At 29.0% G+C, this 57,671-nt stretch carries 56 protein-coding genes and 1 riboswitch (2 of these 57 only partly in view); of the genes, 35 read left to right on the top strand and 21 right to left on the bottom strand.

Annotation, left to right across the window (positions count from 1 at the left end):
* From ACJJVY_RS03510 to ACJJVY_RS03485, 6 genes are all read left to right on the top strand, one after another.
* Positions 1-754: the 3' portion of a bifunctional metallophosphatase/5'-nucleotidase gene (locus ACJJVY_RS03510; RefSeq protein WP_405605204.1), read on the top strand. Its footprint begins 683 nt before the window's first position; only the last 754 of its 1,437 coding nucleotides appear in the window; its start codon lies beyond the left edge, outside the window; its stop codon occupies positions 752-754.
* A 125-nt stretch (positions 755-879) separates the two neighbouring features.
* Positions 880-1,884: a bifunctional oligoribonuclease/PAP phosphatase NrnA gene (locus ACJJVY_RS03505; RefSeq protein WP_405605202.1), complete on the top strand. Its 1,005-nt coding sequence runs from the start codon at positions 880-882 to the stop codon at positions 1,882-1,884.
* Positions 1,885-1,955: 71 nt separating this feature from the next.
* Positions 1,956-3,527, top strand: coding sequence for a helicase HerA-like domain-containing protein (locus ACJJVY_RS03500; RefSeq protein WP_405605200.1), 1,572 nt, complete (start codon positions 1,956-1,958; stop codon positions 3,525-3,527).
* A 45-nt stretch (positions 3,528-3,572) separates the two neighbouring features.
* The gene (locus tag ACJJVY_RS03495) at positions 3,573-4,139 is read left to right on the top strand and encodes a hypothetical protein (RefSeq protein ID WP_405605198.1); all 567 of its coding nucleotides are present in this window, start codon (positions 3,573-3,575) and stop codon (positions 4,137-4,139) included.
* A gap of 189 nt (positions 4,140-4,328) precedes the next feature.
* Positions 4,329-4,697: a cupin domain-containing protein gene (locus tag ACJJVY_RS03490; RefSeq protein WP_405605196.1), complete on the top strand. Its 369-nt coding sequence runs from the start codon at positions 4,329-4,331 to the stop codon at positions 4,695-4,697.
* Between the two features lie 78 nt (positions 4,698-4,775).
* Complete coding sequence (locus tag ACJJVY_RS03485) at positions 4,776-5,795, top strand: AI-2E family transporter (RefSeq protein WP_405605193.1); 1,020 nt, start codon at positions 4,776-4,778, stop codon at positions 5,793-5,795.
* Positions 5,796-5,864: 69 nt separating this feature from the next.
* Here the strand turns inward: ACJJVY_RS03485 and folD are convergent, their stop codons facing one another.
* The 3 genes from folD to msrB form a co-directional block, all read right to left on the bottom strand.
* Positions 5,865-6,740 (bottom strand): bifunctional methylenetetrahydrofolate dehydrogenase/methenyltetrahydrofolate cyclohydrolase FolD, encoded by an 876-nt coding sequence (gene folD / locus ACJJVY_RS03480; protein WP_405605190.1) that lies wholly within the window; start codon positions 6,738-6,740, stop codon positions 5,865-5,867.
* 66 nt (positions 6,741-6,806) lie between these two features.
* Positions 6,807-8,135 carry a signal recognition particle protein gene (ffh, locus tag ACJJVY_RS03475; RefSeq protein WP_405605187.1) on the bottom strand — a complete coding sequence of 443 codons (1,329 nt, stop codon included), beginning with the start codon at positions 8,133-8,135 and terminating at the stop codon, positions 6,807-6,809.
* Positions 8,136-8,437: 302 nt separating this feature from the next.
* Entirely contained in the window at positions 8,438-8,917 is a 480-nt protein-coding gene (msrB, locus tag ACJJVY_RS03470; protein WP_405605184.1) for a peptide-methionine (R)-S-oxide reductase MsrB, read from the bottom strand.
* Between the two features lie 173 nt (positions 8,918-9,090).
* Here msrB and ACJJVY_RS03465 point away from each other — a divergent pair, with 173 nt between their 5' ends.
* Both ACJJVY_RS03465 and ACJJVY_RS03460 read left to right on the top strand, forming a co-directional pair.
* Entirely contained in the window at positions 9,091-9,894 is an 804-nt protein-coding gene (locus ACJJVY_RS03465) for a M48 family metallopeptidase (protein WP_405605181.1), read from the top strand.
* Between the two features lie 88 nt (positions 9,895-9,982).
* Entirely contained in the window at positions 9,983-11,278 is a 1,296-nt protein-coding gene (locus ACJJVY_RS03460) for an MFS transporter (protein WP_405605178.1), read from the top strand.
* A gap of 56 nt (positions 11,279-11,334) precedes the next feature.
* On the opposite strand, the gene ACJJVY_RS03455 is transcribed toward ACJJVY_RS03460, so the two are convergent.
* From ACJJVY_RS03455 to ACJJVY_RS03430, 6 genes are all read right to left on the bottom strand, one after another.
* Complete coding sequence (locus tag ACJJVY_RS03455; RefSeq protein ID WP_405605175.1) at positions 11,335-11,895, bottom strand: type 1 periplasmic binding fold superfamily protein; 561 nt, start codon at positions 11,893-11,895, stop codon at positions 11,335-11,337.
* Between the two features lie 12 nt (positions 11,896-11,907).
* Positions 11,908-14,310 (bottom strand): TonB-dependent receptor, encoded by a 2,403-nt coding sequence (locus ACJJVY_RS03450; protein WP_405605173.1) that lies wholly within the window; start codon positions 14,308-14,310, stop codon positions 11,908-11,910.
* 37 nt (positions 14,311-14,347) lie between these two features.
* Positions 14,348-14,626 carry a hypothetical protein gene (locus ACJJVY_RS03445; protein WP_405605171.1) on the bottom strand — a complete coding sequence of 93 codons (279 nt, stop codon included), beginning with the start codon at positions 14,624-14,626 and terminating at the stop codon, positions 14,348-14,350.
* A gap of 230 nt (positions 14,627-14,856) precedes the next feature.
* Entirely contained in the window at positions 14,857-15,276 is a 420-nt protein-coding gene (locus ACJJVY_RS03440; protein ID WP_405605169.1) for a hypothetical protein, read from the bottom strand.
* Positions 15,276-16,619: an adenylosuccinate lyase gene (purB, locus tag ACJJVY_RS03435; RefSeq protein ID WP_405605166.1), complete on the bottom strand. Its 1,344-nt coding sequence runs from the start codon at positions 16,617-16,619 to the stop codon at positions 15,276-15,278. Before purB ends, ACJJVY_RS03440 begins: the two co-directional genes overlap by 1 nt.
* A gap of 45 nt (positions 16,620-16,664) precedes the next feature.
* Positions 16,665-17,252, bottom strand: a complete 588-nt coding sequence (locus ACJJVY_RS03430; protein WP_405605164.1) for an adenylosuccinate lyase — start codon at positions 17,250-17,252, stop codon at positions 16,665-16,667.
* Between the two features lie 41 nt (positions 17,253-17,293).
* Here ACJJVY_RS03430 and ACJJVY_RS03425 point away from each other — a divergent pair, with 41 nt between their 5' ends.
* The 5 genes from ACJJVY_RS03425 to ACJJVY_RS03405 all read left to right on the top strand — a co-directional run bounded on the left by ACJJVY_RS03425 (position 17,294) and on the right by ACJJVY_RS03405 (position 22,238).
* A complete protein-coding gene (locus ACJJVY_RS03425; RefSeq protein ID WP_405605161.1) occupies positions 17,294-18,007 on the top strand; it encodes a toxin-antitoxin system YwqK family antitoxin in 714 nt (237 codons plus the stop codon).
* A gap of 106 nt (positions 18,008-18,113) precedes the next feature.
* The gene (gene mnmA, locus ACJJVY_RS03420; protein WP_405605158.1) at positions 18,114-19,301 is read left to right on the top strand and encodes a tRNA 2-thiouridine(34) synthase MnmA; all 1,188 of its coding nucleotides are present in this window, start codon (positions 18,114-18,116) and stop codon (positions 19,299-19,301) included.
* 39 nt (positions 19,302-19,340) lie between these two features.
* Complete coding sequence (locus tag ACJJVY_RS03415; RefSeq protein ID WP_405605156.1) at positions 19,341-20,990, top strand: S8 family serine peptidase; 1,650 nt, start codon at positions 19,341-19,343, stop codon at positions 20,988-20,990.
* Positions 20,990-21,931 (top strand): NAD(P)H-dependent flavin oxidoreductase, encoded by a 942-nt coding sequence (locus ACJJVY_RS03410; protein ID WP_405605153.1) that lies wholly within the window; start codon positions 20,990-20,992, stop codon positions 21,929-21,931. The genes ACJJVY_RS03415 and ACJJVY_RS03410 overlap by 1 nt, the downstream gene beginning before the upstream one ends.
* A 115-nt stretch (positions 21,932-22,046) precedes the next feature.
* A complete protein-coding gene (locus ACJJVY_RS03405) occupies positions 22,047-22,238 on the top strand; it encodes a cold-shock protein (protein WP_015480027.1) in 192 nt (63 codons plus the stop codon).
* A gap of 86 nt (positions 22,239-22,324) precedes the next feature.
* Here ACJJVY_RS03405 and ACJJVY_RS03400 read toward each other — a convergent pair whose 3' ends face one another.
* Both ACJJVY_RS03400 and ACJJVY_RS03395 read right to left on the bottom strand, forming a co-directional pair.
* Positions 22,325-22,981, bottom strand: coding sequence for an HAD family hydrolase (locus ACJJVY_RS03400; protein ID WP_405605150.1), 657 nt, complete (start codon positions 22,979-22,981; stop codon positions 22,325-22,327).
* Position 22,982: 1 nt separating this feature from the next.
* On the bottom strand, positions 22,983-23,402 hold the full coding sequence (locus tag ACJJVY_RS03395) for a thiol-disulfide oxidoreductase DCC family protein (protein WP_405605148.1): 420 nt from the start codon (positions 23,400-23,402) through the stop codon (positions 22,983-22,985).
* 178 nt (positions 23,403-23,580) lie between these two features.
* On the opposite strand from ACJJVY_RS03395, the gene ACJJVY_RS03390 reads away from it, so the two are divergent.
* Genes ACJJVY_RS03390 through ACJJVY_RS03375 form a run of 4 tightly spaced genes read left to right on the top strand, consistent with a single transcriptional unit; the run spans position 23,581 to position 27,890 of the window.
* On the top strand, positions 23,581-24,279 hold the full coding sequence (locus ACJJVY_RS03390) for an ABC transporter ATP-binding protein (RefSeq protein WP_405605146.1): 699 nt from the start codon (positions 23,581-23,583) through the stop codon (positions 24,277-24,279).
* Between the two features lie 2 nt (positions 24,280-24,281).
* Positions 24,282-25,514 carry an ABC transporter permease gene (locus tag ACJJVY_RS03385; protein WP_405605144.1) on the top strand — a complete coding sequence of 411 codons (1,233 nt, stop codon included), beginning with the start codon at positions 24,282-24,284 and terminating at the stop codon, positions 25,512-25,514.
* A gap of 2 nt (positions 25,515-25,516) precedes the next feature.
* A complete protein-coding gene (locus ACJJVY_RS03380; protein ID WP_405605142.1) occupies positions 25,517-26,761 on the top strand; it encodes an ABC transporter permease in 1,245 nt (414 codons plus the stop codon).
* 19 nt (positions 26,762-26,780) lie between these two features.
* Positions 26,781-27,890 carry an efflux RND transporter periplasmic adaptor subunit gene (locus ACJJVY_RS03375; RefSeq protein ID WP_405605140.1) on the top strand — a complete coding sequence of 370 codons (1,110 nt, stop codon included), beginning with the start codon at positions 26,781-26,783 and terminating at the stop codon, positions 27,888-27,890.
* A 52-nt stretch (positions 27,891-27,942) separates the two neighbouring features.
* Here ACJJVY_RS03375 and ACJJVY_RS03370 read toward each other — a convergent pair whose 3' ends face one another.
* Positions 27,943-28,758 carry a DUF1853 family protein gene (locus ACJJVY_RS03370; protein ID WP_405605138.1) on the bottom strand — a complete coding sequence of 272 codons (816 nt, stop codon included), beginning with the start codon at positions 28,756-28,758 and terminating at the stop codon, positions 27,943-27,945.
* A 66-nt stretch (positions 28,759-28,824) separates the two neighbouring features.
* Here ACJJVY_RS03370 and ACJJVY_RS03365 point away from each other — a divergent pair, with 66 nt between their 5' ends.
* Positions 28,825-29,499 (top strand): DUF2461 domain-containing protein, encoded by a 675-nt coding sequence (locus ACJJVY_RS03365; protein ID WP_405605136.1) that lies wholly within the window; start codon positions 28,825-28,827, stop codon positions 29,497-29,499.
* 11 nt (positions 29,500-29,510) lie between these two features.
* Here the strand turns inward: ACJJVY_RS03365 and ACJJVY_RS03360 are convergent, their stop codons facing one another.
* On the bottom strand, positions 29,511-30,848 hold the full coding sequence (locus tag ACJJVY_RS03360; protein WP_405605134.1) for an MATE family efflux transporter: 1,338 nt from the start codon (positions 30,846-30,848) through the stop codon (positions 29,511-29,513).
* Positions 30,849-30,952: 104 nt separating this feature from the next.
* Between ACJJVY_RS03360 and ACJJVY_RS03355 the strand changes: the two genes are divergently transcribed.
* Genes ACJJVY_RS03355 through ACJJVY_RS03345 form a run of 3 tightly spaced genes read left to right on the top strand, consistent with a single transcriptional unit; the run spans position 30,953 to position 33,149 of the window.
* Entirely contained in the window at positions 30,953-31,348 is a 396-nt protein-coding gene (locus ACJJVY_RS03355) for an acyl-CoA thioesterase (protein WP_405605131.1), read from the top strand.
* A gap of 30 nt (positions 31,349-31,378) precedes the next feature.
* Positions 31,379-32,500: a DEAD/DEAH box helicase gene (locus ACJJVY_RS03350; RefSeq protein ID WP_405605128.1), complete on the top strand. Its 1,122-nt coding sequence runs from the start codon at positions 31,379-31,381 to the stop codon at positions 32,498-32,500.
* Positions 32,501-32,528: 28 nt separating this feature from the next.
* Positions 32,529-33,149 (top strand): trimeric intracellular cation channel family protein, encoded by a 621-nt coding sequence (locus tag ACJJVY_RS03345; protein WP_405605125.1) that lies wholly within the window; start codon positions 32,529-32,531, stop codon positions 33,147-33,149.
* Positions 33,150-33,204: 55 nt separating this feature from the next.
* Here ACJJVY_RS03345 and ACJJVY_RS03340 read toward each other — a convergent pair whose 3' ends face one another.
* Complete coding sequence (locus ACJJVY_RS03340; protein WP_405605122.1) at positions 33,205-36,459, bottom strand: S41 family peptidase; 3,255 nt, start codon at positions 36,457-36,459, stop codon at positions 33,205-33,207.
* 153 nt (positions 36,460-36,612) lie between these two features.
* A complete protein-coding gene (locus tag ACJJVY_RS03335) occupies positions 36,613-37,047 on the bottom strand; it encodes a hypothetical protein (RefSeq protein WP_405605120.1) in 435 nt (144 codons plus the stop codon).
* Positions 37,048-37,162: 115 nt separating this feature from the next.
* Between ACJJVY_RS03335 and ACJJVY_RS03330 the strand changes: the two genes are divergently transcribed.
* Positions 37,163-37,606: a hypothetical protein gene (locus tag ACJJVY_RS03330; protein WP_405605118.1), complete on the top strand. Its 444-nt coding sequence runs from the start codon at positions 37,163-37,165 to the stop codon at positions 37,604-37,606.
* A gap of 6 nt (positions 37,607-37,612) precedes the next feature.
* The gene (locus ACJJVY_RS03325) at positions 37,613-37,813 is read left to right on the top strand and encodes a helix-turn-helix transcriptional regulator (protein WP_405605116.1); all 201 of its coding nucleotides are present in this window, start codon (positions 37,613-37,615) and stop codon (positions 37,811-37,813) included.
* Positions 37,814-37,815: 2 nt separating this feature from the next.
* On the opposite strand, the gene ACJJVY_RS03320 is transcribed toward ACJJVY_RS03325, so the two are convergent.
* From ACJJVY_RS03320 to ACJJVY_RS03300, 5 genes are all read right to left on the bottom strand, one after another.
* Positions 37,816-39,216, bottom strand: a complete 1,401-nt coding sequence (locus tag ACJJVY_RS03320) for a TolC family protein (RefSeq protein WP_405605114.1) — start codon at positions 39,214-39,216, stop codon at positions 37,816-37,818.
* 29 nt (positions 39,217-39,245) lie between these two features.
* Positions 39,246-40,607 (bottom strand): HlyD family secretion protein, encoded by a 1,362-nt coding sequence (locus tag ACJJVY_RS03315; protein WP_405605112.1) that lies wholly within the window; start codon positions 40,605-40,607, stop codon positions 39,246-39,248.
* Between the two features lie 7 nt (positions 40,608-40,614).
* Positions 40,615-42,285, bottom strand: coding sequence for a peptidase domain-containing ABC transporter (locus ACJJVY_RS03310; RefSeq protein WP_405605110.1), 1,671 nt, complete (start codon positions 42,283-42,285; stop codon positions 40,615-40,617).
* 3 nt (positions 42,286-42,288) lie between these two features.
* On the bottom strand, positions 42,289-42,960 hold the full coding sequence (locus tag ACJJVY_RS03305) for a TetR/AcrR family transcriptional regulator (RefSeq protein WP_405605108.1): 672 nt from the start codon (positions 42,958-42,960) through the stop codon (positions 42,289-42,291).
* 152 nt (positions 42,961-43,112) lie between these two features.
* Positions 43,113-44,135, bottom strand: a complete 1,023-nt coding sequence (locus ACJJVY_RS03300; protein WP_405605106.1) for a hypothetical protein — start codon at positions 44,133-44,135, stop codon at positions 43,113-43,115.
* A gap of 259 nt (positions 44,136-44,394) precedes the next feature.
* On the opposite strand from ACJJVY_RS03300, the gene ACJJVY_RS03295 reads away from it, so the two are divergent.
* Complete coding sequence (locus ACJJVY_RS03295; protein WP_405605104.1) at positions 44,395-44,847, top strand: cold-shock protein; 453 nt, start codon at positions 44,395-44,397, stop codon at positions 44,845-44,847.
* 139 nt (positions 44,848-44,986) lie between these two features.
* Complete coding sequence (locus tag ACJJVY_RS03290) at positions 44,987-47,506, top strand: outer membrane beta-barrel protein (RefSeq protein WP_405605102.1); 2,520 nt, start codon at positions 44,987-44,989, stop codon at positions 47,504-47,506.
* A gap of 92 nt (positions 47,507-47,598) precedes the next feature.
* Here ACJJVY_RS03290 and aroB read toward each other — a convergent pair whose 3' ends face one another.
* Positions 47,599-48,657, bottom strand: coding sequence for a 3-dehydroquinate synthase (gene aroB / locus ACJJVY_RS03285; RefSeq protein WP_405605100.1), 1,059 nt, complete (start codon positions 48,655-48,657; stop codon positions 47,599-47,601).
* An 89-nt stretch (positions 48,658-48,746) separates the two neighbouring features.
* Here aroB and ACJJVY_RS03280 point away from each other — a divergent pair, with 89 nt between their 5' ends.
* The 10 genes from ACJJVY_RS03280 to moeB all read left to right on the top strand — a co-directional run.
* The gene (locus tag ACJJVY_RS03280) at positions 48,747-49,910 is read left to right on the top strand and encodes a proline dehydrogenase family protein (RefSeq protein WP_405605098.1); all 1,164 of its coding nucleotides are present in this window, start codon (positions 48,747-48,749) and stop codon (positions 49,908-49,910) included.
* Entirely contained in the window at positions 49,910-50,221 is a 312-nt protein-coding gene (locus ACJJVY_RS03275) for an LETM1 domain-containing protein (protein ID WP_405605096.1), read from the top strand. The genes ACJJVY_RS03280 and ACJJVY_RS03275 overlap by 1 nt, the downstream gene beginning before the upstream one ends.
* A 32-nt stretch (positions 50,222-50,253) precedes the next feature.
* Positions 50,254-50,348: riboswitch (TPP riboswitch) on the top strand.
* 69 nt (positions 50,349-50,417) lie between these two features.
* Positions 50,418-50,621 (top strand): sulfur carrier protein ThiS, encoded by a 204-nt coding sequence (thiS, locus tag ACJJVY_RS03270; protein ID WP_405605093.1) that lies wholly within the window; start codon positions 50,418-50,420, stop codon positions 50,619-50,621.
* 157 nt (positions 50,622-50,778) lie between these two features.
* Complete coding sequence (gene thiC / locus ACJJVY_RS03265; protein WP_405605091.1) at positions 50,779-52,638, top strand: phosphomethylpyrimidine synthase ThiC; 1,860 nt, start codon at positions 50,779-50,781, stop codon at positions 52,636-52,638.
* 202 nt (positions 52,639-52,840) lie between these two features.
* Positions 52,841-53,443: a thiamine phosphate synthase gene (locus tag ACJJVY_RS03260; RefSeq protein ID WP_405605089.1), complete on the top strand. Its 603-nt coding sequence runs from the start codon at positions 52,841-52,843 to the stop codon at positions 53,441-53,443.
* Between the two features lie 69 nt (positions 53,444-53,512).
* On the top strand, positions 53,513-54,274 hold the full coding sequence (locus tag ACJJVY_RS03255; RefSeq protein ID WP_405605087.1) for a hydroxymethylpyrimidine/phosphomethylpyrimidine kinase: 762 nt from the start codon (positions 53,513-53,515) through the stop codon (positions 54,272-54,274).
* Positions 54,274-54,879 carry a thiamine phosphate synthase gene (gene thiE, locus ACJJVY_RS03250; RefSeq protein WP_405605085.1) on the top strand — a complete coding sequence of 202 codons (606 nt, stop codon included), beginning with the start codon at positions 54,274-54,276 and terminating at the stop codon, positions 54,877-54,879. The genes ACJJVY_RS03255 and thiE overlap by 1 nt, the downstream gene beginning before the upstream one ends.
* A 104-nt stretch (positions 54,880-54,983) precedes the next feature.
* Positions 54,984-55,754 (top strand): thiazole synthase, encoded by a 771-nt coding sequence (locus ACJJVY_RS03245; RefSeq protein WP_405605083.1) that lies wholly within the window; start codon positions 54,984-54,986, stop codon positions 55,752-55,754.
* Positions 55,755-55,757: 3 nt separating this feature from the next.
* Positions 55,758-56,873, top strand: a complete 1,116-nt coding sequence (thiH, locus tag ACJJVY_RS03240) for a 2-iminoacetate synthase ThiH (protein WP_405605081.1) — start codon at positions 55,758-55,760, stop codon at positions 56,871-56,873.
* A 6-nt stretch (positions 56,874-56,879) separates the two neighbouring features.
* Positions 56,880-57,671, top strand: partial view of a molybdopterin-synthase adenylyltransferase MoeB gene (gene moeB, locus ACJJVY_RS03235; RefSeq protein WP_405605079.1) — the 5' portion only. Its footprint extends 264 nt past the window's final position; 792 of the gene's 1,056 nt are visible here — the first part of the coding sequence; it begins with the start codon at positions 56,880-56,882; its stop codon lies beyond the right edge, outside the window.

Genomic DNA, 57,671 nt, shown 5'->3' with positions numbered 1-57,671 from the left:
ACAATATCCTTATTTTGATTTAATTATTGGAGGTCATTCTCATCAAGAAATAAATACAATAATTAATGATATTCCAATTTTTCAATCAGGAGCTAATTTAAATAATCTTGGGAAAATTGAATTAACAATTAAAGACCAAACAGTACAAGCTGTAGATTATGAATTAATAGATCTAAATACATATGCTGAATTTGATACTGATTTAAAAACAATTATAGATGATTACAATGATTTACCTTATTTAAATGAAGTTATTGGATATTCTCATTTACAGCATGCTAAATCTAAAGTTGGTTGTTTTTATACGGATGCATTAAAGGGAGCGATGAATGTAGATGTTACTTTTCAGAATACTGGTGGTATTCGTTCTACATTAAATAAAGGAGACATTACAAATAGAGAAATTTTTGAAATTTCTCCTTTTAACAATAGTACTGTTATTTATGAAATGACGGTAACAGAAATTAAAAATTTTCTAAAAGGTTCTAGTGCTGGTTTTTATTATTCTGGAATTTATATTGAGCAAAATGGAGATGCTATTGAGATTAAAGATTTAAATGATAATATTATACCAGATACTACTATTTTATCTGTTGGTACAAATGATTATATTCCTGCAGTTTATAGCAATTACTTTCCAACTGATGGGGAAGTACAATTATTAACAGATGCAGAAACGGTTATCTCTTATCTACAAAATGATAACGACCAAGTTAATTATCCAAATTGCGATCAATATTTTAACTATCAATAATAGAATTAAAGGACGTAGATAAATTAAAATACTTTCTATTTCTAGCAAATAATAAACCTAACTTTGTCAATTCTAAAAAAAAAATACAATTGCTAACATATTGTCAGTTGTAAAAAAGGCATTACATGAATATTTACAAACAAATTGACGCAGAAATTCAATCAGCTTCAAATATCGTTATTACAGCACACAAATCTGCAGACGGAGATTCTATAGGTTCTTCTTTAGGATTGCTTTATTTTATAGAAAAATTAGGTAAAAAAGCAGTGGTTTGTCATCCAGATAAAGCACCAGATTTTTTATATTGGTTAGATACTTCTTCAATTTTATTGATGGATGAAAACCCAAAAGAGGTAACATCAGAAATAAAAAAAGCAGATTTAATTTTCTGTTTAGATTACAATGCAACCAATAGAGTAGGACCAGAAATGCAAGAATTGCTAGAAGAAGCAACTTGTAAAAAGATTATGATTGATCATCATTTAAATCCAGAAGAGTTTCCAACCATTACAGTTTCCGAAACTACCGCATCATCAACATCACAATTAATTGTAGATTTAATAGAAGAATCTGGTCATTTAGATTTATTGGACGAAAAAATAGGAACGCCTTTGTATTTAGGTATTTTAACGGATACGGGAAGTTTTAGATTCAATTCTGTAAAACCTAGAACACATGAAGTTTTAGCAAAAATTTTAGCAGCAGGAGTAGAACATCATTTAATTCACGAAAAGTTAAGTGATAACAATACCGAAACTCGTTTGCGTTTACAAGGCTATGCAATGAGTGAAAAGTTAGAAATTTTATATGAAAATAATGTTGGTATTATTTCTTTATCTAAAGAAGAGTTGGCAAAATATCAATACAAAAAAGGAGATACAGATAGTTTAGCAAACTTGGTTTTATCTATAAAAGGCATGAAAGCTGCGATTGTTTTTACAGAGAGAGACGGAATTATGAAAATTTCTTTTAGATCTAAAGGCGTAGAAAATCCGGTAAATATTTTGGCAAAAGAACATTTTAATGGAGGAGGACACGCAAATGCTTCTGGAGGAATGAGTGACTTAACAGTTGATGAAACTTTAGAAAAATTGAAAGGATTAATTCCAAAATATTTTCCAAAAGGATAAGAATTAAGTTTTAAACGATAAATAATTTCTTAACAATTAAAGTTTGATTATTTTTATCGAAATTTAAGAAGATGAGTCAGCAGGAAGAATTTTTTGAATATATAAAGAGCGGTTACAAAACAAAAGGAGAATTTATTGAGTTAGGTGCTGCAATGTTAGGTGAAGAAACCATAACTGATGCAATTGTAAAAGTGCCTTTAAAAACTTTAAACAGACACGGTTTAATTGCCGGAGCAACAGGTACTGGTAAAACAAAAACATTACAAGTTTTAGCTGAAAACTTATCAGAAAAAGGAGTGCCTGTTTTATTAATGGATATTAAAGGAGACCTTTCTGGTTTGGCAAAAGCAAGTGATGGTCATGCAAAAATAGACGAGCGTCATGCAAAAATTGGTTTTCCTTTTATAGCTAAAAAATTCCCGGTAGAAGTTTTAACAATTTCCGAACAAGAAGGTACACGTTTGCGTGCAACGGTATCAGAATTTGGGCCTGTTTTATTATCAAGAATTTTAGATTTAACAGAAACACAAAGCGGAATTGTTTCTATTATTTTTAAATATTGTGATGATAATAAATTGCCGCTTTTAGATATAAAAGATTTTAAAAAGCTATTGCAGTTTGTTACTCAAGAAGGTAAAGAAGAAATACAAAGTGAATACGGACGAATTTCTACAGCTTCTACAGGGGCAATTTTGCGTAAAATTATAGAAATAGAACAACAAGGTGGTGATTTATTTTTTGGAGAAAAATCTTTTGATGTAGAAGACTTAACTAGAGTAGATGAAGATGGAAAAGGAATTATTTCTGTATTACGTTTAACAGATATACAAGACAAACCAAAACTGTTTTCTACATTTATGTTGCAATTATTGGCTGAGGTGTATGAAACTTTCCCTGAGCAAGGAGATGCAGACAGACCAGAGTTAATCATCTTTATAGACGAAGCTCATTTGGTTTTTGAGGAAGCATCTAAAGCATTATTAAATCAAATAGAAAGTATTGTAAAGCTAATTCGTTCTAAAGGAATTGGGTTGTATTTTGTAACTCAAAACCCAAAAGATGTGCCAGAAGATATTTTAGCACAATTAGGTTTAAAAGTACAACATGCTTTAAGAGCATTTACTGCAAAAGATAGAAAAGCCATAAAATTAGCAGCAGAAAATTATCCAGATTCAGATTATTATGATACTAAAGAAGTTTTAACTCAATTAGGTATTGGTGAGGCTTTTGTTTCTGTTTTAAATGAAAAAGGAATTCCAACCCCGTTGGCAAGAACAATGTTACGTGCACCAATGAGTAGAATGGATGTTTTAACAGAAAAAGAGTTAAAAAGCGTAATTAATAACTCGCGTCTTTTTTATAAGTATAACGAAAACTTAGATAGAGAAAGTGCTTACGAGTTATTAAACTCTAAAATAGAAAAAATAAATATTGCAGAAGAAAAAGCAATAAAAGAAGCAGCAGATAAAAAAGAACGAGAAAAATTAGCAAAACAACAAGAAAAAGAAAGACAAAGAGAAGAAAGAGCGGCAAAAACAGCCTCTAGAAGAAGAAGTACAAGATTAAACCCAATAGTAAAAGTATTAACAAGTGCTACATTTATTAGAGCAGCATTTGGTATCTTAAAAAAAGTAATTAAATAACAAATTAAAAATAAGTACGTTTTAGTAACGTATAAAAATAAAAAAATGATTCAAAAAAACATCTTATCAGTAATTGCAATTGCATTTTCATTATTTATCGTTAGTTGTACTAACAGTAGTAAATTTAAAATAGAAAAAGGAAAAATAGGAGAATTAACAACTCAAACAAAAATTAAAGATTTAGATGCTATTTTTAAAAATGATTCTATTGTTAGAAATTTAAGCGAAGGAGCACAAGGAGACAATTATTTTCAAGAGGATGATGAGTATTTTGTATATGAAAAAGGAGGTAAATTATTGTTAACTATTTTACCAAAAGAACAATTAGATTCTACATCAACAATTAAAAGTGTAGAAATTAATGATGTACGTTTTAAAACGGAATCTGGTATCAACTTAAACTCAAGTTTTATAGATATAAATTCATCTAACAATATTAATAGAGTAGAGTCTACATTTTCTTCTGCAACATTGTTTATAGACGATTTAAATGCTACTATAGCTATCGATAAAGAAGAATTAGGCTTAAAAGAATTTAGTACACCAAAAGTAACATTAGAGCAAATTCCAGACTTGGCAAAGATGAAATCTTTTATTATTTGGTTTAATTAGGGCGTATTTTGTTCGTTTTATTTTAAAACAAAACCGCGCTTTCCGCTGTATCTTTTTAAGCTAAATTAACTTTTAGTATTTAAAAAACACTTATTCAATACATAATAATTTTGTTATATTTATTGGGTAAGTGTTTTTTGCATAAAAAGGATGCCGCTTCAATCACTTACGCAAAACCAACTAACTCGTATGAAAAAAAAATACATCATTCAAAAATCACCTTTTGTTGTACCAACTACAGATGGTAAATTAATAGAAGAACATTATGGTAATGCAACCGATGGCAATGCCAAAGTTAGTATTGCTCATATGGTTGCACCAGCAGAATGGAGTGAACCTTTTCAAACACCAGAATTTGAAGAATATACTTATATTATAAAAGGTAAAAAACAATTTATAATAGAAGACGAAACCATTATTTTAGAAGCAGGACAATCTATTAAAATAGAAAAAAATACCAGAGTTCAATATTCTAATCCTTTTAAAGAAGATTGCGAGTATATTGCTATTTGTTTACCTGCTTTTTCTATAGATTTAGTAAATAGAGAAGAATCTTAAATTATTTGGGTTAATTTATAAATTGATAATTATAAAATTAACTTCTTATTATTAATAAATTGCGATAAACTACCAAACATGAAAGATACTATTGCACCTAGAATGATAAGACAAGTTTTTGTTTTATTACTTATTTTATTAATTTCAATTTTGATTTTTAGGGAATTAATTCCTTATTTATCCGGTGTTTTAGGCGCCATAACCATATATGTATTATTAAGAAAATGGATGATTGCTCTCTTGAAAAAAAACTGGAATCCAAGCATTGCTGCCACCTTAATAATTATAGTTTCATTTATAGGTATACTTTTACCAATATCTGGTATTTTATTTATGTTAGCAAATAAAGTAAGTAGTTTGGTAAGTAACTCAGAAGAAATTGTAGAAACTTTTAAAACTCAAATGACATCTTTAGAGGCAAAAGTTGGTTATAATTTTACAGATAAAATGAATTTTTCTGAAATATCTAGCTGGATAACTGATAATTTGCAGGGTTTTGTTGGGAGTACATTTAATATTTTTCTATCAATAGGATTGATGTATTTTATCTTATACTTTATGTTAATAAATGAAAAGATTTTAAGAAGGTCTCTATATAAATACATTCCAATTAATGAAGTAAATTTAAAAATTATTGGAAAAGAATCTCATGCAATGGTTCGTTCTAATACCATAGGAATTCCATTGGTGGCAATTGCACAAGGTATTATAGCTCTTATTGGTTTTCTTATTTTTGATATAGAAAATCCATTCTTTTGGTTTGCAATTGTTACTGTTGGTTCTATGATTCCTTTTATAGGAACTTTTGTGGGTATTTTACCTGTTTTTGTTTTAACATTGGCGTCTGGAAATGATTTTGCTGCTTGGGGAATTTTAATTTATGGAATAATAGTGGTAGGTTCTACAGATAATATTATTAGACTTTTTGTATTAAAAAAATTAGATGATGTTCATCCTTTAATTACATTAATAGGTGTTATCGTTGGTGTGCCTTTATTTGGTTTTATAGGTTTAATTTTTGGTCCCTTATTAATTAGTTTATTTTTAGTGATTGTAAAAATTTATAGAAAAGAATTTGTTGAAAATGATATTCAGTAAAATAAATTTTAAACATAAAAAAAGCGATTAACTTAAATTCATCGCTTTTTTTATGTTTATTTTTAAAAATTAGCTTTTTCTTTGGCAGGCTAATAAAGTATTTTTAAGTAACATAGCAATTGTCATTGGTCCAACACCACCTGGTACAGGAGTAATAAATTCAGACTTTGCAGCAACTTCATCAAAAGCAACATCACCAACTAATCTAAAACCGCTTTTTTTACTAGAATCAGCTAAACGGGTAATACCAACATCTACAACAGTTACGTTATCTTTAACCATATCTGCTTTTAAAAACTCAGGTATACCAATTGCAGCAATTACAATATCTGCTTGTAAAGTAATTTCTTTTAAGTTTTTAGTTCTACTATGGCACATGGTAACAGTTGCATTACCAACTTTTCTTTTTTGAGATAATAAAATACTCATAGGGCTACCAACAATATGACTTCTACCTAAAACTACTACATGTTTACCAGATGTTTCTACATTATATCTATCTAACAATTCTAAAATTCCAAAAGGAGTAGCAGAAATAAAAGTTGGTAGATTTAATGCCATTTTTCCAACATTTGTTGGATGAAAACCATCAACATCTTTATCAGGATCAACAGCCATTAAAACTTTTTGTTCATCAATATGTTTAGGTAATGGTAATTGAACGATAAAACCATCAATATCATTATCAGTATTTAAAACGGCAATTTCATTTAGTAGTTCTTTTTCTGTTGTTTCTTCTGGTAATCTAATTAATGTAGATTCAAAACCAACACGTTCACAGGCTTTTACCTTTGCGTTTACATAAGTAATGCTTGCTCCGTCGTTACCAACAATAATTGCAGCTAAATGTGGTGTTTTATTGCCTTTAGATTGTAAGTCTCTTACTTCTAATGCAATTTCTTCTTTAATATCTGCAGAAGTTTTTTTTCCGTCTAATAAAATCATTTCTAGTTGTTGTGTATTATATCAATAAAAAAAAGATAAACACGTGTTTATCTTTTTAAAAAATCATTATTTCATTCCTTTCATCATTTGCATCATCTTACGGCCACCGCCACCTTGCATCATCTTCATCATTTTACTCATCTGGTTAAATTGCTTCATTAGTTGGTTAACTTCATTAACAGAAGTTCCAGATCCTTTGGCAATTCTCTTTTTTCTACTTGCATTTATAGTTGTTGGCGTACTTCTTTCTTCTGGTGTCATAGAATGTATAATTGCTTCTATACCTTTAAAAGCGTCATCATCAATATCTACATCTTTCATTGCTTTACCTGCACCAGGAATCATACCAACTAAGTCTTTCATGCTACCCATCTTTTTAATTTGTTGAATCTGACTTAAAAAGTCATCAAAACCAAACTGATTTTTAGCAATCTTCTTTTGTAGTTTTCTAGCTTCTTCTTCGTCGTATTGGTCTTGTGCTCTTTCTACTAAAGAAACAACATCTCCCATACCAAGAATACGATCTGCCATTCTATCTGGATGGAAAACATCAATTGCATCCATTTTTTCTCCAGTCCCGATAAACTTAATCGGTTTATCAACAACAGATTTAATAGATAATGCAGCTCCACCACGAGTATCACCATCTAATTTTGTTAAAACAACTCCATCAAAATTTAAAATATCATTAAAAGCTTTTGCAGTATTTACTGCATCTTGCCCTGTCATAGAATCTACAACAAATAAAGTTTCTTGCGGCGTAATAGCTTTATGGATGTTTGCTATTTCTGTCATCATTTCTTCATCAACAGCTAAACGACCAGCGGTATCAATAATAACTACATTTTTACCATTTGCTTTTGCATGCTTTACAGCGTTTTCAGAAATTTCTACAGGGTTGTTGTTACCAACTTCTGCATAAACATCTACACCAATTTGCTCACCTACAACTTGTAATTGATTTATTGCGGCAGGTCTGTAAACATCACAACCAACTAATAAAACTTCTTTTGCTTTCTTTGTTTTTAAAAAGTTTGCTAATTTTCCTGAAAAAGTAGTTTTACCAGATCCTTGTAAACCAGACATTAAAATAATGGTTGGCGATCCACCCAAGTTAACACCTACAGTTTCACCACCCATTAGCTCTGTTAGTTCATCTTTAACTAACTTTACCATTAATTGTCCTGGGTTTAATGTAGTTAATACATCTTGCCCAATTGCTTTTTCTTGAACTCTTTTAGTAAATTCTTTGGCAATTTTAAAGTTAACATCGGCATCTAATAACGCTCTTCTTACTTCTTTTAAAGTTTCTGCAACATTTACCTCGGTAATTTTACCATGACCTTTTAAGGTGTGTAAGGCTTTATCTAATTTTTCGCTTAAATTATTAAACATAAATTGTCTTCTTTTTTAGGAAGCACAAATATATGAATTAGAGACGATTTGTAAACTGAATACGAATACTTTTTTATATACAATTGTTTTAAAAAAGATAAATAATTAAATTTTTTAAATGAATAATTATTAATATCAATTGTTTAGAATAAAAAAATGATAAATGTATTTAAACTACTATTAAAAAATAATGTTACAACCTTTGTTATTTGTTTAACTTCTTTTAAAGAAAAGATAAAATTAGAAAGTAAAAAAAGAGTTAACATCGTTAACTCTTTAGCAATTATAAAAACTAAAATAATTTACTTTTCTGCCACAAATTTTAAAGCAGCTCCATTAATACAATGGCGTTTGCCCGTTGTATCTCTTGGTCCATCATCAAAAGAGTGTCCTAAATGTCCACCACAAGTGTTGCATTTTAATTCTGTTCTTGCATATCCTATTTTATAATCTACATCTAACTCAACATTTTTTTCTATAGCTCTATCAAAAGAAGGCCATCCAGAACCAGAGTCATATTTATGTTCAGATTTATATAATGGTGTATTACAAGCAGCACAAACGTAGGTTCCTTTTTTATGATTGTTATTTAATTCGCTTGTAAAAGCTCTTTCTGTGCCTGATTCTCTTAAAATATGATATTCTAATGGAGAGAGAATTTTTTTCCATTCTATATTTGTTTTTTCAATTTTGTACGTTTTTTTTTCTTTTGATGTGTCTTGGGCATTTCCAACACAACTTATCATTATAAGAAACAAGAATAAACTGGCTATTTTTTTCATATTGTATTATTAACTTTTGTTCTAAATCAGTCGTTTTTTTTTAATGTAACTTACAATTGTTGAGTATCGATTAAAAAAAATATCATATGAGATAAAATGTATATTTTTAAAATAATAAATTTGTGACAAATTAAAGAATTAAGTGTCTTAATAATTGATCAAACCCATATAATATGAAAAAAATAAGTGTTTTAATTTTAACTGTTTTACTTTTTGTTGAATGTAGTACTGTGCCAATTACTGGAAGAAAACGTGTTAATTTTGTTAGTGATTCAGAAGTTTTACCAGCAAGTTTTGCTCAGTACTCTACTTTTTTAGATGAAAATAAATTGTCTAATAATACTACAATGAGTAATCAAATAAATGAAGTAGGTAAAAATATATCTGAAGCAGTAGATCGTTTTATGCGTGCCAATAATATGTCTTCTGAAGCAGATTCTTATAGATGGGAGTTTAATTTGATTGAAGATAAAACCGTTAATGCATGGTGTATGCCTGGAGGTAAAGTTGTTTTTTATACAGGTATTATGCCTATTTGTGATAATGTAAATGGTGTGGCTGCTGTTATGGGACATGAAGTTGCACATGCATTTGCAAAACATGGACAAGAAAGAATGACACAGGGTCAATTACAACAGTACGGAGGTTTAGCAGTAGCATTAGGAACTTCTGGAAAAAGTGCAGAGGCACAGCAAATTTGGAATACAGCTTTTGGTATAGGTTCTGGTTTAGGAATGTTAAAGTATAGTAGAGTTCATGAGCAAGAAGCAGACAGGTTAGGTTTGGTTTTTATGATTATGGCCGGATATGATGGTACAGAAGCAGCAGAGGTTTGGGTAAGAATGAGCAATTTATCCAACGGAAGTTCTACTCCAGAAATTTTAAGTACACACCCATCTAATGAATCCAGAATTCAAGATTTAAAGACATATTTACCAACAGCAAGAAAATATGCAGCACAGTATAATGCTAAGTAATAACTAAATAATAAAACAAATAGATTTCCTATATTGTAGCCGTTCAAAAAAAAACTTTTTTTGAACGGTTTTTTTATAAAAAAATATTATGTTAAAAATAGGAGATAAGAAATTAATTAATGCTTGGGCTTTTTATGATTGGGCAAATTCTGTTTATTCTTTAGTAATAAGTACAGCCGTTTTTCCTTTATATTATAGTGCTGTTACAGAGGGTGAAACGATTTCTTTTCTTGGGATGGATTGGGATCATCCAGATAGTTTATATAGCTATGCATTGTCTTTTTCTTTTTTGATAGTAGCTTTTATTTCACCAATTTTATCTGGTATTGCAGATTACACAGGAAATAAGAAAAAGTTTATGAAGTTTTTCTGTTGGTTAGGTGGTTTGTCTGTAACAAGTTTATACTTTTTTGAAGGCGTAGATACTGTTTGGATAGGTATTGTTTTTACAATTTTAGCAAGCATTGGTTTTTGGGCTAGTTTGGTTTTTTACAATGCATATTTGCCAGAAGTTGCACACCCAGATCAACAAGATAGAGCAAGTGCAAAAGGTTTTATTTACGGTTATATAGGCTCTGTTATTTTATTGATTATTAATTTAATTATGATTCAAATGCCAGATTTATTCAGCATTTCTTCAGGTATGGCTTCTAGAATATCTTTTGTAATGGTAGGTTTATGGTGGATAGGTTTTGCGCAACTAACTTTTAGAAAATTACCTAATGATATTTATAATAAAAAACCAGAAAAAGATTTTATTTGGAAAGGATTTAGTGAACTTAAAATAGTTTTTAAAGAAGTATTAATGAATAAAACGTTAAAACGGTTTTTAATTTCTTTTTTTTTATTAAGTGTTGGAGTCCAAACTATTATTTTATTAGCTACTATTTTTGGTTCTACAGAATTAGGTTTAGAAGCTATAGATTTAATTATAACTGTTTTGTTAATACAAGTGGTTGCTATTTTAGGAGCTTTTTTATTTTCTAGATTATCAGAAAAAAAAGGAAACTTTTTCGCTTTAAAATTAACTATTGTAATTTGGATGTTAGTTTGTTTTGGTGCTTTTTTGTTACATAAGGAGTTGCCCAATGTTGCTACTTATTTTTATTCTTTGGGGGCAGTTTTAGGCTTAGTTTTAGGGGCAATACAATCTTTAACAAGATCTACTTACTCTAAACTATTACCAGAAACACAAGATCATGCAACGTATTTTAGTTTTTATGACGTAACCGAAAAAATAGCCATTGTACTAGGTACTTTAGTATATGGTTTATTATATGCTATTACAGATTCTATGCAATGGTCTGTATTGTGTTTGGCTTTGTTCTTTTTAGCTTCTTTTATAGTTTTAAGTACTTTAAGAAAGACAAAATATGTAAAATAAAAAAAGTGTTGAGTTTATAAACTCAACACTTTTTTTTATGTTTTCTTGTGAAAAACTTATTCAATTGTTATAGGAAATGTAACTTCTGCATCAGTTTCTCCTGCTGCATTTGTAATACTACCATCTACAACACCAGAACCACTTTTGTTTGGTTCGTGTATAAGAGAAACTGTTAAGCTTTCTGAACCTGCGTTTGAAGTTGTTAATGCAAAAGTAATCCCTATTGGATCTCCGTTTACATCATCATCTGTATAAGTTGTTAAAGCTAAACCGTTAGCAAATGTGTAAAAGAATTGGTGATCTACACCTTCTTCTAAAACTTCTTCTGTAATATCTTCTGCAGGATCTTCTGTTTCATTAAATACTTCTGTAACACCTGTATAAATTGTATTAGCTGTTAAGTTTCCAGAAACCGTAACTACTGGTGCATCTGGTCCATCACCATCTAAATCTACACTATTTAAAACAATTTCTGTTCCGTCTTCTTCTGATGTTAAGGTAACTGTTACTGTTGTAATTAATTCTTCTTCGTTTACTACTACTGGATCATCATCAGAACAAGATGCTGCTAAAATAATGATTGATGCTAATACTAAAACGTGTTTAAATGATTTCATAATGTGTGTTTTTTAATAATTGATTTTTATTTGTAGGCTATAATTTCTTCCTAAATCATCAGCATAATATCGTAATCTATTTAAGTAATCTCTGTAATTTGTATTCAATAGATTTGTTACGCTTAATGCTATTTGTAAATCTGTTTTTTTTGAAAGATGAAAAACGGCATCTGTATGTATATTTAATAAATGATAACTTGGTGGAGTAGAACTAATGTCTACAATTTCATACGTATCTTGTGTTGGTAAATAAGCTGTAAAGTTGTTATTTGGGTAATTGGTTTGTTTTAAAACCAATTCACTTTCTAAACGAACCCCTAATTGATGCCAATTTTTATTTCTGTACTCTAAAGAATTTTTAAAATTCGGTGCAGGAATATCAATTAAATCTCTCTTAGTTTTTGTGTCAAAACCAAATGTTAAAGAAGATTTATTATGGAATGTAAAGGCTTCGCCAATATTTTGTTGCCATGTTACATCTATTCCATATAAATTGGCATTTGTAGCCTTGTATTCCCAAACAGGAAAAGCTCCACGTATGGTTTGCTCTGTCCCTGTAGGTTCTATGTAAATAAAATTATGAATGTTGTTAAAAAAGACTTCTGCTGAAATTGTTGAATTGTTTGATTGAAAGTTATAGGTAGAAGAGATTCTGTTAGAAACTTCTTGTTGTAAAGCTAAATCTCCCAATTCTATTCTTGCGGCAGAATGATGCAAACCATCACTAAATAATTCTGATGCATTTGGAGCTCTATTCGATAATCCGTAGTTAAACAAAACAGCATTTTTATCATTTATTTGATAAATAATTCCTGCTGAGGCAGAAATATTATGAAAAGAAAATTTTGGGTTTACCAACCACTGTGTTGTATAATCACCAGTAATTAAATCTCCAAATTCTTCATCATAACCTCTTTCTGTCCATCTACTTTTTAAATAGAACTTTTTAGCGTTTATGTAATTAAAATCATATCTTAAACCAACATTAGCAGTTGTTTTATCGCTTAAGACATAATTACCAATTGCAAAAATTCCAGCATCAAATTTATCATAATCTGGTATTAATCGTCTAACACCTGTTAAAGGATTTGCATAATTGTTTTGATAAACTCCTTTTAGACCAATTTTATAAGTTTTATCTAGGTTGTTGTTAAAATCAAAAGTAGAACTAATTGAATGTGTGGTTAAATCTAAATCAATCGAAGCTTTATCTTTATCATCACCAACTCTAATATCGTACTCATAACGTTGGTTTTTTTGAAAATCGTATTGGACGTCTAATTTACCTAAGTCTTTAAACCTTTTGTAATAATCTATTTTAAAAATATGATGATTTATTTCTTGTTTTGGCGCATTAATATCATAACTAAAATCCTCTATAACTAAAGGTTCTTTATTATTAATTGCGCTAACCAAATCATCTATATTACCAATATGTGATGCTTTTAAAATACCAATATTGTTATTTACAAAACTATAATCAACCGTAAATCCTTTTTCAAATTTTTTCAATCCTGTTTGTAAAGAAAAAGCTTTTGAATCTAGGCCTGTATTTGTTAAATTATAATCCGGACTATTAAAGTCTCCAAACCTTTTTAAAGTAGTTTTTGCATTAACAAACCAACCTTTTTTAGTGGTTTTAGTAATGCTACTATGTAAATTACCACCTCTACCATTACTTTGTAGACCTAATATTGTTTTACCAAAAATACTATCTTTTAATGCATATTTTGTAGGTTCTAATACAATTACACCTCCAATTGCATCTCCACCAAACTCTAAAGAATTAGCACCCTTAATTACTGTAATTTTATCGGCATTATTTAAATCAATATTAGGCGCATGTTCAATTCCCCATTCTTGATCTTGTAATCTAACGCCATTTGTCATTACAATAATTCTACTACTGTGCAAACCATTAATTACAGGTTTTACAATAGAATTACCGGTGTTTATAGAAGAAACTCCTGCAACATTTTTTAAAGCATCACCTAAACTTTTACCACTATATTCTTCAATAGTTTTATTGTTAATATTTGTAGTTTGTACAGTTTTAGATGTTACATTATGTGTAGATGTTACAATAACTTCTTTTAAATCTTCTATATGATGTTCTAAAGAAATTTCTTTAAAAGTGTTTTTACTTAAATTAAGAGTAATTTCTTTAGTTTCACATGATATATGTTCTATGATAATAGTAATTTTACCTTCACATAAATTTTTAAACTCGAATAAGCCATCAAAATCTGTTACGGCGTATTTGTTTGAATTTATTATATGTAAAGAAGCTCCTACAATTTGTGTGTTGTCATGAAAATCTGAGACTTTCCCTTTAAAAGATAATTGGCATTCTTGTGCAAGTGCAGATGTAGTTAAACATATTGCAAGCACATATTTACAAAGTATTTTTATCATTTTTAGTTTTCGTAATTTAAATTAAATAGAACTTAATTTAAATACAAACAGGTGGTCCTCTTAAAGAAAACGATAAATGATAATGATTTTTTAAGAAATTATATTGTGGCCTATGATAAGAATAAATAGGAGTTTTTAATTTAAGATTAAAAGTGTTTTCTATTAAAAGAGAATTGTTTGTTTTATAAAGATCTAACTGACAATCTATATCTTTTTTATGTATATGATTTTCAACTTTAGAAATACAAACTCTATGTTCATGATTACTGAAAGCATGAGCAGAAAGCACAAAAAGTGGTAATAAGAAAATTACCAATAATAAAATACCAATATGTTTGTTTAATTGTTTGATATTAATTTATTATAAAATTGTTAAGTTGTATTAAATAATGGGTGCAAAATACAACTATACTTTAGGAAACCTAATTACATTTTGTTAAAAAAAACTATATATTTTAGGCTATCTATAATAATATAAATAGCCTAATGTATAATTAACCCTAAATTAGTCGTTTTTTTTAAAATAAAATTACAGAATTAATAATTTTATTTTACCTTAAAAATAGTACCATCAGTACTAAACTTACTAAAACCTATTTTTGCAGTAAAGTTGTAAGAACTATCTTTAACTTCTGTTATTTGCACATAAATAGGATCTTTGTCTAGTTCCTTTTTAGGTGATTTCATTTTTAAGGTATAAAAGAAATTATTTTTCCATTTGATGTATAAGGTATCAATATGTTTAATTCTTTTTTCTGAAGTTGTACTATCAGTAGAAATACTTACAATCTTTTCATATTCTTCAATTTGAAGTGTGTCGATTCTTGTAATTATAGTTTTACTATATCCTTTACCCGCCGGAACTTCAAAAACTCCTTGTTTAAATCGATCAGCATTATCTTTGATTTCTGAATCACATGAAACTAAAGTGATAAAAATGGTAAGTATTCCTAATAATTTTTTCATTAAATACCTGTATAATTAGCTGGTGTAATAACCTTTAATTCTTCCTTAATTTCTTCAGAAACATCTAAAGTATCAATAAAATCTGCAATAGATTCTTTATTGATTTTAGCATTTGTTCTAGTTAATCCTTTTAAAGTTTCGTAAGGATTAGGATAAGCTTCACGTCTTAAAATTGTTTGAATTGCTTCTGCAACAACAGCCCAATTGTTATCTAAGTCTTGCTCAAACTTTTCTTTGTTTAACAATAATTTGTTCAATCCTTTTAAAGTGGATGTAAAAGCAATAATTGTATGACCGAAAGGAACTCCAATATTACGTAAAACAGTACTATCCGTTAAATCTCTTTGTAAACGAGAAACAGGTAATTTTGTAGAAAGGTGTTCGAAAATAGCATTTGCCAAACCTAAATTTCCTTCAGAATTTTCAAAATCGATAGGATTTACTTTGTGTGGCATTGCAGAAGAACCAACTTCACCCGCTTTAATTTTTTGTTTAAAATAATCTGTAGAAACGTATGTCCAAAAATCTCTATCTAAATCTAAAATAATTGTATTAATACGTTTTAAAGTATCAAACAAAGCAGCCATGTGGTCGTAATGCTCAATTTGAGTTGTAGGAAAAGAATGGTGTAAGCCTAATTTTTCTTGAACAAATTTTGTTCCGAATTCTTTCCAATCAATTTTTGGATAAGCAACTTTATGTGCATTATAATTACCTGTTGCTCCACCAAATTTAGCAGCGCTTGGTATATCATTCAATAAATTAAACTGCTCTTGTAAACGAACCACAAAAACATCTATTTCTTTACCTAATCTTGTAGGAGATGCTGGTTGACCATGTGTTCTAGCCAACATAGAAATATCTGCCCATTCTACTACTAGTTCTTGTAATTTATCTATAACTTGTAGGTAATTAGGTACGTAAACATCATTCATTGCTTCTTTAATAGAAAGCGGAACGGCAGTATTATTGATATCTTGAGAAGTTAATCCGAAATGGATAAATTCTTTATATTTTTGTAAATCTAAGGCATCAAATTTTTCTTTGATAAAATATTCAACCGCTTTTACATCATGGTTTGTAATACTTTCTATATCTTTAATTTTTTGAGCATCTTCCGTTGTAAAATCTGTATAAATTTTACGTAAGTCTTCAAATAAACCAGCATTAAAATCTATTAATTGAGGTAAAGGAATTTCGCACAAAGCAATAAAATATTCTATTTCTACACGAACTCTATATTTTATTAAAGCTTCTTCAGAAAAATAATCTGATAATTTAGCTATTTTACCTCTGTAGCGTCCATCAATAGGAGAGATGGCATTTAATTGTGTTAAGTTCATTTTTTTGTTATGTTGTTAATTGCAAAAATAGACATTTTAACAGATTTATAAAGTTGTTTTTTGATGTTTTTCTATTAAGTCTAAAATGTATTTTCCACGAGCTTTGCAACCTTTACTTTGATGTATAATTTTTGTTTCTATTAAATGTTTTAATTCTGGATGAATCCAAGATTTTTTTAACCCAAATAAATACAAAGTATTCATTGTATAAGCTCTTACAGCTATTTTTTGAGGTGTAATTAACCAATCGAAACCAGTTTCTACAATACTGTTAATATGAGTGATAGATAGTTTTTCTTTTACTTTGTTTTCTTTTTTAGAAAAATAAGCATTTGCTAAATGTTCGCAAATTTTTGCACAAGGCCTAATTGCACTGTCAAATTTTAAGTTTTCTATATTTCTGGTAAACTCATCTAAATGTGGTAAAATATAATCTAGTTGATGATGAGTACAAATCCATTCTAAAATCCAAGCAGCTTTTATAGAAGTCTTATTATCAACATCAAAAGTAATTGCGACTAAATACCGAATTAATTTTTTGTTTTCTAATACAATATTAGCAACTCTCTCTCGGTTCTCCCTTTTAGGGTTTCCCATTTTCTCTAATTCTTGTGTCAAAAAAATAATGCTCATTTTAATACGTTTAATGTATATTTACTGTAAAATTTCTTTACATGTTAAATATAAAAAGACTTCCTTTTATTATTGTTTTTTTTGCTTTTTTTATTAGCAAAAATACTAATGCTCAGAAAATTAATCAATTTGATGCAAATAAGCAAAGAACTGGAGTTTGGCAAAAATATTATCCTAATAATAAAATAAGATACTCTGGTACTTTTAAAAACGGAAAAGAAATAGGCGTTTTTAAATTTTATGATGATTCAAATTCAAGTTTTCCATCAATTATTAAAACTTTTACAGAAGGTAAAAGCGAGGTTTTGGTAGAGTTTTATAAAACTACTGGAGATATACAAAGTAAAGGGTATTTTATTGATAAAAATCGAGTTGGTAAATGGACTTTTTATTTTACCAATGGAAAAGTATTGTCCGAAGAGTTTTATAAGGATGGTAAATTAGATGGCATTTTAATTAATTATTATCCCAATGGAAAAATAACTGAAGAGTCTTTTTATAAAAATGGATTAAAAGATGGAGTTTCTAAAACTTATACAAGTGATGGAGTTTTAATTGAAGAAGTAAATTATAAAGAAGGAAAATTAAATGGTTCTGCAAGATACTTTGAGCTAAATGGTAACTTAAAAGAACTAGGTGATTATAAAGATGGCAAAAGAGTAGGTGAGTGGGAATACTATTTAGATGGAGAAATAACTACAGAAAAAGAGTTAAAGAAAAATAAATCTAGTTATAGCAAATCAAACGAAAATTAAGATTTTAATTTTATTGCAAAGCATAAATCTAATTGATTAATCCATTATTTTTTTCAATATACAAATCACTTACAAAGTTGTAACTTTGCAACCTCAAAATTAAAAAATGAAACGAGTAGTTGTTGGCCTTTCTGGTGGTGTAGATAGTAGTGTAACCGCACATTTATTAAAAGAACAAGGGTACGAAGTTATTGGGCTTTTTATGAAAAATTGGCACGATGATTCTGTAACAATTTCTAATGAATGTCCTTGGTTAGAAGATTCTAATGATGCAATGATTGTTGCTCAAAAATTAGAAATTCCTTTTCAAGTAGTAGATTTAAGTGAGCAATACAAAGAGCGTATTGTAGATTATATGTTTGATGAATATTCTAAAGGAAGAACACCAAACCCAGATGTGCTTTGTAACCGAGAAATTAAGTTTGATGTTTTTATGGATATCGCCTTAAAATTAGGTGCAGATTATGTTGCAACGGGTCATTATTGTAGAAAAGGAGAAGAAATTATTGATGGAAAACCAGTTTATAAATTATTAGGCGGAATTGATAATAATAAAGATCAGTCTTATTTTTTATGCCAATTATCTCAAGAACAATTAACAAAAGCATTATTTCCTATTGGCGAATTAACAAAACCAGAAGTTAGAGAAATTGCAAAAGAAGCCGATTTAATTACTGCAGAAAAGAAAGATAGCCAAGGATTGTGTTTTATAGGTAAGGTTCGTTTACCAGAGTTTTTACAACAAAAATTACAACCAAAAGATGGAGTAATTGTTACAATTCCTTCAAGTTTTGATCAGTATATAAAACAAGTACCAGAGTTTGAAAATAAAGAGGAGGAGTTAAAATATTTTTCTACAAAATTTTCTTACAATATAGAAGACGGAAAAATAGTAGGTAAACACCAAGGAGCACATTATTTTACAAAAGGACAACGAAAAGGTTTAAATGTAGGCGGTACAAAAGAAGCTTTATACGTTATAGAAACGGATGTTGTAGAAAATGTAATTTATGCAGGAGAAGGTAAAAATCATCCAGGATTATATAGAAATGTATTGTTTGTTTCTAATGAAGAAATGCATTGGATTAGAGAAGATTTAACTTTAAAAGTTGGAGAAACAATACAAGTTGATGCAAGAATTAGATACAGACAACCTTTAGAAAATGCTACGTTGCACAAAGTAGAAACTGGTTTGTATGTAGAGTTCGAAAATAAACAATCTGCCATACAAGAAGGGCAATTTGTGGCTTGGTATAAAGATGAAGAACTTTTAGGTTCTGGAGTTATCTCATAAAAAAATAAAATTTTTATAAAAAAGTAGTAAATTCGAGGTATGAAGAATTTACTACTTTTTTTATTTTTAATGATTTCGTTTCAAATTGTATCTCAAGAAGATGCATGGGTTTTTCTAAAAGATAAGCCTAATAAAACTACTTTTTTAGAAAATCCATTATCAATGCTAACACAAAGAGCATTAGATAGAAGAATTAAACTAAATATTGAGTTAGATGAAATTGATGTTCCGATTGATGAGGATTATTATAGTCAATTAAAAAATGAAACTACAATTTCTGTTTTAGCTAAATCTAAATGGTTAAACGCAATTCACATACAAGGACAAGTAAATGATATCAATAGTTTATTATCAAATTATAGCTTTATAGATCATATAGAATTTGCAAATAAATCTCTAAATTCTTCAGGAAAAACAATCTCAAAATCTAAAATAATTAATGCTAATCATCATAATAAATTTAATGATGTTTTAACTGATTTTGATTACGGAGAAGCAGATAATCAAATTATAATGTTAAAAGGAAATTATTTACATGAACAAGGTTTAACGGGAAAAAATCAGATTATTGCTATTATAGATGCAGGTTTTCCTAATGTAAATACTTTAGAGGCTTTTAGCCGAATTAGAGATAATAATCAGATTTTAGGAGGTTATAATTTTGCTGATAGAAATGATGGTTTTTATTCAAGAAATTCTCACGGAACTCATGTTTTATCTTCAATTGCAGGTTATTTAGAAGATGAATATGTAGGTACAGCACCAGATGCAAAATTTTATTTATTTATATCAGAAATTGCAGAAACAGAAACCGTTTTAGAAGAAACACTCTGGGTAGAAGCTGCAGAAAGAGCAGATAGTTTGGGGGTAGATGTTATAAATACTTCTTTGGGTTATACTACTTATGATGACCCTAACCATAGCCATACCTATGAAGATATGGATGGTAAAACAACTTTTATTTCTAGAGGTGCAGAAATTGGAGCTTCTCGTGGTTTACTATTAGTAAACTCTGTTGGTAATAGTGGCAATAGTTCATGGAAATATATGGGAGCTCCTGCTGATGCTCCTTCTGTAATTTCTGTAGGGGCAGTTAATGCTTCTGGTGCAATTGCAAGTTTTAGTTCTTTTGGACCAACGGCAGATGGAAGAATAAAACCAGAAATACTAGGTCAAGGTCAAAATCCTGCTTTGATAAATTATTCAACAGGTAATGTTACATTTTCATCAAGCGGAACCTCTTTTTCATCACCAATTATGGCTGGTTTAATTGCATGTTTAAATGATTATGAAAGTTTGGTTAACGCAGCAGTTTATTCAAATGAATCTTTAAAAGAGGCAATTTATAAATCTGCGGATAAATATAACAATCCTTTAGATCAATACGGATATGGAATTCCTAATTTTGAAACAGCTTTTAATAGTTATTTAGAAAGTTTGTCCGTTATTGATGTGAGTTTTATCAATCTAGATATATATCCAAATCCTGTAAAAAATACATTTACACTTTCTACGGATGATTATAGCAATCTTAAAATTGAAATATTTTCTGTTTTAGGAAAAAAAGTATCAGAAAAAGAAAATATATTTTCTAATATTATTAACATTTCATCTTTAAAAAGTGGAATATATTTGATGAAGGTTTCTAAGGATAATCAACAAAAAACAATAAAGTTAATAAAACAATAATGACAAATAGAATCACTGAACTTTTTAATATTAAATACCCAATTATTCAAGGCGGAATGGTTTGGGTTTCTGGATGGAAATTAGCATCCGCAGTTTCTAATGCTGGTGGTTTGGGTTTAATTGGTGCAGGTTCTATGTATCCGGATGTTTTAAGAGAACATATTCAAAAATGTAAAAAAGCGATTAATAAACCATTTGGTGTCAACATACCAATGTTATATCCAGAGGTTGATAAATTGATGGACATTATTGTAGAAGAAGGAGTGAAAATTGTTTTTACATCTGCGGGAAATCCTAAAACTTGGACTTCTTTTTTGCAAGAAAAAGGAATTATAGTTGTACATGTTGTGAGCTCTGTAAAATTTGCGTTAAAAGCGGAAGCTGCTGGTGTTGATGCTATTGTATGTGAGGGGTTTGAAGCTGGCGGACATAATGGTAGAGAAGAAACAACTACTTTTACCTTAATACCTACAGTAAAAGCAGAAATTAAAATTCCTGTAATTGCAGCAGGAGGAATTGCCACAGGTAAAGGTATGTTGGCAGCAATGGTTTTAGGAGCAGATGGTGTGCAAATAGGTAGTAGGTTTGCGGCAACAGAAGAATCTTCTGCGCATATTAATTTTAAAAATACAATTGTAGTGGTAAAAGAAGGAGACACCTGTTTAACTTTAAAAGAATTGGCTCCTGTACGTTTGATAAAAAATGAATTTTACAAAAAGCTAGAAAAATTATATCAGCAAAATCCAACAGAAGAACAATTAAAAGAATTATTAAGTAAAGGAAGAGCAAAAAAAGGAATTTTTGAAGGAGATTTAATAGAAGGCGAACTAGAAATTGGTCAAATTGCCGCTTTAATTGAAGAGATTAAGCCTGTAAAAATTATTTTTGATGAGATTATAGACGAATTTAATCAAGTTAAATCGTTTATACATAAGCTTTAATGGGTAAATAAAAGAAAATCAATATTTTATCTGTTTAGTTAGATTTTTGGTATTATCTTTGTGTCACAATAAAACGTTGTTAGGAATTAATTTAACAACACATAATTTTTTTATAATGAATAAAGGTACCGTAAAATTTTTCAATGAGTCTAAAGGATTTGGATTTATCACTGAAGAAGGAACAAACAAAGAACATTTTGTACATGTGTCAGGATTAGTTGACGAAATTCGTGAAAACGATGAAGTTGAATTTGACTTACAAGATGGAAGAAAAGGATTAAACGCTGTAAACGTAAGAGTATTATAATATATATTATTTATTACTAGTTAATTTTTTATCTAAAAGCCTATCAAAATTTTGATAGGCTTTTTTATGTTTATATATAGTTGTTATTAAATCATCTTTTGTAAACGCTTAAAATTATTAATAATAAAATCGGCATTTTCTAAAGTTTGATCTTCTGCCATTGGGTTCTTATATCCAAAAACAAAAATATTAGCATCATTTGCCGCTTTAATTCCGTTGTCAGAATCTTCTATAACAATACAATTGTCTTTAGGTGTTTTTCCTAAAATTGCTGCTTTTTCAAAAATTTCTGGATTTGGTTTAGAGGCAGTTAAATCTGCACCGCTAATTTTAGCAGTAAAATATTGGTTTAAATTAAATCTGTTAAAAACTCTATCAATATTTACCATTGCAGAAGAAGAAGCCAAAACCAATGTAAGCCCTTTATTATAACAATGTTTTATTAAACCTTCTACACCTTTTACAAGGTGTAAAGTGGGGTCATTTTCAAAGAAGTTAACGTATCTTTTTCTTTTATTTAGCACCAATTCTTCTGGATCTAAATCTAGTTTAAAATGTTTTACCAATCTCTGAAAAGCATTAATTGTAGAAGAACCTGTTAAGGTTTTGTATAAATCATCAGAAACATCAACTCCAATGGCATTGAAAGTTTCGTAATACGCTTTTTTATGAATTTCTTCGGAGTCGATAATAACTCCATCCATATCAAAAATCACACATTTTATTTCTTTTGGTAATTTCATTTTATTCATTTAAAAATTTAGCTTTAAGTTCTGGAGTAGGTATCATACAGCTTTCTTTTTTACCAAACCATTTGTAACGATTTTTTGCAATATAATCGTAAACAAAGTTTCTAAAACCTTCTGGCAACAATAAAAAAACTTGAGAAAAAGTCCAAAATCCACCAAAATCTCCCATTATTTTTAAAGCTGCTGTAGATTTTATTTCGTAAGAAACACCTGGTTCATATAATATTATAGAATCTATTTTAGAAATATCAATTTTTAAATGACCAATAATTTCTTGTCCTTTTTTAGATTGTAAAGCACTGAATATAAAAGTGTTATTTTTATCATGCTTGATTACTTTTATAATAGAATCGTTGCATAAATTACAAACTCCATCAAAAAGTATTATTTTTTTATCCTTAGGTAAATCAATCATTTAAGACTATAAAAATTTATAAAAACAAAGATACTTTATCTTTTTTAAAATTTATTGTAACATAATTTATTTTGAAGCGTCTTATGTTTGTGTTATGTTAAAAAGCATGAGTTTTTAACATATAATTTATAAGTGTTATCTGCAGCATTTGATATTTTAGTATAAAATTAACCAAACAATGATTAAAATAGAAAAACTACATAAATCTTATCCGATTGGTAAAGACTCTTTACACGTTTTAAAAGGAATTGACTTACATATTAAAGAAGGAGAATTTGTTTCCATTATGGGGTCTTCTGGTTCTGGTAAGTCTACATTGTTAAATATTGTTGGTTTGTTAGATGTGCATGATGAAGGTACTTACCATCTAAATGGACAATTGATTAAAAATATGAATGAGAAAAAAGCAGCCTTGTTACGTAATAAGTTTCTAGGTTTTATTTTTCAATCGTTTAATTTGATTTCATACAAAACAGCTTTAGAAAATGTAGCGTTGCCATTATATTATAAAGGAATGGCAAGAAAAGAGCGTTTACAAATTGCCTTAGATTATTTAGAGAAAGTAGGTTTAAAAGAATGGGCAAATCATTTACCTAATGAACTTTCTGGAGGGCAAAAACAACGTGTTGCCATTGCAAGAGCTTTGGTAACAAAACCAAAAGTAGTTTTAGCAGATGAGCCAACTGGTGCATTAGATTCTACAACAACAGATTCTGTAATGGATTTGTTAAAGGATATTAATGATGAAGGAATGACGGTTTTTGTAATTACCCACGAAGAAGAAGTGGCAGAACAAACAAAAAGAGTTGTACGTTTAAAAGATGGCTTAATTATTAGTGATGAAATTACAGCTATTGGTAAAGCTAAAGCCGTTTAATTATGTTTGATTTAGATCGTTGGAGAGAAATTTTTCAAAGTATAAATAAAAACAGATTACGTTCTGTAATGTCTGGTTTTACAGTTGCATTTGCAATTTTACTTTTTACCTTATTATTTGGTGTTGTTAGTGGTTTAAGTAATTCTTTTAAAGGAGCTTTTGCAGACGATGCACAAAACTCAATGTTTGTTCGTGTGTGGAAGACTTCTAAACCATTTAAAGGATTACAAACTGGTAGAACTGTACAGCTTAAAAATAAAGATTATGATTATGTAATAGATGAATATGATAATAAAATACAGTATAAATCATCTAGAATTTATAAAAATTTTACTATAAAATATAAAAATGAAGCAAATTCTTACAGTGTAATGGCTGTAAATCCTGATCATCAATTTTTAGAAAAAACAATGATTGATGAAGGAAGATTTATTAATGAAAGAGATATCAAAGAAAAAACAAAATCCATAGTTATTGGTAGGTTATTAAAAAAAGATTTATTTGGTGCTAGACCTGCTCTAGGTAGAAGAGTTAATGTAAACGGAAGCTCCTTTTTAGTGATTGGTGTTTTTTCTGATGATGGTGGAGATAATGAAGAAAGAAAAGCATTTATGCCATTATCTACTGCACAAATTATGTATGGAAATAATGATTACATAAGCCAAATTGCACTAGGTTATAACCCTGACTTAAGTTTAGATGAAGCAGTTGCCTTTGGTAACAAAATGGAAAGAGATTTACGTAGTAAAATGAATATTCATCCAGATGATCAAAGTGCACTTTCTGTTAGAAATATGGCAGAAGCAAATAAAAATATTGGTCAGTTTATGGGAGTTTTGTACGCAATTGTTATTTTCATTGGTTCAGGTACTTTAGTTGCTGGTATTATAGGTATTTCTAATATTATGATTTTTGTTATTAAAGAAAGAACAAAAGAGTTTGGTATTAGAAAAGCCTTAGGAGCAAAACCATCATCTATAGTTGCTATGGTAGTACAAGAATCTGTTTTAATAACAACCATTGCAGGTTATATAGGTCTTTCTCTTGGTACTTATATTTTAAGTTTAATAGGAGATAGTTTAGAGGAAGATTATTTTATAAAAGACCCAAGTGTAAGTACAGGAATTGTATTAGGGGCAACGCTTGTATTAATAAGTGCAGGATTAATTGCAGGTTATGTACCAGCTAAAAGAGCTGCAAATATTAAACCCATAGAAGCATTAAGAGCAGATTAATTATGAAATTTTTATTCGATTCAGATAGTTGGCAAGAAATTTACGGAAGTATTCGTAAAAATAAATTAAGAACTGGTATTACAATTATAGGAGTTCTTTGGGGAATTTTCTTGTTAGTTGTTTTATTAGGAGCTGCAAGAGGAATGGAAAATGGTTTTAATAAATTGTTTGGAAACTTTGCAACTAATAGTGTTTTTGTTTGGACACAATCTACAGATACTCCTTTTAAAGGTTTTCAAAAAGGGAGACAGTTTAGTTTAACAATGAATGATATTGAGGTACTAAAATCTGAATATTCTAAAGAAATTAAATTATTAGCACCAAGAAATCAAACTAGTAATTTAATTATTAAAGATTTTCAATCTGGTACTTTTCAAGTAAGTGGAGATTATCCTATTTTAGATCAAATTCAGAAAAAGAAATTGTTATACGGTCGTTTTTTAAATGAAAATGATATTCTATCAACGGCTAAAGTTGCTGTAATATCAGAAGATATGTACAAACAATTATTTGATATTAATGAATATCCTATAGGTCAATATATAAAGATAAATAGCATCGGTTATCAGGTTATTGGAGTTTATGAACCATCAACTACTGCAAATTTTGACGGAGATTGTGCTTATATTCCTTTCTCTACTTTTAGAAAAGTCTATAATACAGCCAATAAAGTAGATTGGATGATGATTACTGCTAATGAAGGTACAGATATTGAGCAAATGGAAAAAGATATTTTGCTTACTTTAAAAGGACTTCATAAAGTACATCCAGATGATGAGAGAGCTTTTGGTAGTGTTAATTTAGGTAAAGAAATAGGTAAAGTAACAGGCTTTTTAACAGGTATGCAATTTTTAACTTGGTTTGTAGGTATTGCTACATTAATTGCAGGGGTTTTTGCCATTGGTAATATTTTATTAATTACAGTTAAAGAGCGTACAAAAGAAATAGGTATTCGTAGAGCTTTAGGTGCAACACCTAAAAGTATAAGACAACAAATTATATTAGAATCTGTTTTTTTAACAACAATAGCAGGTATGTTAGGTATTGTTTTTGGAGGGCTAATTTTGTTTTTGATCGATAGTGCATTTGGTCAAGGAGAAGATGCCACATTAATAAATCCAACCGTAAACATACCTATTATTTTAATAGCATTTGCCACTTTAATTGTGTTAGGAACTTTAATCGGTTTAATTCCTGCACACATGGCAACAGTAATAAAACCAATAGAAGCATTAAGAGAAGAATAAAATAATCAACAAATCAATCATGAGTAAAAGAGCAAAGATCATTTTAATTGTAATAGGAGTATTATTTGTAGCCGCACTTATTTGGTTCGGTAAAAAGAATAAGACAAGTATTTTAGAATTCGAAACAGAAAAACCTTTTAAATCGACAATTGTTAAGAAAACAGTTGCAACGGGTATTGTTACTCCTTTAGAAGAAATTGAAATTAAACCACAAATAGGTGGTATAATAGATAAGATTTTATTGTTAGAAGGCGCAGAAGTTAAAAAAGGAGATTTAATTGCAACAGTAAGAGTTGTGCCAGATGAGCAAACTTTAATAAGTGCAAAAGGAAGTATAGATAATATTAGAATTGGATTAAGTAATGCAGAAATTTCTTATAAGAGAAATAAAAATTTATTCGAAAAAGGAGTTATTTCTAGATCAGATTTTGAAGCTATAGAATTAACTTATAATCAAGCAAAACAAGACCTTAAGAATGCTCAAAACAATTATCAAATTATTAAAAAAGGATCTTCTAGTTCTAGTACTTCTGCAAATACAAATGTAATTGCTCAAATGTCTGGTACTATTTTAGAGATCCCTATTAAAGAAGGAGACCAAGTAATACCTTCTAATAACTTTAATGAAGGTACTACAATAGCTTCTATTGCAGATATGGATAAAATGATTTTTGAAGGTAAAGTAGATGAATCTGAAGTAGGTAAATTAGTAAATGGTACAGATATAGAAGTTTCTATAGGAGCTATTGAAAACAAAAAATTTCCGGCAAAATTAAATTTTATTGCACCTAAAGGAACAGAAGAAAATGGAGCTGTACAATTTACAATTAAAGCAGATCTTTCTTTAGATGATGAGTTTTTTATAAGAGCAGGTTACAGTGCAAATGCAGATATTGTTTTAGAGAAAAAAGACAGTGTTTTATCTATAAAAGAAGCTTTATTAAAATTTGATAAAGATTCTGAAGAGCCTTATGTAGAAGTTAAAACAGGTGAAGGTACTTTTGAAAAGAGAACCTTAAAATTAGGAACTTCTGATGGAGTAAATGTAGAAGTTTTAGAAGGGGTTACTGCAGAAGACGAAATAAAAATTTGGAATAAAGCAGCTAAAGACGAAGTAAAAGTTAATTAATTTTAAATTAATAAGATTATTTTAGAAGGAACTCATTTTTGAGTTCCTTTTTTTATGGCCACCAAACAAAAAAGAATTTTTTAATCTCTCCGTTATTTAATTTTAGCCAACAAAGTGGAGAAAACTTTCTTTCTAAATATTGATTTGTTGCTTTTTTAAAGTCATCAAAACTTAACCAATTTACATTTTTATGAGGTTTTATTATCCAATCTTTTTTTACAGGAATAAAAAACTTATCATTTTTAAATAAATCTAATTCTTTTTGGTTGATGTAAAACCCAGTAATTGCATCAGAATTTAAAGTTTTTAAGTCCGTGTTTATCTTGGATAAAGGCATGAATAATTGCCCTTTAAAATAAACTTGTTGTTTTATTTTTTCTACTTTTAAATTGATGGTTTCTAAATAATTTATGCATTCTGTAGAGTAGAGAAGAGGTAACTGTTTTTCTTTTAATTTGTCTAACTTTTCTATTAGAGAATCTTTTCTATTCGGACCAATAAAATGTTCAATTTCAGAAGTTCCAACAGTATTATCATACAAGTAAAATTTATAAATAACTTCTAAGTGAATTGGTTGTTTATCTTGTAAAAGAATACAATCTAACTCACCTAACGTAATTTTTTCTTTCTGAATTTGAATGTTTTCAGAAATAATAGAAAGATTGATTTCTTGTTCTAATTGATAAGAAACAAAACGCTCTATATATTTTCCTAAACGTAGTTTCTCATCAATATCTATATCAATTTTTGTCGATTTAGTTACAATTTCAAATTGACTTAAATTATAAACAGCATCATTTTTCCACAAACAATTTGTTTGTAAAAAACCTTCGTATCGTTTTTGAGTGTCTTTGTTTTTTTGATGCATTGTAAATTCGAAGTTACAAATCTATTTTGTAACTTGAACTTTTAAAATTTATCAAATTTAATCAAAATGCAATTCGAAAAATCGAGCCTACAATATTTAAAAGATTTAAAGAAAAACAACAATAGAGATTGGTTTGCAGACACCAAATCTAATTTTATAAAAGCGCAAGATAATGCCAAAGAATTGTATGCTATTATTAGAGAAAGTTTAGAAAAGCACGATGAAATTGATAAATTTAAATTGTTTAGAATTTACAGAGATGTTCGTTTCTCTAAAGATAAAACACCATATAAAGCACATTTTGCAGGCTCTTTTTCTAGATTAGGAAAAGAGTTAAGAGGTGGTTATTATTTAAGAATAAGACCAGGTGGAGAATCTTTTTTAGCAGGCGGATTTTGGGAACCAAACAAAGAAGATTTATTTAGACTTAGAAAAGAAATAGAACAAGATGCAACAGAGTTTAGAGAAATTTTAGAAGACGAAAATTATGTAAAATATTTTGGAGAAAAATTTGAAGGAGAAGAGTTAAAATCCGCTCCAAGAGGTTTTGATAAAACACATAAAGACATCGATTTAATACGAAAAAAAGCATTTATTGCAGTTAGAAACTTTACAGATGCAGAAGTTTTATCACCTAACTTTTTAGAAGAAGTAGATAAAAGTTATAGAGCTTTACGTCCGTTTTTTAATTTATTTAGTGATGTTTTAACGACTAATTTAAACGGAGAAAGTATAATTTAAAACAAAAAATATTATTTTAAATTCTTATCAACTTCACGTTTTAAAACAATAATGGTAATTAGTGTAGAAAAAATATCTGCAATAGGAAAAGACCACCAAACACCTTCAACTCCGTAATATTTTGGTAAAATATAAGCCAAAGGAATTAAAAATATTCCTTGTTTTAAAAGCGTTAAAAATAAAGCGGGTAAAGATTTACCAGCTGCTTGAAAGTAAGCAGAACCAACTAATTGCATAGTAACAATTGGTGTTGCTAAAAATACAATAAGCATTGCATTTGGTGTGTTTTCTAAAAGAGTAACATCATCCGTAAAAATTCGTATAATTTCTACTTTAAACATTAAAATTCCGATAAATATAATAGTACCTAATAATGTGCCAAACAAAACAGATTTTTTAATAGTTTCTTTTACTCTATCATTTTTTTTGGCACCAATATTAAATCCTGCTACAGGTAAAAATCCCTGAGAAACTCCCATTACAGGCGAATAAGCAAACATCATTACTCTATTTATAACACCATAAACAGATATAGAGATTTCTCCACCATATTTAAAAAGAGAGTAATTTAAAACAATCATAAGTACACTAATAGCACCTTGTCTTACTATAGAAACTCCACCTAATTCTACAATTTCTCTAACAATTTTAGGATTTAGTTTAAAGTTTTTAGGTATAATTTTTAGTTCACTTTTAGAAGATAAAAAGAAATATAAAATATACAATCCGCAACTCATATAAGAAAAAGAGGTTGCTAAACCAGCTCCCCAAATTCCCCAATTAAAAAATTTAATAAAAACAACGTCTAAAACAACATTTAAAACAGCAGGAACCATCATTGCATACATGGCAAATTTGGGTTTTCCTTCTGCTCTAATTACAGGGTTTCCCATCATAGCAAAAGCTAAAAACGGAACTCCATAAATAATCACTTTAAAATATTCGGATGCTATTGGTAAAATAGCTCCTTTTGCACCAAATAAATTTAAAATTGGTACGCTAAAAAAATTACCAATAATTACAAAAGTTATGGCTAAAATTACGGTTAAAAAAACTTGATTACCAAAAGTTAAAAAAGCTTTACTAGAATTACCAGCACCTAAAGCTCTAGAAATTATAGAGCTACCACCAATACCAATTCCCATTCCTATAGAAGAAATTAAAAAAGCAATTGGTAAAACTACTGTAATTGCAGCAATTGCTAAAACACCAATCCATTGACCTACAAAAATAGTATCAACAATCATGTTTAAAGACATTACAAGAATACCAATTGTGGCAGGCCCTGCTTGTTTAATTATTAATTTACTAATTTTTTCGGTTCCTAATTCGTTAGCTGATTCTGTCATAAGATTCGGCAAATATCAGCATTAAAACCAAGTTGAATGTAAATATTTTGTGATTAATTGTTATAGATATCTTAAAATTTTTATGTTTGCCAAAAAGCATCCTATTGAATAATATTTTTAAACTAACAATTACAGTTTCATCAGAAGATATAGACAATTTAGACCATGTAAATAATTTGGTTTATGTAAAATGGATGGATGATATTGCTACCGAACATTGGTCTTTTTTAACTAAAGAAAACCCTTTGCCAGAATATGTTTGGGTGGTTATGAGGCATGAAATTGATTATTTAAAACAGGCAGGTTTAGGTGATGAAATTACCGTAAAAACTTGGGTAGGAGAGACGAAAGGGATTACTTCTGTGCGTTTTATGGAATTTTATAAAAAAGATATTTTATTAGTAAAAGCCAAAACTACTTGGGCAATGCTAAATTCTAAAACTTTTAAGCCTGCTAGAATTAGAGAAAATGTTTTAAAAGTACTACAACCACCTAAATAAAAGTATCTTTGCAAAAAATTAAAATACACAATGTCAACTTTTTCTAACTTAGGAATTCAAAAAGATTATATAAAAGCAATTAAAGAATTAGGGATTTCTAATCCTTCTGAAATTCAAGAAAAAGCAATACCAGTTTTATTAAAAGGAGAAACCGATTTTATTGGTTTAGCACAAACTGGTACTGGTAAAACAGCAGCTTTTGGTTTGCCTATTTTACATAAAATAGATGCAAGTTCAGATAATATACAAGCATTAATTTTATCGCCAACAAGAGAATTGGTACAACAGATTAAAAAGCAATTATTTAAGTTTACGAAATATAGTGAAGATAGAATTTTTGTAGAAGCTGTTTTTGGTGGAGAAAAAATTGATAGACAAATAGGTAATTTAAAAAGAACTACACATGTAGTGGTTGCAACTCCGGGTAGATTAATCGATTTAATAGAAAGAGGAGATATTGATATTAGTCATGTTAAAACGGTTGTTTTAGATGAAGCTGATGAAATGTTGAGTATGGGTTTTAAACAAGATTTAAATAGAATCTTAAAGTTTACAACTAAAAACGATAGAAAAACATGGTTGTTTTCTGCAACAATGCCAGAAGAAATTAAGAAGATTGTAAAAACATATATGGATGCAAATGCTCCTAGAGTTGAAGTCAATCCAGATTCTTTGGTTAACGAAAATATTAGACATCATTTTGTAAGAACTACAATTAAAGAAAAAACAGGTGCAATTATTTCTTTTTTAGAAAAAAGAGGAACACAACGTGGAATCATTTTTTGTAGAACAAAAGCAGGAGCTCAAAATTTAGCAGATCAATTAATAGAAGAAGGTTTTTCTACTGCTGCTTTAGAAGGAGATATGCAACAAAAAGAACGTGATAAAGTAATGCGTGCTTTTAAAAATGAAAGTTTACAGTATTTAATTTCTACAGATGTTTCTGCTCGTGGAATAGATGTTAGAGATTTAGAATTTGTTATTCATCATCAATTACCAGAACAATTAGATTATTACACACACAGAAGTGGTAGAACAGCAAGAGCTGGTAAAACGGGTATTTCTATAGCTTTTATTTTACCTTATGAAATCGAAAGAGTTCATGAAATTCAGAAAGATTTAAAAATTAAATTTACAGAAGTTACTGTATAAAATCCATTTATTTACTAAATAAATATAAATGACACTTATTTATATTTTAGATATTTTAGGAACCTTTGCCTTTGCAATTAGTGGTGCTTTAGTAGCTTCGGATAAAAAATTTGATTTATTTGGAGTGATAATCATTGCATTTGTAACTGCTGTTGGTGGCGGAATGTTACGTGATGTTTTAATGAACGCACATCCAATAAATTGGATTGGAGACCTTAATTATTTATATACAATTCTAATTGCAGTAATTTTAACTTTTTTATTTAAAAGTAAGATTGCTCCATTAAGTAAAACCATGTTTTTATTTGATACGATTGGTATTAGTGTTTTTACTTTATTAGGGTTAAAAAAAGGATTATCGTTTGATTTACATCCGGTAATTGCTTTAATTATGGGGATGATTTCTGCCGTTTTTGGAGGTGTTTTACGTGATGTTTTAACCAATAAAGTGCCACTTATTTTTGAAAAAGAAGTTTATGCTTCAGCTTGTTTATTGGGCGGAATGTGTTATTTATTACTTCATTTTTTTGATATTCCAGAAAATATAATATTTGTAATTTCTGCATCCATAATTGTAATGATTAGAGTAATTGCAGTGAGATTTCATTTAGAATTACCCAAAATAAAAGACGATATTTTTGGAAAATAAACATAAAAAAAGCGAAACATTTGTTTCGCCTTTTTTTATCAAAATTATAAACTTTTTAATTTACATCTTTTAACAATTCTTGTATAGATCTTATTAATTGTTGATCTTTTCCGTTGTCAATTAAACCTGGCATATTTTTTACTCTAATAGTTGGTTCTGTTTGATTATTTTCCATCCATTCTCCAGCTTTGTTTTTAGCACTAATTGGTACAACTCCCCATCTAGCTCCGTTAGATAATCCTTCCCAACCAGCATAACTACAAGTTCCAGGAACTGGCATTCCTACTGTTTTTCCTATTTTTAAATCTGTATAACCAGAAGCATAACAATGTCCGTCAGAATACATACTTTCATTAAAAATAGATAAAGTTGGTTTTGTCCAACGAGATGTTGGTTCTCCACCAACAACTTTAGCTTCTGTAGCATAAGTTATAAAAGGTTCTCCAGTAAAAAACATGGCTAAATCTGCTACTAAATCTCCACCACCATTAAAACGAGTATCTACAATAACACCTTTTTTATCAGAATATTTACCCATCATATCTTGGTAAATACTTCTATAAGGACCGTCACTCATTCCTGGAATGTGCACATAACCTAAAGTTCCGTTACTTTCTTTTTCTACTTCTTTTTCGTTTATTTTTACCCATCTGTCATATAACAATCTATTTTCTGAGCCTAACGAAATTGGTTTTACGGTTATCGTTTGATTTTTTTTAGTTTTAGGATCTAAAATATCTAACAGCATAAATTTACCCGATTTTCTGTTTAAATATTTAGCAACATCTTGGTTTTTATCTATTGTAACTCCGTCTATTTTTTCAATAATCATACCTGGTTTTACATCAAACTTTGCTTTGTCTAAAGGTCCATCAGAAATGATTTCTTCTATTAAAATCCCGTCTTCAGTATGATTATAATCCATAAAAATACCTAAAGAAGCGGTTTCATCTGCATTTGAAATAGCAGAACCTCTGTAACTTGCGCCAGAATGAGAAACATTAAGTTCTCCTAACATTTCAGAAAGCATTTCAGAAAACTCAAAAGCATTACCAATATAAGGTAAGAATTTTTGATATTCTGTTTTCATTAAATCCCAATCGATGCCATGAAAATCTGGGTGATAAAAAATGGCATTTGTACGAATCCAAACATGGTTAAATAAAGCTTCTCTTTCTGCGTATTCATCAAGCTGAATTTCACCTTTAATTTGTACCGCTTTTTGTTTCGTTGTTTCCGGATTTAATTGTGTAATTTTCCCGCTACTTAAAAGGTAAAGGTTTTTCATTTCTTGATCCCATTCTAAACTTCCAGATCTTGTGTTTAATTTCATTAACATTTTGGTTTCTCTGGTACGTAAATTTGTTGTCCAAAGATTAGAACGACCTTCAAAACTAGATAAATAATACAATTTATCTCCTTTTTTAGAAAGAACAGCATCACCCAAACTAGAAGAATGTATGGTTAATCTTTTGGTTCTCTCTTTCATTTTATCCCAATCAAACGTAAGTGCTTTTATTTCTTTTTTGTCTTTGGTATCTTTTTTATCTTTTGATGATTTAGATTTTTTCTTATCCTCTTTTTTAGCTTCATTTTTTTCTTTTAGCTTTTTTTCTTCTTCTTTAATAGCTTCTACTAATTTATAATCTTCATCACTTAAATTAGCTTCATCCCAAGCATCTTGTGTAAAATACATGCTATATACATCACTTTGAGATCGACCACTTGTTGCGTAAGATTTTAATCCGTTTTGGTTACTAAACCACAACATTTGTTTTCCTTTATTTACCCATTTAGGAGAATAATCTGCATAACCACTTTCATTTAAATTGATTCTTTTAGAACCATCTGCAGCCATTAATAATACTTCGCTATTGCTTAATGTTTTACCCCAATCTACCAAAATCCATTTACTATCTGGGCTCCAAGTAAAATATTGATCTCCATCTCGCATATGAAATAAATCTTTTGAAGTTAATAATGTTACTTCTTTTTTAGAAGTAATATCTATTATTTTTAAAGTTCTTCTATCTTCTATAAAAGCTATTTTTTTTCCATCAGGAGAATATTGAGCTAAATAATTATCGCTTGTATTTTCTATTAAATAAGTTTCTTTTAATAAAGTTGCTGCGTAAAAGAATGGTTCTTCTTTTCTTGTTTTTTCAGTTTTGTAAACATTCCATTTTCCATTTCTTTCACTACTATAAATTACAGATTTCCCTTCTGGTCCCCAAGAAACAAAACGTTCGTTTTCTGGTGTATTGGTTAATCTTTTTGTAAATAATTTGTCTATTGAAGTCACAAAAACTTCGCCTCTGGCTACAAAAGCAATTTCTTTTCCGTTTGGCGAGACAGCCATTTCATTAATACCTCCATTTATAGAAATAAATTTATCTGTGTTTTCTTTGTCTTGTGTAATAATATTGACATTAACTTTTTTAGGAGATTCTCCTTCTTTCATTGTGTATAAATCGCCATCATATCCAAAAGAAATAATACCATTTCCCATACTTAAAAAACGAATAGGATGTAATTTAAAAGAAGTTAGTTGTTCGCTTTTAGAAGGATTATCTAACTGTAGTTTATGAATATTGAAAGTACCACTTCTTTCGCTTAAAAATAAAAGACTTTTTTCATCGTCACTAAAAAGAGGTTGTCTGTCTTCTGCGATATTAGTGGTAATCATTTTATGTTTTTGGGTTTTGGTATTGTACAACCAAATATCTCTTGCAATAGAAGAAGTATGGTGTTTTCTCCATTCATTTTCTCCTCCTTTTTTATCTTGATAAACCATTATTTCTCCATTTTTAGAATACTGAACATATTCTGCGGGAATGGTTAAAACTTGATTTACTTTTCCTGTTTTTACAGGAACACTATATAATTCTGATTGTGATCTATGAGGATATTGTCTATGATTTGCTGCATCTTGTCTTAATGCACCAAAAACAACATCAGTATCGTTATTAGAAAAAGTATATGGAAATTCGTCATTAGAATGAAAAGTTAAACGTGTTGCAGAACCTCCATTAGCATTCATTACAAAAATATCAAAATTACCATATCTATTTGATGCAAATGCAATTTTGGAGCCATCTTTACTCCAGACAGCTTTGTAATCATGCGCGCTATGATACGTCAGTTGTTCGGCATTTCCTCCGTTAGAATTTACTTTGTATAAATCACCTTTATACGTAAACGCAATTTGTGTACCGTCTGGAGATATTGCTGAATGTCTCATCCATTTTGGTGCGTTTTGACCAATTAAGGATAAAGAAATAAATGTAAAAAGTAGTGTTAGTTGTTTCATTGATGATTTTTTTTCTAAAAGTAGTAAATTGCTAAATCTTGTTGATTTTATAAAGTGTTAAAAAAAACTATCACTTTAATATTTATTTAATAGATTGTTATTTAGTTTTTTATTTTACATGAAAAAAGCTGCGAATAAGCAGCTTGTTGTTTTCTAAGTTAGAATTCCATCATCAACACATTTTTTAGTGTACCAAACTAAAAATATTCCAAAGATTAATATAAGAATTGGCATTATCATTCCGCCAGGTCCATAAACTTCTATTGCTTTTGTTAAAAAAAAGTTGTAAAACATTTGCACTACAATACCTATCAAAGATATTATAAACACAATTTTTGAAAATGCTTTTTTCATTAGTAAGAGAACACTTGCTAATAATCCTCCCCAAACAGCAATTCCAAATGCAGCTGTAACCCAAAGAGGAATATTTTCATATAATGCTTGTTGGTCTTCTGGTAATGCAGCTTTCATTTTATCAGTCATAAAAGCTTGACCTAAATAGGCGATAACACCTAATATATTCCAAATTAATGCAATAATACCAATCACCCAAAATGAAGTTGCTGGTTTGTTTAAATTTTCTTTCATGGTTAGTATTTTATGGTTATTGTTAAATGTACAAAAAAACCTTGTATAAAATCATAATGTAAAGTATATTTGTCATTATAATAAATAAACTTGTCTAATTGTAAAATAAATAATTATGTTAAAACAAACTATTTGTGAAAGAGAAAGAAGTAATTTAGAAAAAATGAATAAGTTTCAGTTAGGAAATCAATTTAAAAAGATTGGTTTTATAATAGCAATAGGAACTTTTATTTTAATGATAATAAGAAAATATATAGAAGATTCTGAATGGATAAGACCCATTTTACATGGAATTTTACTAATTGGTTTATTGGTGATTTCTTTATCTAAAGAAAAACTAGAAGATGAATTTATAGATAGTTTGCGTTCTCAATCTTACAGGTTAGCTTTTTTAGTTGCTATTGTATATTCTTTAGCACAACCTTTGGTTAATTACGGAGTAGGAGTATTATTAAATCAAAATGAAGAGTTTGAATCTTTTGGTTACTTTCAGGTTTTGTTCTTTATGTTAGTAGTACAATTACTATTTTTTTGGCAATTAAAAAGAATGAATAAGTAAGTAGTTATGAAAAATACACTAAAAGTACAACGTGCAATTTTAGATTTAACACAAGAGGATTTAGCCAAATCGATTGGTGTTTCTAGGCAAACGATTAATTCCATAGAAAAAAGCAGGTATGTTCCTTCTACAGTTTTAGCACTAAAATTGTCTAAAGTATTCGGTATTTCTGTAAATGAATTCTTTACTCTAGAAGAAACAGATTAAGTTTAATTTAAAATGGTAATTACAGCAGTTTTAAATAAACTTGCTTTTGCTTTAAAGAAAGAATTTTCTAAATCTATTGCTTTCAACTTGGTTTCTATTAACTTAGATTCTCTATAATTTACTAGAAATAAAGAACTTTCTCCTAAGAAAAATTTACGTTCTTCACCTTTTAAAAGAGTATCATAATCTCTTACAATATTAGTAATGTAATTGTTTTGTTTTTGATAAGAAGAAAGCTCTTGTTGCAAACCAATTACTTTATTTTTGATGGTAACTTTTGCCGCTTCATTACTAAATTTAGCATCTTGTAATTTAGCCTTAGCTAATTTAAAGTCTCCTCTTTCTTTTCTTAAAAATAATGGTAATTTAAAAGAAACAGAAGCTTTATAATTATCATAAGTAAAGGAATCGTATTCTTTTGGTTTTTCTGTTAAAAAATTATATTGAACATCTAATTTAGGTAATAAGTTGTTTAATTTTAGATTTTTATCAACTTTTAAACTTTGTATTTTATATTCTAAAGATTTTATTTTTGGATGATTATTAATGTCAAAATCAGCATTATTAAATAAAGCAATATTAAAAGTATTATCTACATTTTCTAATACATTTACATCTGGAATGATGTGGTCTTGTAATTCTACCGGAGTATTATCATTTAACCATAAAAAAGTAGAGATTTCTAAACTAGATTTCACCAATTTTATGCGGGCTTTTTCTAGGTTTAGCTTTCTGTTATTTAATGTAATTCCTGCTTCTAAGGTATCAATAGCAGGTTTATCACCTTCTAAAAAAGCACTTCTTGTACCATTAAAACGGATTTCTGCATTTTCTAAAAAATCTTGATACACTTTCTTTTCGTTATATGTTTTTAACCAATTAAAATAAGACAAAGCAGCATTGTATAAAATTTCGTTTACCAAAATTTGTTGATCTTCTTTAGCTTGATTTATAAATAGTTTTGCCTGCTTTAAAGAAGCCATTCTTTTATTAATTAAAAGACCATTTAATAAAGAAGCAGAAACACCGGCAGCATACAAACCATCTGTTGGTACTGTTTTTTCTGGGTTTAAATAATAGCCATCATTGTTTTCAAAATTAGCTTTAAATTCTAAACCGTAATAGGTCGGAATTTTAAACGCTGCATTTAATTTATTGTAATATTCGGTATCTTTAAATTGCTTTTTATCAAAATCTACTTCAATCTTAGGATCAAAAGCGCCTCTTGCTTTTAATAGTTTTGCTTCGCTATTATTAATTACTAAGTTAGCTTGTTTAACAATAGGATGATAGGTTTTTACGTATCCTAAATATTCAGATAATGTCATTACTGATTCTACTTTTTCTTGTGCAGAAAGCGTTGCAAAAATCAATAAAAACAGAATTAAAATATGTTTTTTCATACTGTAATAATTTAAAAACTAATTACTTTTTATTTCTTTTTGTCGTCAGATTTACTTGCTTTTGAATCTGTTGGCTGATAATAATTAGGAGGGAAGCTGTTTAATTGTCTCCATAATTCAAACCAAATTGGTACGTCTTCTAAAAGAGCAATTGTTTTTGCTCCAGAACCTACTCTAATTGCTTCTGGCCAAGTTTCTGCAGTTTCATCTGGCGCTAATAAAACTCTATAATTTCCATTAGTGCTAATAAAATTTTCTATGGCAACCACTTTTGCCCCATACGTACCATAAGAAACATTTGGCCAACCAGAAAACACAATTGCAGGCCAACCATCAAATTGTACACGAACTTTTTCATTTAAATGTAAAAGCGGTAAATCTATAGGTCTTACAAAAGTCTCTACAGCTAAATCGTATTTAGAAGGCATAATACCAACTAAATCTTCACCCTCTTTAAACGTAACTCCAATTCCACCTTTTATAGCTTTATTAATATATCCGTTTTGTGGAGCAGTAACATATAAAAGACTGCTTCTAACTTTATAATTGCTGTTGCTGTTTTCTAATTTAGAAACTTGTGCTTTTGCATCAAAACCGCTAGATTCTGCAGTAAACATATCACTTTCTGCTTTAGAAATTTTATCTGTATAACTTGTTTTTACTCTAGAAATTTCTACTTTGGCATTAATAACTTCATTTTTAGATGCTAATAATTTGTTTTCTTTAGATACTAATTTTGCCTGTGTTTCTTGCAGTTTTAAACGTTTTTCTTCTACATCTTTTACGGCTTTTAAACCTTCTTTTTGTAACGTTTCTGTTCTTGTAAACTGTCTTTCTGCAATTTTTATATTGGTTTTAGCAGCTTCAAAATCTATACTATCACTTTTTACCTTTAACTTAGCTTGTAGTAATTTATTTTGAGTTTGTTCTAATTTTAAAATACGTTCTTGTTTTAGTGCAGAAATTTGTCTGTTTAAAGCATCTACTTTAAATTGATATGAGTTTACAGAAGAAGATTTTGCTTCTATTTGCTGGTTGGTTCTTTCTATCAATTGGTTATCAAAATACTCACTTTTAACTTCAGAAATTCTTAGTATTGTATCTCCTTTCTTTACATAATCTCCTTCTTTAATAAACCATTCTTCTATTCTACCAGGTATTTGAGACTGAATAGTTTGTGGTCTTTGTTCTAATGTTAAAGTAGTAACTACACCATTACCAGAGATATTTTGTGTCCAAGGTAAAAAGAGAATAATTAAAATTAAAACAGAAAAAATGATTAAAAACTTATTAAAAGCTTTGTAATATTCTTTTGTAAAAATTTTTTTACCAGATTTAAATTTTTTTAAATCTACTTTACCATTTAATGAATTATTAGAAATGTTTAACATCTTTTAATTAATTTATAGATTTAATTTGTCCTTTTTCTAGCGTTATAATTTGGCTACATTCTGTTCTCCAACTTTTTTTGCTACTAACAACAATTAAAGCCCATGGTCTTGCAGCATCTGTTAAATAACTAATAATTCTTACTGTTTCATCTAAATTAAATTGATCTAACGGATCTTCTAAAATCATAATCTTAGGTTGTTTAATAATAGCTCTTGCTAGAATTAATTTTTTAGAAATTGTGTAAGAAACTTGTTTCCCTTCAGGATATAATATAGTATCTAAACCACTTGGTTGTTCTTTTAAAAATTGCGTTAAACCTACAATATTTAAAGCATCATAAATACGATCATCATCAACTTCTTTATTACCAAAAATTAAATTGTCTTTAATACTTCCTTCAAAAGGAGTTTCATCAGAAAAAGACAAACCTAATTGAGATCTATAATGATTTAAATGCAAACTTTCTAAAGATAAATTATTGATGTAAATATGACCACCAATTGGCTCTATTACTCCAGAAATTAAACGAATTAAACTAGATTTACCAGCGCCACTTTCTCCCATTACTAAAATTCTACTTTTAGAATTTAAGCTTAAAGAAACGTTTTTAATAATGTGTTTTTCTCTATTTTCTACACCATAAGAAACATCATCTAATTCTACATTAATATCGTCTTTAAATAAAAGTCTATTTCCTTCTTGAGATTCTAAATCTTTATCTACAACTTGTCCAATTTTTTCTATTGATGTAAGTACATCATAAAAAGACTCTAAACCAATAATTAGTTTTTCTACAGAAGAAATTACTAAAAGAATAATAATTTCTGCAGCAACAAATTGTCCAATATTCATTTCTTGGCTTAATACTAAAGCGCCTCCAATAAATAATAAACTAGCGGTTACAATAACTTTAAAGCCAATCATTTGCATAAATTGTAAAACCAATACTCTAAAATGGCTTTCTCTAGCTTTTAAATATTTTTCTACTAAAGCATCATTTTTTTGAAGTGCTAAATTTGTATTACCAGATAATTTAAAACTTACAACTGTTCTTGCAACTTCTTGTATCCAATGGGCAACTTTGTATTTAATTTTAGATTCTTCTAAACTTGTTTGTAAACCTCTTTTAGCGGTATATTTAAATACGATAAATATTAATAACAATAAAAGAATACCAAAAAGAATAAAAAATGAATGGTAAAAAGAAAGTAAGATTAAAGCAAAAATGATCTGTAATAATGCAGTTGGTATATCAATTAAAATTTTAGACAATCCTTTTTGGATAGTTAATGTATCAAAAAAACGATTTGCCAATTCTGGTGGATAAGAATTTCGTAATTCAGACATTTTTATCTTAGGGAATCTGTAACTTAATTCAAATGAAGCTCTTGTAAAAATTCTTTGTTGGATGGTTTCTATAATTCTTAATTGCATTAATTGTAATGCTCCAGAAAAGATAACACCAGCGGTTACTACACTTACTAAAATAACCCAAGAGGTAGATATTTGTGCACCTTGAATTAAGTTGATAATTGCCTGAATACCTAAAGGTAACGATAGAGCAACAAGACCATCAAAAATAGCATAGTAAAAGATTTGAAAAATATCTCTTTTCTCTAATTTTAATAATCCTATAAAACGTTGCCAAGGAGTTAGTTGAGTATTTTTTGTATCCATATTTTATTTTAAAGTAGATTTAACTATGTGAATAAAAAATTTAGTGGTTGTTTTACCTTTTTGACAATTTGTAATTGATGGAAAATATTCTTTTAAAAAATGTTGATGTAAGCCGCCTTCTAAAACTGTATTTGCTAAACTTAAACTATATTTAAAATCTGGCTTTACAGCAAGAATCATTTGTTGTAACCTTGTAACTAATCGTTTAAAAACTTCAAAATAAACCTCTTTCTTTTCTTGATCTAATTCTTTTGTAAAGAAAGATTTATAATTTTCACTGACTATAATTTTATACAATAAGTTTTCGTTAATATGAGAAAAATTATTATCAACTTTTACAGTTCTAGTAACTACTGTTACTGCCTTTTCTAATTTTTCTAAATTATCTGAAATGCTAAAAGTTTCTAACACCAATTGATATTCTAACCAAGCCCAATACCAAGAAGTTAGATATAAAAGTAGTTTGTGTTTACTCTCGAAATATCTATAAATAGAACTTTCATTAGAGCCTATTTTATTACCTAGTTTTTTGAAGTTAAAACTCTCAAAACCAATTTCATGTATCATTAAAATGCTATTCTGAACAATCTTTTTTCCTAGTTCTGATGTTTCCGGATCTTTAATCCAAATACTATCAGGAACAGAAATTTTTAAAACTGATAATAATCCTTGCATATGAGAAATATTTAAACGCAAATGTAATAGTATTACTATTAAAAATAAATACAAGATCTCTATTTAATGAATAATTAACATTTTGTTAAAAAAAGAAGCCTTTCGAGTACTCGAAAGGCCAATATCAACATTAAAAAATATTTAATAATATTTTATTCTTTATGTAAAAACACAGCAGAAGCAGAGGCTAAAGAAGCATTGTAACTTGGTGTTAGGTTTCCACCAGAACTAATGTTGTTAAAAGCTAAAATTCTTCCACCACCATTACCAGCTTCTGCAATAAATACAGTTTCGGTTTCATTATCATAAGCTACATCTACAGGGTTACCTAATAAAGTGTTAGAACCAGAAACTCTTGTTTGTTCACTTACTGCCAATGTTGCTCCGTTAGAAGTACTATTAAATTTAGATGTAAAATTATTAATTATATGAAAACCACCATCATCTTGTCCATTTGTAGCATTACCAATATCAGTTAAAATCATTGTATCTGTCATAGAATCATATGTTAAACCATGAGTTCTTATAATACCTTCTATAACAATTTTTTTAGAAGTAGTAATTGTTGCAGTACTTGTGTTGCTTAAAAAATCTGTATAAACAGCTAATTCATTTGTAGTGTCTGCGATTGCATATAAATCATTTCCTTTAAAAATAATACCCCAAAGTTTAATATCTGTAGTAATTACATTTCTTAAAGTAAAAGTATCATCAATTTTAGAATAAATAAAAAGACGACCATCATTAGTTGATGTATTTCCATCCGCATCCGCATTATCTGCTACCACATAAAAGTTTCCACTTACAGCTAATTCTCTTGGGCTTGTCATATCTAAAGAACCAGTTATGCCAACATTAACGTTTAAAGAATTGTTAGTAATGTCTACATCTGTATAACCTTCTAAACCAAATGTACTTCTAGATGCTTGTACAACTAAATCTTCTGATCCATCATAATAAATTCCGTCTGCTTGTAAAGTTGTTGTTGTTAAAGTAGAAGTAGTAATACTGTTCATGTCTGATACATTATACATGTTTATATTACCATTAGAGTTGTTAGAGGTAAATAAAACTTTTGTATCTGTTTCTAATATAGCATCATTTTCAGAATCATTACAAGAAGTAAAAGTAATTGCAGTTGCACAAAAAAGTGCCATAATTTTAATAGTTTTCATAATTTAATATTTTAGTTTTCGGGAATACTTACGAGTTATTCGATATTATGGTTTTTAATAAAATTTAATTTTAACATTTTTTAACATTTAACTTTTTTAAATAAAATTTAATTTAATAATTCGCTAATAAATAGTATATTTGCAGCATAAGAAAGAATACACTTCGCTCATTACACAAGTTAACTATAAGTTTGATTTTAATATTCGGTTAGGTATTTTATCTTTTCAGAAATAATAATTTAAATCTTTTTATATATTAATGGCAAAATCGCAACAAACATTTAGTAAAAGTGAAAAAGAAAAAAAACGTTTAAAAAAACGTCAAGACAAGCAAAAGAAAATGGATGCTAGAAAAGCTGCTAAAGAAGAAAATGGTTCAGCAGGAATTCAGTTTGCATATGTAGATCATAATGGTAATTTAACAGACACTCCACCAGATCCAGAGTTAAAAGTAGAGTATGAGTTAGAAGATATTCAAATTTCTGTAACTAAAAAAGAAGATTTACCAGAGGAAGATCCTGTAAGAAAAGGAAAAGTTTCTTTCTTTGATACCTCTAAAGGATTTGGTTTTATTATAGATACAGAAAATAATGAAAAGTATTTTACACACGTAAGTGGTTTAATAGATCAAATTGCAGAAAACGATAAAGTTTCTTTTGAGTTAGAAAAAGGAATGCGTGGCATGAATGCTGTAAAAGTTAAGAAAATTTAATTTTTTCATATAAAATTAAATGAATAGCCTTTTTTTATTAAAAGGCTATTTTTTTTTGCCTTATTTTTAGATTTTTTAAAGAACTATTGAAAACTGATTAAAGTATTTCGATTTATAAGAAGCCTATAATTTAAAATTTATGACTAATTTTCTAAAAAAAGTACTTTTAACTATTAGTATTTTTTCATCAAGTATTATTTTCTCTCAAATAGCAGGTAAAGTTGTAGAGATAGATAATAGTAATCCACTAGAATACGCATCAGTTGTGTTGTATAATTCTGCTACAAAAAGCCTTGTAAATGGTGTGGTTACCAATGCTGATGGAATTTTTTCTATAGAGAATATCAAACCAGGAAATTATTATATAGAAGCTTCTTTTATCGGTTATCAATTACAAACCATATCAAATATTATCATCAATAAAAAAGGAGAAAAGAAAGATTTAGGATTGATTAAATTAGCTTTAGGTGCTAACAATCAGTTGAATGAAGTGGTTGTAAAATCAGAAAAAAAGACAGTTTTACATAAAATTGATCGTCAAGTTTTCGATACCAAAAAGTTTCAGAATACAGTTGGTGGTAATGCTGTAGATGTTGTTAAAAATTTGCCATCTGTAACTATAGATGGTTTAGGAGAAATTAGTGTAAGAGGTAGTAAAGGGTTTACAGTTTTAATAAATGGCAAGCCAACTCAAGGAGATGCAAGTGCAATTTTAGCACAATTACCAGCAAATGCTTTAGAAACTGTAGAGTTAATTACGGCTCCGTCTGCAAAATACGATCCTGAAGGTAAAGGAGGTATTTTAAATATCATCACTAAAAAAGGGGCAATTAACGGAACTTTTGCACAAGTAAATGTAAAAGGTGGTTTTCCTTCTATAGAAGATTACGATACAAAAGTTGCTGCAAAAAGATATGGAATTGATGTTACTGTAAACAACAGAACAGATCATTTTAATGTTTCTGTTGGTGCAAGTTACCAAAGAAATGATAAAGCTGGTAGAAGAGAAGGAGATATGTTCATTGTAAATGCTGCAGAAAATAAAACTACATTTTTGCCTTCTGATGGCGAGCGTAGTTTTGATGAAGTTACATACAATGGACGTTTTAATGTTGATTATACTCCAAACGAATCTGATGCTTTATCTTTAGGTTTTTTTGCAGGAAAACGTACAAAAGAACGTTTGGCAGATATTGTATATTATGATAATCATTCCATTTCACCAATTGGTGGATCTATAAGAGATTATACTTTTGCGTATTACAATCACAACTTAAGAATTAGAAAAGGAGATTTTGCTTTAGGTAGTTTTGATTATACTCATAAATTTGATAATCAATCTAAAATTTCTACTTCAATTTTATATGAATATACTTTTTTAGGAGGCCCAACAGAGAATGATAATTTAGGCCATCCAGATAATGACATCGTTTATCAAAGAGAATACAATACCAATGATAATCCTTTGTATGGAACTCGTTTTAATTTAGATTATAAATGGAAACCTTTTTCTTTCGGAACTTTAGAAACGGGCTACCAATACAGAAATTTAGATCATACAGGTAAATTTGTGTACGAAAGAGATGGTGTTTTAGTACCAGAATTTTCTAGTGATGTAAGCTTAAAAAGAAGTATTCATTCTGGTTATGCACAAGTTTCTGCATCTAAAAACAAATGGGATTATGCTGCTGGTGTTCGTGTAGAATCTATGGACAGAGAATATAAAGAAGCGTTACAAAGCGAAACCACAGAAAATGTTTATAATTACGATTTTGTAAAACTTTTTCCTTCTGCATCTTTACAATATAAAATTGATGAAAAGACAAATATTAAAACGGCTTACAGCAAAAGAGTAGAAAGAACCACTACTTTTAAAATGAATAGTTTTGCGGAACGTGAACATTCTGAAGTTTTTGAACAAGGTGATAATACTTTATTACCAGAGTTTATAGATTTGGTTGAATTAGGTGTCACTAAAAAATTAAAAGGCGGTAATTCTGTGTATGCAACTGCTTATTTTAGACATGTAGATAATGTTATAAATCGTGTAAATACTTTGGCTTACGAGGAAAATGGACAAGTTATAGATAGCATTATCAACCGAGTTTATTCTAATGTTGGTAAAAGCAATTCGTTAGGTTTAGAAGTTGGCGCAACTTTTAAACCAACTGACAATTGGACCAACTTTATAGGCGTAAATGTGTATAATTATGATATTGATGGCGTTTTAAATTTTAGACACAGAGATGGTATAGAAAGAAATTATGATATCGATTCTAAATCAACAATTTATTCTATCAATTTAAACTCAACCTATAATTTTTGGGAAAATGCTGCATTACAATTTACCTTTAATTATTTATCTGATAGAAATACTGCAATGGGTGAAGACTCTCGTTTTTACTCACCAAACTTAACGTTTCGAAAAAAGTTTATGGACGATCGATTAACAGCAACTTTACAATGGCAAAATATAGATATGGGCTTGTTAAACACAAACGAACAACGTATTACAACCTCTAGAGCTAATCAATTTTACACAACCACAAATTATGTTTATGAAGTAGATATGGTTACACTAAATCTGTCTTATACATTTAATGCAGCTAAAAATAAATCGAAATTTATTGATAGTGAGTTTGGTAAGCGTGAGTTTTAGAAATTTCTTGATTAAATTAGAAAGACCTTTCAAATGTATAATTGAAAGGTCTTTTTATATATTCTAAATTTAAAATTTTATCATCAAAAGTTTTATTGATTATAAAACTCCATACTCTCAACAATTAGAGCTTCAGGTACTTTACAATCTATTTTATAATCTTCAAAATCGTTTAAAAGAACAAAGTTTACTTGTCCGTTTACGTTTTTCTTATCGTGTTTTAGCAATTCCATAATATCAGCAAAATCTTCTTTTAATAAATTTATCTTATTATAGATTGATAAAACTACTTCTTTTACTTCGTTTACTTTTTCTGAAGGAAACCCTAATAATTTTTCAGACATATAACATTCGCAAACCATACCAATAGCAATGGCTTCTCCGTGAGTTAAGTTTTCTTTGTCTTCAGATTCTAGATAAAAAGATTCAATTGCATGTCCTAAAGTATGCCCAAAATTTAAAATTTTACGTAAGTTTTTTTCTTTAGGATCTTGTAAAACAACTTCGTTTTTAATTTCTATAGATCTAAAAATTAAATCGCTAATTTGTAATTTTGGGTTATTTTTAATTTCATTAAAAAGGTTTGTATCATAAGTAACACCATATTTAATAATTTCTGCAGTTCCAGATTTTATTTCTCTTTCTGTAACTGTTTTTAAATAATCAGTATCTACAATTACCATTTCTGGATTTGCAAACAAACCAATCTGATTTTTCAAAACACCTAAATCTACACCAGTTTTGCCACCCACAGAAGCATCAACCATAGACAAAAGAGTTGTAGGTATGTTTACAAAATCAATTCCACGTTTAAAACAGGAAGCTACAAAGCCACCTAAATCGGTAATAACACCACCTCCTAAGGTAATTAACAAACTTTTTCTATCGCCACCCAATTCTGTAATAGCGTTCCAAACACCTATACAAGTTTCTAGATTTTTGTTAATTTCTCCGGATTCAATTTCAATTACTTCAATTTTTTTATCAGTATTTAAATTTTGAATAAATTTAGGATAACAATGTTCAAAAGTATTCTCATCAACCACAATAAAGATTGTAGAGTAATTATTTTTTTCAATTAAATTAGAAAGAGATATGTATGCTTTGTCTTGAAAATGAACAGGATATGTAACTGCTGGTATAGAATTCATTGGTAATTTATTAAGTGTGCAAAATAAAAATAAAAAATTCAATTATTACCATTCTATAGTTATATTTGTTTCGTTTAAAATAATATCGAATGAAACTTTTTGATAATACAGAAGTTGCTTTTTCTTTAAAGTCAGATTCTCAATTAGAACGTGCTTATTTTTTATTTAGGATGATACAAAGCCAACCAATGGTGAAAATTGGTAGTGCTGTAACCAATTTTGCATTAAAAGCACATTTGCCAATAGAAGGTTTAATCCGTTCTACAGTTTTCGATCATTTTTGCGGAGGAGTAACAGAAACCGATTGTTTGCCAATTATAGATAACATGTATAACAACGGAAGTGTACATAGTGTTTTAGACTATTCTGTAGAAGGTAAAGAAGATGAAGCTAGTTTTGATGGTGCCTTAGAAAAAATTTTAAGAATCATCAATTTTTGTGAAGAAAAAAAATCGATTCCTTATGCAGTTTTTAAACCCACAGGTTTTGGTCGTTTTGGCTTATATCAAAAAATAACAGAAGGAGAAAAACTAAATGAAGAAGAAAAAGAAGAATGGAGTAGAGTTGTTACTCGTTTTCATAAAGTTTGTAAAGCAGCTGTAGAAAAAGATGTACCTTTATTAATAGATGCAGAAGAAAGTTGGATGCAAACTGCTGCAGACGATTTAATTGAAGAATTAATGGAAATCTATAATAAAGAAAAAGCTATTGTTTTTAATACTTTACAAATGTATCGTCATGATAGATTAGATTATTTAAAAGAACTTTATTTAAGAGCTCATCAAAAAGGATTTTATATTGGGATGAAAGTGGTTAGAGGAGCTTATATGGAAAAAGAACGAGAAAGAGCAGAAGAAAAAGGATACTCTTCTCCAATATGTGAGAATAAAGAAGCAACTGATATTAATTATGATGCTGCTATACGATTTTTAATGGAACATCAAAAAATGGCTTTATTTGCAGGAACTCATAATGAAGAAAGTTCTTATTTAGTGATGGATTTAGCCCAAAAATACAATATAGATAAAAATGATAAACGTCTTTGGTTTGGGCAATTATTTGGTATGAGTGATCATATTAGTTATAATTTAGCAAATGAAGGTTATAATGTTGCAAAGTATTTACCTTTTGGTCCAGTAAGAGATGTAATGCCTTATTTAATAAGAAGAGCAGAAGAAAATACATCGGTTGCCGGACAAACAAGTAGAGAGTTAAATCTGCTTAAAACCGAAAAAAAGAGAAGAAAATTATAATGACAAGCTTAGAGGAATTAAAATTATTGCTAATTAGAAATAAACTTAGGCTAGATCAAGAATTAAGGCAAAGTAAAGAGGCAATTTTCTTAATAAAAAAATCTACACATTCTAGTTTATCCGAAGAAGAAAAAGAAAAAATTAGAATTCAGTTGTTAGATATTTGTAAAGCAATACCTGCTTTGGCAGTATTTTTATTGCCTGGTGGCGCTTTGTTGTTACCGCTTTTAATCAAATTAATTCCAGATATTTTACCATCTGCATTTCAAGATGATTTGCCTGGCGATAAAAATAAAAAATCAACTTTATAAAATATTTCAGAATATTATAATATATTTGAACTATTAAACTTTAGGAGTAGCTAGGTAACTAGTTTGAGAAATATCCTTAGAACCTGATTTGGTTAATACCAGCGTAGGAAAAAGTCATTCTTAAATGCATGCTTATACATATTATATGTATATAAATGTATCTATTTTCTTCTAGAGTTTACTTTAAAAATCAAGTATGATGACTATAAAAGTAAACAACGAAACTCAAGAAATTTCCAACAAAACAACATTACAAGAATTGGTTGAACATTTAAAAATTCAAACCAATGGCATTGCTATTGCCATAAATAACAATGTTGTTAAAAAAACGGAATGGTCTTTAAAAAATCTTCAACAAGAAGATGTTGTTTTAATTATAAAATCTACTCAAGGCGGATAAATCTACTGATAATTAAATATTTGAATATGTCAGTTCGAGTGATTTTGAGGTACGAAAAATTGTATCGAGAACTTTTTGAAATCGCAAAATTTATGAGAATTGACTAAGTTTTATAATAGTACACAATTAAACAAAACAACACCTTTTAAAATATAATATGAAGAAAAAAGACACCGCACCAAAAGAAGGACAAGTAACAAGAAACCCTTTTCCAAACTCGAAAAAAATTTATGTTCAAGGAAAAATACATCCACAGATTAAAGTGGCAATGCGAGAAATTTCTTTGAGTGATACAACGGATTCGATGACGAAAAAGAAAACACCCAATGAACCTGTTACCGTTTACGATACTTCTGGGCCTTACACAGACCCAAATAAAGAAATTAATGTTCATAACGGAATAGAAAGAATAAAAGAACAATGGATTTTAGACAGAAATGATGTTGAGCAATTAGAAGGATTTACTTCAAAATATTGTAATCAACGTTTAAACGATAAAAGTTTAGACCACATGCGTTTTAGCCATTTAAAAAAGCCAATGCGTGCTAAAAAAGGTCAAAATGTAACACAATTACATTACGCTAAAAAAGGAATTATTACTCCAGAAATGGAATACATCGCAATTCGTGAAAATCAACGAATTGATGAAATGACTGAGATTAGAAAACAACACAAAGGAGAACACTTTGGTGCTTCAATTCCAGATAAAATTACTCCAGAATTTGTACGAAGTGAAGTTGCCAGAGGTCGTGCAGTAATTCCATCTAACATCAATCATCCAGAAGCAGAACCTATGATTTTAGGAAGAAATTTCTTGGTAAAAATTAATGCAAATATTGGTAATTCTGCAACAACTTCATCTATAGAAGAAGAAGTAGAAAAAGCAGTTTGGGCTTGTCGTTGGGGAGCAGATAATATTATGGATTTATCTACAGGACAAAATATTCATGAAACTCGTGAGTGGATTGTTCGTAATTCTCCTGTTCCGGTTGGTACCGTACCAATTTATCAAGCTTTAGAAAAAGTAAACGGAGTTGCAGAAGATTTAACGTGGGAAATTTTTAAAGATACTTTAATAGAACAGGCAGAACAAGGTGTAGATTATTTTACAATCCATGCCGGAGTTTTATTGCGCTATGTACCAATGACAGCAAAACGAGTAACAGGAATCGTTTCTCGTGGAGGTTCTATTATGGCAAAATGGTGTTTGGCGCATCATAAAGAAAGTTTCTTATACACACATTTCGAAGAAATTTGTGAGATTTTAAAATCATACGATGTTGCTTTTTCTTTAGGAGACGGGTTACGTCCTGGTTCGGTTGCCGATGCAAATGACGAAGCACAATTTGCCGAATTAGAAACTTTAGGTGAATTGACAAAAATTGCTCGAAAGCACGAAGTACAATGCTTTATAGAAGGTCCAGGTCACGTGCCAATGCACATGATTAAAGAAAATATGGAAAAGCAAATTGAAGTTTGTGATGAAGCTCCTTTTTACACTTTAGGACCTTTAACAACAGATATTGCTCCAGGTTACGACCACATAACTTCGGGTATTGGTGCCGCCATGATTGGTTGGTTTGGTTGTGCAATGTTGTGTTACGTAACGCCAAAAGAACATTTGGGTTTACCTAATAAAGAAGACGTTCGTGTGGGGGTTGTTACTTATAAATTAGCGGCACACGCTGCCGATTTAGCTAAAGGTCATCCAGGGTCTCAACACAGAGATAATGCATTAAGTATGGCACGTTTCGAATTCCGTTGGGAAGATCAGTTTAATTTAGGATTAGATCCAGAACGTGCAAGAGAATATCACGATGAAACCTTACCCGCTGAAGGTGCAAAAATCGCACATTTCTGCTCAATGTGTGGACCAAAATTTTGTTCTATGAAAATATCGCAAGAAGTTCGTGATTTTGCTGCCGAAAACGACATTGTAGATAATGAAGTAATAGCAAAAGGTTTCGAAGAAAAATCGAAAGAATTTAAAGAAAAAGGATCAGAAGTGTATTTGTAAAATAATTAGGAAGTTCCCACGCTTTTGAAAAAAAAGCGTGGGCGGGCTTTCCGTTATATCTTTTGCAGAAAAAGCAAAAGGATATCACTGCAATCCCTAACTCAACCAATAGATACGTAATTACAAGAAGTTAAAAATTATCGTCATTACGAGGAGGTACGACGAAGTAATCTTATCTTTTAGAATCAAAACTAAAAACACTATGATAGTTCTTATAGCGCCAGAAAAAGATATTCCGAATGAAATTGAAATACTTCATCAATTATTTCAAGAAGGTTTGGAATATTATCATTTTAGAAAACCAGATAAAAATTATCAAGAACATTGTAATTATTTAAATCAGATAGATAAAAAATATCATAATAAAATTGTGGTACATTATTATCATAAATTGGTAAATGAGTTTAATTTAAAAGGCATTCATTTTCAAGAACAAAAGAGAATCGATCATATTGATAACCCAAGTGAGTATTTTAAAAATCTAAATATGTACGGTAAGACAATAAGTTCTTCTTTTCATGATCCTGAAGTTTTAAAAGAGTGTTATTTTGAGTTTGATTATCATTTATTAAGTCCGGTTTTTTCATCTATTTCTAAGAAAGGATATGAAGGCAAAGGTTTTGACGTGAACCATATAGATAAAACAATTATTGGAATGGGTGGGATTAATATAGACACCATAAAAGAAACCTTAGAATTAGGTTTTAAAGGAATCGGTGTTTTAGGTGGCGTTTGGAATGCAGAAAATCCAGTTGAGAGTTTTAAAAGTATAAAAAAGTGTTACGAAGAATCTTTAAAAAATTAATTGTAAAAGTTTGTCAGTTCGAGCTCAGTTGTCAGTTCGAGCGCAGTCGAGAACCAAATACATAAAAAATTGAATCAAAAAAAATACATACTCACTATTGCAGGTTTAGATCCATCAAGTGGGGCGGGAATTACTTCAGATATTAAAACATTTGACGCGCATCATTTATATGGATTATCTGTTTGTACCGCGGTAACAGTTCAAAATGATATGGAATTTAAAAACTGTATTTGGATAGAAAAACAAGTAATTTTAAATCAAATTGAATTGCTTTTTCAACGATTTTCGATTGATGTGGTAAAAATAGGAATCATTCAATCTTGGGAAGTTTTACTAGAGGTAATTCATACTTTAAAAAAAATGAATCCAACAATTAAAATTGTGTTAGATCCAATCCTAAAAGCAAGTGCGGGTTTTAATTTTCATACAAAACAAAACTTAAAAATTTTAGAAAAAGTATTGACGGAATGTTATTTTATAACTCCAAATTATGATGAAATAAAAGAGTTATTTCCAGATAAAACGATAGAAGAAACCATCGATTTTATATCACAAAAAACAAATATTTATCTAAAAGGAGGTCATAGAACAGATAAAAAAGGCTGGGATGAAGTGTATTACAGTAAAATTGCAAAACTAAATATTGTACCAATTACAACTGATTCCATATTTGAAAAACACGGAAGTGGTTGTGTTTTATCATCAGCTTTAGCTGCAAATTTATCAAAAGATATTTCGTTAGAAGATGCTTGTAAAAACACAAAATTGTATATAGAACAATTTTTAAGTTCTAACAAAACCTTATTAGGAACACATAATTATCAGAATTAATGATTTGTAAATTACAATACATAACACAAGGTAAAACGCCAGAAGAGCATTTAGTAAATATACAAAAATCCTGTGCTGCTGGTGCAGATTGGGTGCAATTACGATTAAAAGAATTAGATACTAAGGTGATTTTAGAAACGGCTAAAAAGGCGAGAAAAATAACCTCAGAATTTAATGCAAAATTAATTATAAACGATCATTATAAAATTGCAAAAGCAGTAAATGCAGATGGAGTCCATTTGGGTAAAAATGATGAATGTCCATTAATAGTTCGTCAATTTTTAGGAACCTCTTTTATAATAGGAGGAACCGCAAATACAGTTGAAGATTGTGAAATTTTATTAGATAAAAAAGTAGATTATATAGGTTTAGGACCTTATCAATTTACTAAAACAAAAAAGAAATTAAGTCCGGTTTTAGGTGTTTTAGGATACCAAAATATATTAGAAAAACTGCAAACAAAAGTACCCATAATTGCCATTGGAGGAATTGAGTTAAAAGATGTTTCAGAAATTATAAATACGGGTATTTATGGTGTTGCTGTTTCTGGTACAATTACAAATAATGTTGCTAATGTTGCTAATTTTCAAGAAATTTTAAACTAAAATTGGTATGTCTCCTCGAGCGCAGTCGAGAGGTTTTCTAGTTTAACGAAATGATTAAGAGTTCTCGACTGCGCTCGAACTGACATCAATTTAAAACATATAAAATGAATCAAAAATTAAAAATAGCAGATAAAGAATTTACATCTCGTTTGTTCACAGGAACAGGAAAATTTAGTTCTTCTAAATTAATGAGAGCATCTTTATTGGCATCAGAAAGTGAGTTGATTACGGTGGCTTTAAAAAGAGTAGATGTTACGAACGATGAAGATGATATTTTAACACATTTAAATCATCCTCACATCAATTTATTGCCAAATACTTCTGGAGTTAGAACTGCAAAAGAAGCGGTTTTTGCAGCAGAATTATCAAGAGAAGCTTTAGAAACCAATTGGGTAAAATTAGAAATTCATCCAGATCCAAGATATTTATTACCAGATCCAATTGAAACTTTAAAAGCAGCAGAACAATTAGTAAAGTTAGGTTTTGTAGTGATGCCTTATATTCATGCAGATCCTGTTTTATGCAAACGATTAGAAGATGTTGGTGTGCAGTGTGTAATGCCTTTAGGAGCGCCAATTGGAAGTAATAAAGGTTTAAAAACACAAGATTTTTTAGAGATTATTATAGAACAATCTAACGTGCCTGTAGTTGTAGATGCAGGTATTGGTGCACCTTCTCATGCAGCTTATGCTATGGAGTTAGGTGCAGATGCCGTTTTGGTAAATACCGCAATTGCAGTTTCTCAAAATCCTATTGCGATGGCAAAAGCATTTAAAATGGCTGTGGAATCGGGTAGAATGGCTTTTGAAGCAAAATTAGCACCAGTAAGTAAAAAAGCGGCAGCTAGTAGCCCATTAACATCATTTTTAAATTAGAATATGAGTCATTTTAAAGAACTTTTTGATACTTATAATTGGGACTTTACATTATCTAGTATTTTTGATAAAACTGCTGTTGATGTAAAAACAGCTTTGACAAAAGATAAGTTAGATTTGGAAGATTTTAAAGCGTTAATTTCTCCTGCAGCAAAACCTTTTTTAGAGCAAATGGCACAAAAAAGTCAGCAACTAACCAAAAAACGATTTGGAAACACCATACAAATGTATGCACCAATGTATTTGAGTAATGAATGCCAAAATATTTGTACCTATTGTGGTTTTAGCATGACCAATAAAATACCAAGAAGAACTTTAACAGACGCAGAAATATTAAAAGAAGTTGCATTTTTAAAAGATAAAGGATACGATCATATTTTATTAGTTACAGGTGAAGCAAATAGAACTGTTGGTGTAAATTATCTTAAGAATGCGATACAGTTAATTAGATCTCAATTTTCTAATATTACTATTGAAGTTCAACCTTTACATCAAGATGAATATGAACTTTTAATACAAAATGGTTTGTATGCTGTTTTGGTGTATCAAGAAACGTATCATAGAGAAGAATATAAAAAACATCATCCAAAAGGAAAAAAATCTAATTTTGATTATCGTTTAGATACTCCTGATCGTTTAGGAAAAGCAGGTGTTCATAAAATTGGTTTAGGCGCTTTATTTGGATTGGAAGATTGGAGAGCAGATAGTTTTTTTACAGCGTTACATTTACAATATTTGCAAAAAACCTATTGGAAAACAAAATATTCGATTTCTTTTCCTAGATTACGTCCGCATTCTGGTGGATTAGAACCCAAGGTTGAAATGACAGATGCTGATTTGGTTCAATTAATTTGTGCTTTTAGATTGTTTAATGAAGATGTAGAATTGTCGATGTCTACAAGGGAAAGTGAGGTTTTTAGAAATCATATTGTAAATTTAGGAATTACATCCATCAGTGCAGAATCTAAAACCAATCCAGGAGGTTATGCAGTAGCTCCGCAATCTTTAGAACAATTCGAAATTTCGGATGAAAGGAGTACAGAAACCATTGTAGAAATGTTAAAAAATAATGGATTAGAAGTGGTTTGGAAAGATTGGGAACAATTTGAAAGCGTATAATTTTATATGAAATTAACTTTAGAAGAAAAAAAACAATACAGTCGTCATCTTATTTTAGATGAAATAGGAGAAAAAGGACAATTAAAATTAAAACAATCCAAAGTTTTAGTGATTGGAGCTGGTGGATTGGGTTGCCCTGTTTTACAATATTTAACAGCTGCAGGAGTTGGTACAATAGGTATTATTGATGATGATGTAGTTGATCAAAGTAATTTGCAACGTCAAATTTTATATACTACTGATGATATTGGTTTTTCTAAAGCTTTAAGAGCTTCAAAGCGATTATCAAAATTAAATCCGTTTGTAAAATTTAATGTTTACCAAGAAAAATTAACCAATAACAATGCGATTTATTTATTCAACAAATATGATATTGTTGTGGATGGAAGCGATAATTTTTCGACTAGATATTTAACCAATGATGCATCGGTAATTACAGAAACACCTTTAGTGTATGGTGCTATTTTTAAATTTGAAGGTCAGGTAAGTGTTTTTAACTATCACAAAAGTGCAAGTTATAGATGTTTGTATCCAACCCCTCCTAAACCAGGCGATTCTCCGAACTGTTCAGAAATAGGTGTTTTAGGAGTTTTACCAGGAATTGTAGGTAGTTTACAAGCAAATGAAGTAATTAAGTTAATCTGCGAAATAGGAGTGGTCTTAACCAATAAATTATTGATTTATGATACATTAAACATGCGTCAATTGATATTAAAATATGAGAAAAACAATTCTATAATTATTGATAAATTAGAAAATGATTATGATTTTTTCTGTGGAATAAAATCAAAAGAAAAT

This window comes from Polaribacter sp. Asnod1-A03 (genome assembly GCF_045063585.1).
Taxonomy (GTDB): Bacteria; Bacteroidota; Bacteroidia; order Flavobacteriales; family Flavobacteriaceae; genus Polaribacter.
Note: the sequence above shows the minus strand (reverse complement) of the source record. Positions and strands in the feature narration are given on the sequence as shown.

Excerpts from the sequence above, each read along its gene's own strand:
- ACJJVY_RS03405 (WP_015480027.1), top strand. The coding sequence starts at position 22,047 with ATGAATAAAGGTACCGTAAAATTTTTCAATGAGTCTAAAGGATTTGGA.
- ACJJVY_RS03410 (WP_405605153.1), top strand. The coding sequence starts at position 20,990 with ATGACAAATAGAATCACTGAACTTTTTAATATTAAATACCCAATTATT.
- ACJJVY_RS03360 (WP_405605134.1), bottom strand. The coding sequence starts at position 30,848 with ATGACAGAATCAGCTAACGAATTAGGAACCGAAAAAATTAGTAAATTA.
- ACJJVY_RS03455 (WP_405605175.1), bottom strand. The coding sequence starts at position 11,895 with ATGAAATCATTTAAACACGTTTTAGTATTAGCATCAATCATTATTTTA.
- ACJJVY_RS03505 (WP_405605202.1), top strand. The coding sequence starts at position 880 with ATGAATATTTACAAACAAATTGACGCAGAAATTCAATCAGCTTCAAAT.
- ACJJVY_RS03330 (WP_405605118.1), top strand. The coding sequence starts at position 37,163 with ATGTTAAAACAAACTATTTGTGAAAGAGAAAGAAGTAATTTAGAAAAA.
- ACJJVY_RS03465 (WP_405605181.1), top strand. The coding sequence starts at position 9,091 with ATGAAAAAAATAAGTGTTTTAATTTTAACTGTTTTACTTTTTGTTGAA.
- thiH (WP_405605081.1), top strand. The coding sequence starts at position 55,758 with ATGAGTCATTTTAAAGAACTTTTTGATACTTATAATTGGGACTTTACA.
- msrB (WP_405605184.1), bottom strand. The coding sequence starts at position 8,917 with ATGAAAAAAATAGCCAGTTTATTCTTGTTTCTTATAATGATAAGTTGT.
- ACJJVY_RS03490 (WP_405605196.1), top strand. The coding sequence starts at position 4,329 with ATGAAAAAAAAATACATCATTCAAAAATCACCTTTTGTTGTACCAACT.
- ACJJVY_RS03350 (WP_405605128.1), top strand. The coding sequence starts at position 31,379 with ATGTCAACTTTTTCTAACTTAGGAATTCAAAAAGATTATATAAAAGCA.
- ACJJVY_RS03300 (WP_405605106.1), bottom strand. The coding sequence starts at position 44,135 with ATGAAAACTATTAAAATTATGGCACTTTTTTGTGCAACTGCAATTACT.
- ACJJVY_RS03260 (WP_405605089.1), top strand. The coding sequence starts at position 52,841 with ATGATAGTTCTTATAGCGCCAGAAAAAGATATTCCGAATGAAATTGAA.
- thiC (WP_405605091.1), top strand. The coding sequence starts at position 50,779 with ATGAAGAAAAAAGACACCGCACCAAAAGAAGGACAAGTAACAAGAAAC.
- purB (WP_405605166.1), bottom strand. The coding sequence starts at position 16,619 with ATGAACTTAACACAATTAAATGCCATCTCTCCTATTGATGGACGCTAC.
- ACJJVY_RS03325 (WP_405605116.1), top strand. The coding sequence starts at position 37,613 with ATGAAAAATACACTAAAAGTACAACGTGCAATTTTAGATTTAACACAA.
- ACJJVY_RS03305 (WP_405605108.1), bottom strand. The coding sequence starts at position 42,960 with ATGCAAGGATTATTATCAGTTTTAAAAATTTCTGTTCCTGATAGTATT.
- thiE (WP_405605085.1), top strand. The coding sequence starts at position 54,274 with ATGATTTGTAAATTACAATACATAACACAAGGTAAAACGCCAGAAGAG.
- ACJJVY_RS03425 (WP_405605161.1), top strand. The coding sequence starts at position 17,294 with ATGTTAAATATAAAAAGACTTCCTTTTATTATTGTTTTTTTTGCTTTT.
- ACJJVY_RS03440 (WP_405605169.1), bottom strand. The coding sequence starts at position 15,276 with ATGAAAAAATTATTAGGAATACTTACCATTTTTATCACTTTAGTTTCA.
- ACJJVY_RS03280 (WP_405605098.1), top strand. The coding sequence starts at position 48,747 with ATGAAACTTTTTGATAATACAGAAGTTGCTTTTTCTTTAAAGTCAGAT.
- ACJJVY_RS03345 (WP_405605125.1), top strand. The coding sequence starts at position 32,529 with ATGACACTTATTTATATTTTAGATATTTTAGGAACCTTTGCCTTTGCA.
- ACJJVY_RS03245 (WP_405605083.1), top strand. The coding sequence starts at position 54,984 with ATGAATCAAAAATTAAAAATAGCAGATAAAGAATTTACATCTCGTTTG.
- ACJJVY_RS03380 (WP_405605142.1), top strand. The coding sequence starts at position 25,517 with ATGAAATTTTTATTCGATTCAGATAGTTGGCAAGAAATTTACGGAAGT.
- ACJJVY_RS03275 (WP_405605096.1), top strand. The coding sequence starts at position 49,910 with ATGACAAGCTTAGAGGAATTAAAATTATTGCTAATTAGAAATAAACTT.
- ACJJVY_RS03430 (WP_405605164.1), bottom strand. The coding sequence starts at position 17,252 with ATGAGCATTATTTTTTTGACACAAGAATTAGAGAAAATGGGAAACCCT.
- ACJJVY_RS03315 (WP_405605112.1), bottom strand. The coding sequence starts at position 40,607 with ATGTTAAACATTTCTAATAATTCATTAAATGGTAAAGTAGATTTAAAA.
- thiS (WP_405605093.1), top strand. The coding sequence starts at position 50,418 with ATGATGACTATAAAAGTAAACAACGAAACTCAAGAAATTTCCAACAAA.
- folD (WP_405605190.1), bottom strand. The coding sequence starts at position 6,740 with ATGATTTTATTAGACGGAAAAAAAACTTCTGCAGATATTAAAGAAGAA.
- ACJJVY_RS03290 (WP_405605102.1), top strand. The coding sequence starts at position 44,987 with ATGACTAATTTTCTAAAAAAAGTACTTTTAACTATTAGTATTTTTTCA.
- ffh (WP_405605187.1), bottom strand. The coding sequence starts at position 8,135 with ATGTTTAATAATTTAAGCGAAAAATTAGATAAAGCCTTACACACCTTA.
- mnmA (WP_405605158.1), top strand. The coding sequence starts at position 18,114 with ATGAAACGAGTAGTTGTTGGCCTTTCTGGTGGTGTAGATAGTAGTGTA.
- ACJJVY_RS03370 (WP_405605138.1), bottom strand. The coding sequence starts at position 28,758 with ATGCATCAAAAAAACAAAGACACTCAAAAACGATACGAAGGTTTTTTA.
- ACJJVY_RS03295 (WP_405605104.1), top strand. The coding sequence starts at position 44,395 with ATGGCAAAATCGCAACAAACATTTAGTAAAAGTGAAAAAGAAAAAAAA.
- ACJJVY_RS03375 (WP_405605140.1), top strand. The coding sequence starts at position 26,781 with ATGAGTAAAAGAGCAAAGATCATTTTAATTGTAATAGGAGTATTATTT.
- ACJJVY_RS03310 (WP_405605110.1), bottom strand. The coding sequence starts at position 42,285 with ATGGATACAAAAAATACTCAACTAACTCCTTGGCAACGTTTTATAGGA.
- ACJJVY_RS03385 (WP_405605144.1), top strand. The coding sequence starts at position 24,282 with ATGTTTGATTTAGATCGTTGGAGAGAAATTTTTCAAAGTATAAATAAA.
- ACJJVY_RS03335 (WP_405605120.1), bottom strand. The coding sequence starts at position 37,047 with ATGAAAGAAAATTTAAACAAACCAGCAACTTCATTTTGGGTGATTGGT.
- ACJJVY_RS03365 (WP_405605136.1), top strand. The coding sequence starts at position 28,825 with ATGCAATTCGAAAAATCGAGCCTACAATATTTAAAAGATTTAAAGAAA.
- ACJJVY_RS03390 (WP_405605146.1), top strand. The coding sequence starts at position 23,581 with ATGATTAAAATAGAAAAACTACATAAATCTTATCCGATTGGTAAAGAC.
- aroB (WP_405605100.1), bottom strand. The coding sequence starts at position 48,657 with ATGAATTCTATACCAGCAGTTACATATCCTGTTCATTTTCAAGACAAA.
- ACJJVY_RS03460 (WP_405605178.1), top strand. The coding sequence starts at position 9,983 with ATGTTAAAAATAGGAGATAAGAAATTAATTAATGCTTGGGCTTTTTAT.
- ACJJVY_RS03450 (WP_405605173.1), bottom strand. The coding sequence starts at position 14,310 with ATGATAAAAATACTTTGTAAATATGTGCTTGCAATATGTTTAACTACA.
- ACJJVY_RS03495 (WP_405605198.1), top strand. The coding sequence starts at position 3,573 with ATGATTCAAAAAAACATCTTATCAGTAATTGCAATTGCATTTTCATTA.
- ACJJVY_RS03395 (WP_405605148.1), bottom strand. The coding sequence starts at position 23,402 with ATGATTGATTTACCTAAGGATAAAAAAATAATACTTTTTGATGGAGTT.
- ACJJVY_RS03320 (WP_405605114.1), bottom strand. The coding sequence starts at position 39,216 with ATGAAAAAACATATTTTAATTCTGTTTTTATTGATTTTTGCAACGCTT.
- ACJJVY_RS03340 (WP_405605122.1), bottom strand. The coding sequence starts at position 36,459 with ATGAAACAACTAACACTACTTTTTACATTTATTTCTTTATCCTTAATT.
- ACJJVY_RS03485 (WP_405605193.1), top strand. The coding sequence starts at position 4,776 with ATGAAAGATACTATTGCACCTAGAATGATAAGACAAGTTTTTGTTTTA.
- ACJJVY_RS03400 (WP_405605150.1), bottom strand. The coding sequence starts at position 22,981 with ATGAAATTACCAAAAGAAATAAAATGTGTGATTTTTGATATGGATGGA.
- ACJJVY_RS03415 (WP_405605156.1), top strand. The coding sequence starts at position 19,341 with ATGAAGAATTTACTACTTTTTTTATTTTTAATGATTTCGTTTCAAATT.
- ACJJVY_RS03500 (WP_405605200.1), top strand. The coding sequence starts at position 1,956 with ATGAGTCAGCAGGAAGAATTTTTTGAATATATAAAGAGCGGTTACAAA.